We start from the raw sequence: 55126 nt of genomic DNA, 5'->3' as shown, positions 1-55126 counted from the left end.
GATAAAATCGACATGGAACTGTTCGTTGAAATCTGTAAAAACCTCCTCTCAGATACAGAATTGCCGGGGTTTCTCTCATGGCTCGAAAGATAAGAAAGCCGTTGGGTTCGATGTTAGGAAAGTTCAACGTTTAAGAGTTCATTGTCACCACCCATACAAACGTAGAACCTTGAACTTTGAACTTTATATATAGCCCTGCCACACTATGCTCGCAATGACAGGGCTACGTCGTTGCGAGGAGTCCCATTGGGACGACGAAGCAATCTGCTCTGCAAGTAGGAATACAATTAAAACATGCTACCATCACAGCTTAAGCATAATAGATTGCCACGCTCGCTTACGCTCGCTCGCAATGACAGCGGGCTACCGAAGAATTTACACCAAGTTACTTCTTTAGCTGGTTAGCTTGTTAGCTTGATAGCTTGACAGCCTGTTGGCTTGTTAGCTTGATAGCTTGCTAGCTATCCAGCCATTTTGCCATCTCGCCATCCCAATCAGATGAGATTGCTTCGCTCCGTTTCACTACGCTCGCAATGACAGGGCTACGTCGTTGCGAGGAGTCCCATTGGGACGACGAAGCAATCTGCTCTGCAAGTAGGAATACAATTAAAACATGCTACCATCACAGCTTAAGCATAATAGATTGCCACGCTCGCTTACGCTCGCTCGCAATGACAGGGGGCCACCGAAGAAGTTACACCAAGTTACTTCTTTAGCTGGTTAGCTTGTTAGCCTGTTAGCTTGCTGGCTTGTTAACTTGTTAGCTTGTTAGCTTGATAGCTTGACAGCCAGTCAGACCATTTACCTCTCAGCCATCCAGCTACCTAACCGTCTAGCCATTTCGCTATCTCGCCACCTCGCCATCTAGCTATCTAGCCATCTCGCCATCCAGCCATCCCAATCAGATGAGATTGCTTCGCTTCGCTTATGCTACGCTCGCAATGACGGTGAAAATGCAAACTGTTTTGCTACCGTTTACAATTACAGGATAGATGGGAAACAACTTAAAAATACACAATTGAAATTACTACTAAGAAACAGGATTTCTATTTAATTACCAAATATGTTGCAAATACTAATTTATTTCAACGCTCAGGATAACCCACAGGAATGATATATAATGGTTCTCCAGGTAGATTAAATCTACTCTTGATTTTTTCAGGATAAAAAGCACCTATAGGAACAGAACCAAGTCCCAATGTCACCGCCTGCAAATGTATATTCTGTGCAATATGGCCAGCTTCTATATGAACATACATAATACCTCGCTTTCCATACCGAGAGGTTGTCCGCTCATATACAGCTGACAATAAAATATTTACAGGAGCCTGAGCAATTGCATCCTGTCCCAATGCAAAATCCGCAAGTATTTTATTGAATCTTCCTTTCTCAATGTTTTCCAGAAGATGATCTTGAGGAATATATCTATAAATTCCAGAATCTAATTTATCAACTCTATCCACAATAATATACACATCAAAAGGATACGTAGCACCCGCTGATGGTGCTGTCCTGAAACCATATCGATTGTCCGTAATTCCCTGTGCAGCCCAGAGTAGTTGTGAAATCTGTTCCAGAGTCAGTTTCTTCTCTGAAAAATCTCGAATTGATCTTCTTTTGTATATTGCCTCTTCTAGAGAAACACCACCTTTATAATTTGGGTATGGTAACTTCAATCTATCACCTCCCAATGTAATACTGAATGTTAGAAAACTAACTAAAATGATTGATAGCTTTGAAGATAACATTCTTTGGAAACCCTTTCTGTAATAAATATCTATATAATTTTTCTTTCTTATTCGACTTACCACTTAAAAGCTTAAGTTTTTTCTGCGCAAGGGTAAATGCATTTGTCAGTTGATTATCTTCAGTTACCAGTTCCTTCAATACTCTATTCACAGTCTTTTTTGATATCCCTTTTTCCAACAACTTTCTTCTTATCTTATATAATCCATCTTTTTTGCTATTAATACATTCGAGTGTGTATCTTTTAGCATATTCGTAATCATTAATTAAACCTTTATTGTAACAAAAAAGTAAAACTCGAAATATTTCCATATTCTGGAAACCTTTTGTCTTTAAATATTTACAAATCTCATATTTTGTTCTTGACCTTTTAGCAAGAAACTTAAGAGCTATATCCTTGGCTCTCTCATAATTATCGTGAGACATTATAAGATTTAATTGTTTTTCCGTTATAATATCATCAGCAAACAGCTTAAAATGTTGAATTGTTTGATATTTTAATTCCAGTACTCTGCCATCATTCAAAAAAATATAAAAGAGTTCTCGTCTTTTAGGATTCTGCTCTATTTTTAAAATTTTGAACATGCCTTAATCTGCTTTTTCTTTCTCAAGTTTCCTCTTTAATCCGAGATACTCTTTTACTTGCTCTTCAATCTTTTTAAATAACTCAGGATTTTCTGTAAGGTAATTCTTCGCATTTTCTCTACCTTGCCCTAATCTTTCATCACCATAAGAATACCACGATCCCGATTTCTGAATTATACCAGCCTCAACCGCAGTATCTAGTACATCACCTTCATAGCTGATACCTTTTCCATAAAGAATATCAAACTCTGTTTCTCTGAAGGGTGGCGCCAATTTATTTTTAACAACTTTCACTTTTGTCCTTGTCCCAATCGCAGCATCACCCTCTTTTATGGAGGTTAACCTTCTAATTTCTAACCTTACAGATGTGTAAAATTTCAATGCCCTACCACCTGTAGTTGTCTCAGGATTTCCAAAAGTTATACCGATCTTTTCTCTTACCTGATTAATAAACACAACCGCAGTATTGGATTTATTTACAGCACCGGCGAGTTTTCTGAGAGCCTGTGACATAAGTCTTGCCTGTAGTCCCATATAGCTGTCACCCATATCTCCTTCCAACTCTGCTCTCGGTACCAATGCAGCAACTGAATCAATTACAATCACATCAATAGCACCACTTCTTACCAGAGTCTCTGTTATTTCAAGAGCCTGTTCACCACTGTCGGGCTGAGATATTAGCAGGTCTTTAATGTTAACACCTAATTTTTCTGCATACGTAGGATCAAGAGCATGCTCCGCATCGATGAATGCCGCATAACCACCTTGCTTTTGAGCTTCCGCAATGATGTGAAGTGCTAATGTGGTCTTTCCTGATGATTCGTGTCCGTATATCTCAGTAATTCTTCCTCTTGGTATTCCACCAATACCTACCGCTGCATCAAGTGACAAACATCCAGTTGGAATCACATCGATTTTTACACGTGCTCTCTCGTCACCCAATCTCATTATTGAGCCTTTACCAAACTGACGATCGATCTGGGCTATGGCCAATTCTATTGCTTTTTCTTTTCTTTCGTCTTTTTTTGTTTCCATTTTATACCTCAATTTTAAATATCAATTACACTTATTGGTATATACCTTGCGCCATCTGGCTTTAATACACTTTCATAAAATATAACCTTTTTTGCAAAAAAGCTAATCGGTTCATACTTGAAATTAATAAAACTTTTAATCTCCTCGTTTAATAGAGGTCTCTTTACCCGCCCTATTGTCACATGTCCTCTAAATTCTCTTTTCTCCTCCTCAAACCCCATCTTTGCCAACTCACGATTTAATGACAAACTTATATTTCTTAAGTTTTCTAATCCTTCGATAATGCCAAGCCAGAAAATCCTTGGTCTCCTTGTATCAGGAAATACACCTGTTCCGTTAATAGTTACTTTAAAAGGTACAATACTTGCGACTGACTTTTTAATATTACTTACAATTCCCTCAAAATCGTATTCATTGGTATCACCAATAAATTTTAATGTAATATGGACAGATTCTGGTCTGACAAACCTAACAAATTTTTCCAGACGATTAAACTCTTTCCTGATACTTTTTATTAGCTCCATTACCTCTTCTGATATTGGAATAGCTACAAACGTCCTTTTCAAAATTTACCTCTCCTCTAGTAATTTTAATCTCAATAGATTAAGACAAAACTGCGAAAACATCGCTTTATTCAGCTGTCTATTTACATTAAAATAAAATCTTTTTGCTAAATCACCTTTAAAATCGGAATATCCAACATATACTGTACCTACAGGTTTCTTCTCAGATCCTCCAGTAGGTCCTGCTATACCAGTAGTACTGATTCCTATATCTGATCCCAAAACTTTTTTTACACCTCTGGCCATCTCAATTGCCACTTCTTCACTAACAGCTCCATATTTTTCTATGAAGGTTCTTTTTACCCCAAGTTGCCTTATCTTTACCTCATTACTGTAAGAAATTATACCACCGATATAATAATCAGAGCTTCCCGGAACTGTAGTGATTCTGTCCCCTACCAACCCACCAGTGCAGGACTCAGCGACAGCTATAGTTTTATTTTTGTTTCTTAATAATTTCCCTATTACCACCTCAATTGGTTCACCATTCTCACTGAAGATTGAGTCCCCAAGCTTATTTTTTATAGCTGTAACAAGTTTTTCTAATTCAGATTTGTTACTTTCTTTTACAGATAGAAGTATATCATTTGATGTAAATTGTGGTAAAAAAGAAACTTTTACATTGGGACAATTTTCCATATCCGTCTTTATTAACTCATATATCTTGGATTCGGGAATACCAAAGGTCTTAATTGTTTTTGTTATTCTTCTATCCCTGACCTTTCCGTCGATATAAGGTAATACATATTTTTGAATCATTGATACCATTTCAGCAGGCACTCCAGGACAAATAAAAAATACAGCACCTTCCTTTTCAAATCTCATACCCGGTGCGGTTCCAATTGGATTATCCAGAATTTCAACGCCCTCTATTTGAAAGGCCTGCTTTAAATTGCATTCAGGCAGATCAATTCCTCTTTTTTCAAACCTCTCTTTTATCTTTCTGGCTATATCCTCATTGTAAACAAAACCTTTATTCAAAAATTTCGAAACAGCCTGCCTTGTACAATCATCAAGGGTGGGACCTAATCCTCCTGTTACCAGTGTTATATCACTATTCCCACTACATTTCTCTAGATAATACACAATCTTTTCAACATTATCAGGGATGGTTATTATTTCATTCACATCTATGCCCCGTGAACTAAGTAAACTGGCTATATAGGTAGAGTTGGTATTCTCAATTATACCAGCAGTTAATTCTGATCCTATATTGATGATTGCCGCTTTCATAAAATTAAAAAGATAATATTTGTCAAAATACCTGCGTAAATACAGGCAATTAAATCGTCAAATACAATCCCAAACCCACCTTTTACCTTCTCAACATAATTTATTGGTGGGACCTTAATAACATCAAATATTCTAAAAAGAATAAATGCAACAAAGAGTTTCATATAATTCTTATTAAGATGGACACAACCTGTTATTATTATTAATAACCACACGCCAATCACTTCATCTATTACAACATATGATGGGTCTTTTAATTTGCTATTTTTTTCTTCAAAACTGGAGCTAATAATTGCCAGAATAATTAATAGTAGTAATATAGGTATGCGAATTTTTAACGTTTTATACGGCATAAGATACCATACTACAACACCAACGATACTCCCCGCTGTTCCAGGTGCAACAGGTGAAAATCCAATACCAAAAAATGATGAAAATGTCCTCGAAACGAATTTAAGAAATTTCATTACCCCTCGCTATAAGACGACGCCAGTTTACATAGAAATATTCGATCCCAGTCAGGACAGTAACAATGGTAACAATTAGAGTTATATAGTAAACAATGTTGTAATTCGCAATAAAATTCAGTATAGAACTTACAAACCCTTTATTAAGGTATTCTAAGACAACAAGGTATATAAGGATAAAGAATATATTAAAACCCTGAAAGGCTGTTTTGTATTTGGCTGTCTTTCTTGTAACCAAAGTAAAACCACGCCTTTCGAAGACCACACGCAGTCCAGTTACCATCAAATCTCTAATGAAGATGAGAATTACCATCCAGACAGGAATTAAATCATTTACAAAAGTAAAGGATATATAGGCACTTATTATTAAAATTTTATCAGCGAGGGGATCGAGAAACTTTCCAATGCGCGAAACTTCGCCATATTTACGAGCATAATACCCATCAACTATATCTGTCAGAATTGCTACGGTAAAAATTAAAAGACTGGCAAGTCTACATATAGGCTTTGGAATAAGGATAAAATATAGATACATAGGAGTTAAAATTATTCTGAGTGATGTAATTATATTAGGGACAGTAAACACCATTAGATTTCAGTACGTCCTTCAAGCGCTTTTAATAAAGTCATCTCATCAGCAAATTCAAGATTTACACCAATGGGCAACCCATATGCCAGTTTGGTTACTTTTACCCCTTTAGGTTTCAACAATCTTGATAGGTAAATTGCAGTTGTTTCTCCCTGCCTTGTAGGATTTAGTGCCAGGATAATCTCCCTAATTCCATCTAACCTATTTAACAATCCACTTATATTTAAATCATCAGGGCCGATTCCATCAAGCGGTGATATAACTCCTCCAAGTACATGGTAGAGTCCATTGTACCATCCCGTTTTTTCTATCGAAATTATATCCATAGCCTCCTGAACAACGCATATCATCGAATGATCTCTTTTTGGGTTTGTACAGATATGACATGGGTCAGTGGTCGTTATATTGAAACATATACTACATGTCTTTATATTATCTTTGACCTCAACGATAGTCTTTGCCAGTAAAATAGCCTCATCTCTAGGTGCTTTTAATATATGAAATGCTAAGCGTTGTGCAGTTTTTTTCCCAATACCAGGAAACTTACTGAGCAAATCTATTAATCTATTTAGTTGTTCAGGTAAAGATATCATAAGCCCGGTATCTTAAAACCACCTGGTATATTTGGTAAAATTCCACCGGTTACTTCCGATATTTTCTCTTGATACACTTCCTGTGCTTTCTTCAGTGCCAGATTAACCGCAGCTACAACCATCTCTTCAACCAATTCCACATCCTCTTTCAATATCTCAGGTTCAATTTTTATTGAGATGATTTCCTGTTTCCCATTTGCTTTAGCCACAACCATTCCACCGCCGGCACTTCCCTCAACTACTACAGATTCCATCTCTTCCTGAATTTTCTCCATCTGTTTCTGCATATTTCGTATCTGATTCATTAAGTTTCCAAAATTTAAATTAGCCACCCTTAACCTCTCTTTTTTCTATTATTTCTCCATCAAAAACATCCATTACGATGTTCGTAATAGATTTCTTTGCCCCATCAGGTACAGTAGAAGTTGTATCCTTTGACATAATAGGTTTTACTCTCACTTCCTTAGATAACACTTGACTAATTATCTTTTCGACGGATTCTCTGCGTTGTTTTATATTTTTAAAATGAAATTCAGAATCCTTTGAAAAGTGTATTTCAAGTATTCCATTTTCAAATTTCACAGGCTTCCCGTGTTCTAGAAAATTAGCTATGCTTGGATTTTTCTCATGGATTCTTTCAATGACTATATGCCATTTTTCAACTATTTCTTTTATAGTTATTCCATCTTTAAAAATCTTTTCATCTTTTTCGGAGTTTGTAGTAATAACATTCTCTGTAATCCTTTTTTTTGAAACCGACTTTTTTGGTTCTGCTTTATTCCCCGGTTCAAAAATATCAAGCGTTTTTTCTTCCGTCTTTATTAAAGATGATGGAATTTTCGCTCCACTTATTGTCTTTAATAATTCAGTAATTGAAACAGTTTTGTCCATTAATCCAAGTTTCAGTAAAGTTAATTCCAAATATGTCTTCTGATTTTCCATTGATTTTATCTGCGCAATAGATTCCGATAAAATTTTCATTATTCGTATGAGGTCTGCTGCTTCCCAGAATTTTGATTCCTCAAGGTATTGTTCCTTTAAATTCTGAGGTAAATCCATAGCTTCATTTATTCCGGATAAATTAACAGCAAGTAATGTGCGAAAATGATCAGCCAATCCATTTAAAAACTCATTGACGTTTAATCCCATCTGATAAACTTCATCAACTATCTTTACTAATTGACTCAGATTATTATATAGAATAGCCTTACTTGCTTTAAAGAAATAGCTAGAATCTATTATACCAAGTATTTTCTGTACTTCTACTATGCTCGGTGATTTATTGGAAAAAGAAACGACCTGATCGAGTAAACTTTCAGCATCTCTCAGACTTCCGTCAGCTTTCTTCGCAATTAAGAGTAATATATCATCATCTATATTTAACATTTCCTCTTTTACAATTTTCTTTAGTTGTTCAACCATCAGTTGAACAGGTATTCTATGAAAGTCGAATCTAAGACAACGGGAGAGTATTGTAGCCGGTATTTTTGTAGGTTCTGTAGTTGCAAAAATAAATACCACATGTGGAGGAGGCTCTTCGATAGTTTTTAATAAAGCATTAAAAGCCTCTTTTGTTAACATATGTACTTCATCTATTATGTAAATCTTATATTTTGAATTTGTCGGTGGGTATCTAACGCTTTCTCTGAGATCCCTAACCTGATCAATTCCTCTATTCGATGCACCATCGATTTCAAAAACATCAAGACTTCTACCCTCAGTAATTTCTATACAATTAGTACATTCATTGCACGGATTATATTCCCTAGGACTTTTACAATTTAGAGTTTTTGCTAAAATCCTGGCAGTCGATGTTTTCCCAATTCCTCTCGAGCCAGTAAATAAAAAAGCATGTCCTATTCTGTTATTCTTAATCGCATTTTTTAATGTAATACATATGTGATCCTGTCCAACTATTTCATCAAAATTCTGTGGTCTATATTTCCTTGCAAAGTTCAGATATACCATAATTTACACCTTCATTTTTGTTGAGGCTATGCAGCAGGGCTTCGAATCCCCCGCACTTATCCTCTGGCAAATCCAAAGGCTGGCTTACAGATACCTGTAACACATGGAGCAGTTGACTACCGCTGCTCCCTCCCGGGCCTGACGGGGTTCATCAACCCTCCATTGAACAGGTCTGTAAACGTCATCGCCCGGATATTGCCAGAAGACAAACCGGGTCAGACCCTCAGCCCTGCTTTCCACCCTGCTGTAGCGGGTTGCAGGTACAGGGCACCGCTAGCTCCCCGTGTAGCATAGCCTCAACAAATAGCGTGGAGCTGATGGGATTCGAACCCACGACCTCCAGAGTGCGATTCTGGCGCTCTCCCAGCTGAGCTACAGCCCCTCAATTAACAAGATAAACTTATTAAATTTTAACCCTATTTCAAACGTTTAATGAGCAATAGAACCAGGCTATTTTAATATATGTTGACCTTTTTACCAATTCGTAATTTCTCAATAAAAAAGTCCAGTTTCTTCTTTAGCCATGCTTCCCTTTTTTCAAATTTTACTCCAACGTTGTAGTAAGTTACTTTCTTAATAAAATTTCTATCAATTATCCTATAAAGTCTAAAACCACAGTAAAATCCTAAAGCAAACCCGGCTGATCTATATATCCACTTACTGCTAAGTGGATATCCTTTAATTTTTCCTAATCTATCAAACATAAAAGCACCAGCTAAAGAATGGGTCATATAAAAATAAACCCTAAATCTTTTATATTCTATATCTTTATTAAAGTAAACTATTTCTTTTATCTCCTTGAGCGCAATCCTTTTTATTTCATCTCTCGAATATATCCTTAAGTATGTTGGACTTACAGAATGAAAAAGACCAGTTAATTCGGCTCCCGAAAACTTTAGTACATTTATTGGATTATTAACCTTTATATTAAAAACTCCACAGTCATATACAGGTAGACTACAATCAATAATCTTATTGGTCTCGCTCATTACCCCCGCCTTATAATCCTTAATTCTGCTCTTTATTAAATATTTCTGATATGGATTAATGTAGATTATCAGGGAATCATTAGCATTTTCAAAATAAATTATGGCATACAGTGAATCGTTAATGTTGATAAACTTTGCTAACAGGAAACCATCTTCAGGGAAAATTTTCAACTGTTTATTTTCATCTTTATCAAGTGACAACCCTATCATATCGTCAAGAATAAAGTATTTTTTGTCTCCAGCATAAAGTAGTGATATAACCAACAAGCCCAACAATAGAATGTTGGGCTTGCCGATGTCATTATTGAATCCTATAGACATTTTTTAAAAACTAAAACTCGTTTCAATAGTAGATAATGATATAGACTCATTCTTTGGACTTATTTTACCATCACCATTTCTGTCTCTATATGTAGTCTGATTCACATATGATATGATAACTCCACCACCTGTTTCAAAGCTTATTCTATATCCCCAGATTGTATTCTCCGATGGATGTTTAAAATCAAAGGGATTTTTGTCATTATTTCTTTGATAAAATACATTTGCCCCAGCCAGTTTTGGTACCACATTCTTAGGAACATCTAAAGTCAGTAAAAAGCTTCTGATTTCATTATTTCCTTTAGTAAACATGTGCTGGTAATATCCAGTCAGAACTACGTAGTTTAGTATATTCCCACTTAAGAAGCCATATACTCCCTGCATTGCTTCATTTCTTAATTTGATCTGATCCTTTGTATATGGCCATAAATTGCCTTTAGGATCTGTTCTTATAGAGACCCTTTCGAAATCATATACTCTATCCCAGAAACCATATAAGAAATTATCACCTTGCAATCTATACTCTACAGCTGCACTTATAAACTTGATAATATTAGCTCTTAATCCTGGAGCTGCGATACCCCATCCTGGGGTAAATTCTTCTCCTGTTCTATAATCTGTTACCTTCCAGAATGGTAAGAAACTTGCCGCCTGTCCATACAAGTCGAGCCTCAAGTAACTCATATTTAGAATCGGATATCCAGCGTCGATGGAAATTGCGGTGAGCGTCTTGCGTTCCTTTTTTATATTAAAAGGATCTGGGGCTTGATAAACCATGGGGTCAAAATTTTTAATTGAATCAGGAAAATTATCAGTCATTCCATCTCCATCGATGTCAAAATCAAGTTCATCTGGAATTCCGTCTTTATCTGTATCCTTATTGTAATCCTTACCTGATAGTTCTTCGCCAGGATAATGAACATTTATGCCTTCTGGGTAAATACTTGGTAGCTTAAATTTCTTATCAGGAAATGCATCAAACTCATCCGGCACACCATCTTTATCAGTATCTTTCATGCCTGAATACTGATTTGCATCGATTACAATTGTTCCACCAAGAATTAATGGCAAATTATCGGAAAATTTGTATGTAACTCTTCCTGCCATAAGCCCTGGACCAAATAGTTCCTTAATATTTGCTAAAAATCCTTCAATTCCTATATTATTCCCCAATTTAAATCCACCATGTATTCCAACCTTTCTAACCTGAGGATACTCTGTTGTATTAGAATAACCATTCATCAATATTCCATATCCCAAAGTCACATTATCTAAGGCTCCTACTTTTATAAAAAAAGGATCTTCAACTGTACCATAACGAAGATAATAAATTTTATCCAGGTAATCTGAAAACTCATCCCACTCATTTCTTCTCAAATTTCCATCCTGATCAAAATAAAACACCAGATCGAGACCAATACCCAATTTCCCAAATTGAACCTCTGGTCTTAGAGCAAACTGATTGTATATTTTACCATCAAGAGTTACAGAACCAAGACCAAGACCCACACCGTAAGGTCTTTCACCCTTTTCCTCAGGAGGCTGTGGCTGCTTCTGGGGCTCCTTCTCTACAATGGATGGTGTTACAGGTTGGATAGGTTGTTCCTCCTTAGCTGTTTCGACTTCGGGCTGCTCCACAGGTTGTTCCCGAGGTTGCTCTTCATACTCTTCTTCATCTTTTGGTATTTCATCTTCACTAACCGGTATATTCAGCAATTGACCGTCAGGAGTTGAGATTACCATCATACCTGGATTTAAATTAACAGTTTGCCCGGTAATTAAATTGACAACCTCAACTATTCCCTCAATACCGTAAAATCTATCACCAGCGCCTGGAGTGGTTATAACCCAGAATTGCGTTCCTTTAACAGAAGCCACAGAAGTAGGTGTCTCTATTCTATAAACAGTAGGAGTACCCGGTGTGACATTTACCAATGCTTTACCTTCATCCATTTTTATAGTACGTATCCCGAATTCCTGACTTACTTCTACAATAGAATTCTTTCTAATTTTAATCAATGACTTGTCATCTTTAAACAGTAAGGCGGCAATACCATCTTCACCAGTTTTCAATACATCCCCATTTGACAGCGTTATACCAACAGTAGCTGTAGAAAACGTATCCTCAGTGCTTCTTTTAAACTCTACTTCTCCGACAACCTTTAATAAGCTTGCTACCTCTTGTGAGACTAATAAGGTTATTGAAAGTAATAACATTATTAAAATTCCAAATATTCTCTTCATATACCCCTCACATTTTATTTACTATTCCAATAATTAACTTTTTCTCATCCATCTCAATAACATTAAAATTAATTTTAACAGGAACAAAGGTATTATCTCTACATTTGAGCTGTGCTTTACATGAATGAACCAATCCATAATCAACTTCATTGATAATTTTTTCCATTTTTAAGCTTCCATCGGATATCAATACTCCAAATATATTTTTTTTCATTAATTCACGCCTTGAATATTTAAAGTTTTTGAGAAAATAACGTGATACACCAGTTATTTTCCCATCTTTAGAAAAAATAATTATATTCTCGAACGGTATTTCTAATAAATCAGTTAGTTTGTCTCTACTCTCTTTTAAAGACTTATACAACTCAACAAGTTTTTCATTAAATCTGGTAAGGTTATTTACTCTATCCCTCAACTGCTTTAACTCCCAGCCACTCTCAGATGAAAAAAAAGATATAATATCATTTTCAAAATTTTCTATAAATTCTTTAAATGTGATGTTATGATCTTCAATAGCCCCTATTATTAATGATCTATCAGTCCTTGTAACCTCTTCTAAGTCCAGTTGATAGGAATAACATATTTTTCTCAATTCCTCAATAAATTGACTATCAGAGGTAAATTTTTTATATACATCCGGATCTACTTTAGAATTCATAACAAACACAAATCCTGGAAATGTAGAAAACTCACCAAGGATTTTTACTTTTTTCTTTACTTCTTCATCTAGTGATTCATATATATTCTTTAGAATGATAGCAGCATCAATATAATTATCTATTAAATTTGTAACGAGTTGATAACCCATAAAAGGAAAATATCCTTTATTAGTATCTTCAGAAACATTACAATTCTTTACAAAAAAACTTATTATAGGATTATATAAATAAAATTCTCTACCAGTTTGTATACCAATAGATTTCCTCTTTAAATCTTCTATTCTTCTAAAATTTGAATATCTCCTTACTATAATAAAGGCATTTAGATTTGTTATACCGATTTTAATTAGAGGAATATATTCATAGAACGCTTCCAGATATATTGCCTCGTACTCTGAAACGAAACCGCTGCCATAATTATCATTTTTTAAATTCTCTAATACCGATGATGCACCATCACCTACAAATTTCACACTAACGGATTGGTTAAGTTTTTGAGTGAAAAAATTTGAAATTAAATCTAATAGCCTGTAAAAATTTTTATCTATGTGGTAAAACGAATGATATAAATTTATCAATCCACCACCTTTTTGTTTACCCTATTTATATTCAAAATTATGCTGTTCTCCAGTTTCTCAAGGTCAATAGGTTTTGTTATATAATCTTTTGCTCCAAGCTCTCTGGTAGATATGAGTGCTTTTTCATCACGGACACCGGTTAATACTATAACAGGTATATCAAATCTATTTTCTTGAAGATATCTTAAGACATCAAATCCCGAAATTTTTGGCATGATCAAATCTAATAAGATTAAATCAAATGTATCGTGACTTAATTTCTTTATTGCCTCATCGCCTGATAAAGCATAGTCTGCATCAAATCCCTTAAAATGCAGAAATTCGACTAGAAAACTACATACATTCTTCTCATCATCGACTATTAAAATTTTGCTCTTTTTCATAATCAATTAATTTAAAATTATTTCAATAAATTGACAATTTTATCTTCATTTAACATCTCAACTCTAATCTCATCCAGATTAATCAAAATATTCTTTCTTATTCTAAAAGGATAAGAAACCTGAGCCTCTTCTCTTTTTATTTCAATCCTGATTGAATTTGTCTCATCTATTATTTCTACAAGAGGTCTGGATCTGGTTACAAACACTATATTTTTCTTCTTGCTTTTGCCCCTTTCAAAGTTATAAGGAACGTCAATAATAATATAAACAGTCCTCCCATCATAGGTTGTTAAATATATCACAGGATAGATATTATATTTACCTGAAATCAGCTTATACAGTTTATCACCTCTTGATAGTATTTTATTCTTTGATATTCTGTATGTAATCGATTCCATATCCTCCGATTTTTCAAAATAGCCCAGATTTTCAATAATATTGCTTGCTCTATCTATATCTACTTTGAATCTTATCAAAAACGTTATATTGACATAGTCATCATCATATTCATCGACATTTACAATTGGCTTATCTATTTTCACATCATATAGCGACTCAAAAAAATTTTTCACAAATCTACTTAAATCTGAATCAGTAATGTAAGATTCTTTCAATGAAATTTTATCATAAACTTTCTCTCTCTTTTCTATAAAAGCCTGTTTTATTTCCTGTCCAATCTTCCTTGAAGTATACCCCTCTTCTATTTTTAACCTTTTACCGCCAGCGTTAACCGAATCGATAAAATTGTCGATAAAGTGAATAATTTTTTCGACAACATCAGCAAAATCAAGAGTCTCTATGTACAGCTTACTCTTTTTCGCTGTCTTCCAATTATTTACATTTATTACTTCTATATCAACGTTAAATCCGGGAATATAATAATTGTAGGAGCCTTTTATAATATAACTATGTTTACTACCCAAAATAGTAGAATCAAGGCTTGTGATTTTTGATTTATCATATACTTTTACAGGTTCAATATTTTTATAATGCCCTATTATTATATCAACAAAAGCACTGCCAAACCAGTCTATTGAGATATCCCCAGATCTATTTCTTAATGGATAAACTATAATATTTATATCAGCTGATACTATATCAATTATTAAAAATAGTAATAGTAGGATTTTGGTAATGTCAACTTTTGAGCTTTTGAACAAACTTATTTAACCTCCGTATAGTTGTTTCCTTCCCAAGCAATTCTACTATTCTAAAAATATCAGGACTGACTCTAGAACCAGTAATAGCAATTCTTAATGGATGTATCAATTCAGCATGACTTATGGACAGTCTATCAGCAGTTCCTCTTACAACTTTCTCAATCTTGCTATAACTGAATTCCATCTGTTTATCAAAGTTCTTAGACAACTCATTTAGATAAAAACTCGTTTCGCTTTTAATATATTTTCCGACTGCCTCCTGATCATAAGTTTCTGGATCATTAAAAAAGTATATCCCCCACTCAACAATTTCATTCAGCCTATTTACTCTTCCTTTCATCAATTCGATAATATTAAATAAAAACTTATCTTCGATTTTACTAATATCTATGCCATACTTACCAAGTAACTTTTTGATATAAGGTAATATATCACTCGTTTCTTTCAATGCAATGTGTTTCTTATTAAACCAGAGAAGCTTTTCGTAATCAAAAATAGCTCCCTTTTTTGAAATTTTCTTTAATGAATATTTATTTATTAACTCATCAATCCCTAATATTTGATTTTCAGCAGATATCGATGTCCCAATTATTGCTAAATAATTGAAAATTGCCTCAGGCATAAAGCCCATTTCTCTAAACTCATTTATTCCTGTCGCGCCGTGCCTTTTACTTAGCCTTTTCCCATCAGGACCAAGAAGTAACGGGAGATGACAAAATTCCGGTACTTTACCATTAAGCATTTTGTGTAAAATTATATGCTTCGGTGTATTTGGGATATGGTCTTCACCTCTAATGACGTGCGTTATACCCATCGATATATCATCCACTACCACAGCGAAATGGTACGTTGCTATACCATTTGACCTTAAAATAACAAAGTCATCAAGTTCATCATTATTGACTTTGATTGAACCGTAAACAATATCATTCCATCCTGTTTCACCCTTATCTAAATTGATTCTTATAGCATATTTTTTTCCTTCTTCGAGATACCTCTTTATCGTTATTTTATCAAGATTTTTACATTTTCCAGAATATCTAGTTGAAGAACGGTTCTTTCGCTCTCTTTCAATTTGTTCTTGAGAACAAAAACATCTGTATGCTAGACCTTTTTCAACTAATTCTTCTGCTTTTGAACGATATAATTCAAGCCTACTCGACTGGAACACAATATCTTCATCCCAGTTAATGCCAAGCCATTTTAATGATTCCACAATCTGACTTACGGAATCTTCATCTGATCTTTCTACGTCGGTATCTTCAATTCTAAGTAGAAAAGTTCCACCCTTAGACTTTGCAAATAACCAATTATGTATTGCCGTTCTTGCACTACCCAGATGAAGATACCCTGTCGGACTGGGTGCAAAGCGAACTCTAACCCCCACTTTGTCTTATTTCTCCCTTATTATCAATACTGATATTTGCTGTATTAATCTGTTCTCTTATTGTAAACTTTATCCCTCCCACTATCTTTACAAACATATTATAAAAAATAATTACAAGTAATATCAGGAACACAAATAAAAAAGAAAATATTATCGAATACAAAAATGATAGAAATACTATCACCCAAAAACCAGTTCCAGCACTCAAGCCTATATTATTAAGATATCCAATATCTGATAACTGACTGAATTTTAAAGCTATTTTTAATACTACTAATCCACAAAAAAATAGAAGTATAAATACAACGATGAAAACAGTAGGCAATAAGTTTTTTAAAACTGAGCTAAGACTTATTGCCCTAATTTCAATATTCCTCTCTTTTACTTCCTCCATAAGATTAACCATACCTCAGACTAAAATATAATAAAGGTTTAGAAATAATTAAAATAAAACATTTATTCAAAAGATTTCTCTACCCTTTTTATAACTTTTCACTGAATAATATGAATCATATAATTTTAACAATACTGCCCAATCATTATCAGTCCTAAATATTTTAACTCCTAAATTTTTGAATTTATTAATCACAGCTTGATGCGGGTGACCAAATAAACTATTAGCACCAACGGAAATTACAGCGACATCAGGATAAACTGCCAACAGAAACTCTTCGGATGAGGAAGTTTTACTACCATGATGAGGTACCTTCAAAATCTCAGATCTAACAAATTCTTCAAAAAGCACAATACTATCTTCTGCTTTCTTTTCAATATCACCTGGCAATAATATATCCATATCTTTATTGCTAATCCTAAGGACTACACTATTATTATTTACTGAAGAGATATTTTGCAAATTTTTAATAGGCCATAAAACATAGACAATGGTAAATCTATCCGGGATAAGAATATCTCCTGTATTTACCTCTTTAATTGCTATATTCAGTGAATCAACGAGATTACAAAATTTTGTATAATACTTCCAAACACGGCTTATATTTGATAAAATAAGCGTATCAACAGTGAAATTTTTTATAATATATTCAGCACCTCCTATGTGATCACTATGCGGGTGAGTCAAAACAAAGTAGTTAATTTTCTTTATCCCATTGTAATTCAAAAAGGGGGCAATTATTCTCTCACCTGAATCAAAATTATATCTTTTTGGACCAGAATCGACAAGCATATTTTTCCCAGAAGGGAATCTTATAAAAATAGCATCTCCCTGACCAACATCGAGAAACGTAACATTAATAACAGGTGATCTAAAAATGCCAGCCCAGATTTGTATATTTAAAAGCAGAAGAACTAATAGTATACCCACTTTTCTCATTGTTCTTTTTTCAATATTAAATGCAATAATGATAAAAATGTAAAATAACAAAAATGTAATCAATCCAAAGCCAGGAATTGATATATAGGAAAAACTCATACCACCAAACTTCTTTATTATAAATTTCAACATAGTTATCAAAATATCCGTAACCTCGCCATAAATTACATTAAAAAAGTTATAGACGAGTCCCAGTAAAACTTGTGCAAGCCCAACCATAACAATTAAACCAACTAAGGGAACGACAATTAAATTTGAAACCATACTTATTATGGGAATTCTATGAAAATTATAACTGACAATAGGTAAAGTCCCAATTAATGCCGATAATGATACTAAAAACAACTGATAAATATAATTTATAGCCCTATGTTCCTTTACAATCTCCTTTATCCTTCGTGGTATACAATAGTCAAGTTTCTTATAAAAATAAAGTATAGAGATTACCGCAATGTATGACAGCTGATATCCAATATCAAAAATTTGTAAGGGATTAATAAGTGACTGAATTAACGCAGAGGAGAAGATGATATTATATAAGGAAAACGGAAACTCCCATGATCTTGCAATTAGCAATAGACTCGCCATAATTACTGCTCTTACAACTGATGGTTTAAATCCAACCATACCTGCATAAAAACAAAGTATAAAAATAGCCGAGACAGTCTTTACTCTATCGGGAAATCTAAAAAATCCCAATATAATAAGTATTATAATCGTAATATATCCAACATGTAGTCCAGATACGGCAAGTACATGGATTACTCCTGCATTAACAAAATCATTCTTCAGCTCATCCGTCAACTCCCCTCTCTGGCCAAGTATCAATGCCTTTAAAACAGGGCTATTATCTGTTGATAATCCAGAATCAATAACTTTGATTATTTTATGATTAACCAAATAAAATAGTCTGTTTAAATCATACCACTTCGACTTTTTAATAACAGATATTTCATCGGCATAAACAATGCCTGTGATTCCATGTATATTCAGATACCTTCTATAATCAAATTCACCGGGATTTCTTGACTCAGACGGTCTAAATAAATCACCTCTAATATTAACTATATCTCCTCCTTCAACACTTTTTATATCCTTTAGATGAGCTAATATCTTACAATTTAATTTGATACCATAATCTTTAATCGCTATTCTTTTTAATCTCAAAACAACCCGATCATCATCGTAATTAAATGTCTCAACTTTACCGGTTAATTCCACCTCCTTGTTAATTTTACCTATAATTAAATTGTCAAAAATTATCTTCTCCCTCTCAATATATATCCTATAAATGCCGACTATTAATAATAGAGTTATCAAAATCAAATGATTGAACTTATTATTTTTTATTAACAGTGAAGTAACCAGTAAAACAGTTATCATGATAAGAATAATAAGCTCATCAAGATGTACAAAACGTCCTATTATGTAACCAACAGATATAATTATGAATGTCCTTAAAGCAGGATTTCTTTCGAAGAAGTTTGCTATCAAAGTTTTCTTTTATTTATTTATATACTAATTATTGCATTCAGATAGATCCAGTTTAAAGATGACGTTAGGGCGATCATACCAAGTAAAAATACGGCAAAATTGGGCGTTGGTGTAAAATTTAATTTGTAATAAATATAAGTAAATATTATTGTGACTATATTACAAAGAATGACAATAAATAACTTAACCAGAACACTATTTATGGATGCTGACCATACCTCTACAAGGAACATTGATACAAATAGCGTTGCAGTGACTATAAATACAAACCACAGGATATTAAATAGATTATAATTTTCTATAAAAAACATTAATAATAGGCTTATTAAAAAGATAAATATCGATGACGTTGCGAAAACTGCAATCAGAAATAGGAATCTATCGTTGATAGTCTCTGGAGATATCCAGATACGGAATTGTCTGAGTATTACGTTATTAGCACGAACCAATACAACACCCATAAGCACCACAAACAATACAAAAATATAATAATAAAAATGATTTAGTAAATTTGCCTCACCACTCAATGGTTTTTTCGTCATATTAATATCCCTTATGAATTATTTTTCTCGATTCAATTAATATTCTGTCAGCTCGTTCATAGTTACCATTATTTCGTTCAATTATAGATAGCATTACAGCCTCTACGGGTATATTTAAATTCAATTTTTCAACATATACAGCATCAATACTTTTTATCATCTGGTCAACATCTATAATATTACTAAAATCATATTTCTTCAAGTCATCATAAATCATATTAATAAAAGCAGGTTCAACAAAGTTAATATCGGCTTGTTTTTGCATTTTTATAGTTTTATCTATAATCCTCACAGACAAATTAAGTGCATCTAGATAACCAACTATATAGCAGTATTTTTCATTGTATGTCATTTTAGTCCAAGTTCCACCATTGCAAGTATTAATATTTTGTTGAGGTAGCAAATAAAGATTGATGAGTAATAAAATAAATACTGTTATATAAAATTTCCTAACCATCAAAGTAATTGACTATAGGGTATCTTCTACCCATGCCAAATGCTTTTTCTGTAATTTTTATCCCGGGTGGCGCTTGTCTTCTTTTATATTCACTTTTTCTTATTTTTTTTACAATGTCTACAACCAATTCCCTGTCATACCCCATCTCTACTAGTTCATCCACACTTCTACCACTCTCAATTATTTCATCAGTCAACGGACTGACAATATTATAATCAAAGGGATCAACCTGATCAAATTTTAATTCAGCGGTAGGTTTTTTAGTAAAAACAGACTCAGGAATAATATCACCACCCTTTATTTTGTTAAAATACCTGCCTAGTTCATAAACATCGAGTTTATTTATATCTGAAATAACAGCAAGTCCTCCTGAAAGATCACCGTACAATGTGCAGTACCCAAGTGCCATTTCTGTTTTATTCCCCGTTGATAAGACCATGTATCCAAATTTATTCGATATTGCCATCAATATATTTCCCCTAATCCTTGCCTGAATGTTTTCTTCTGTTATATCTTCTTTAAGCCCTAATAACATTTCAGACAATGATGCTTTATATGACTGAAAAATATCCTCAATAGGGATGATCTTGTACTCTATACCTAAGTTTGTAGCAACAGTTTTTGCGTCTTCAATGCTCCTTTCCGAAGTATACCTCGATGGCATTAATACTCCGAGGACATTTTCTGCACCGAGAGCCTCGCTGGCAAGTGAAGCAACAACTGAGGAGTCAATACCTCCACTCAGTCCAACAACCGCCTTATAAAAGCCAGTTTTGTGTAGATAATCGTGAATCCCCACAATCAGTGCTTTGTAAATTCGCCCAATTCTCTCTGAAACATTTATCTTTTTTTCAATCCCGGTAAATGAATCGATATCAAGGTCAAATATTTCAAGGGTTTCTACAAATTCACCACCCCAGCCAATTATTTTACCCTTACAATCCATTACTATGGAATTCCCATCAAAAACCAGCTCGCTATTACTCCCAACCATATTTGTAAGTATAAATGGTCTTTTATATTTTTTAACCTTTTCTTTAATGAGATTTAATCTTGTATCAAATTTATTTTCCGTAAAAGGAGATGCCGAAATATTTATAACTAATTCCGCACCTCTCTTATATAACTCATCAGTTACTTTCTTATCATAGTGCTTATCCCACAAGTCCTCACAAACTTCCACTCCGATAGTTAGTTTTCTATCTCCAAAATATATATCAAAAGGATCATTTTCATTTGCTGGAGTAAAGTATCTTACCTCATCAAATACATCATAATTGGGCAATAAAGTTTTTGATCTCACTTCTAAAATTTTTCCGTTATTCAAAACGGCAGCAGAATTATATAGTTTCCCATCTTTTTTATCTACAAATCCAATAATTACATATAATTTTTCTGATACTTCTTTTGCTACTTTGTTCAAACACTCTAAATTTTTATCCACAAACGATCTGTTGAAAAGTAAATCCTGAGGAGGATATCCTGTTATAACCATCTCAGGAAAGATCAGAATGTCTATATATCTTTCTTCTGCTTTCCGAATAAAGTTTAATATTTTTTTATAGTTGGTATCAAAAGCTCCGATATTGGGATTAAGTTGTACAAGTCCTATTCTTATCTTCATATGCAGCCTAAAATGCTATATCAAATTTATCATACCCAATGACATATTTTGACTTTTCTACGACAATGTCTCTGACATGTGCAGTCATAGGACCAATTCTAAGTTCTTTAATAAATTCATCTATCATGCCTTCATCTCCCTCTACTTCGACTAATACATCACCATTTGGTAAATTTTTTACATAACCGGTAAGACCATATTCATATGCTTTATTGTATGTAAAATATCTATATCCTACACCCTGCACAAGACCGGATACTAATATTTTAGCATGTATTTTCTTCATACGGCAAGCTCCAATGCTTTTTTCACCGCTTCTCCGGGGCTACTTGCTCTAATTACACCCTCTATATCCCAACTATTTAAAGAGATAACAGGTTTACCATTATTCAATGCCAGAGCAATCTCCGATAACGTCCCATAACTACCATCGATTGCGATAGCACTATCGCAAGTTCTAACGATTATAATATTTCTTCCTGAACCCATTCCAGTTACAATGGGTATCCTTACATAGTCATTAGCAAATGATTTATCATTATCAGGAATAATACCAATTGTCATTCCACCTTGCTCAAATGCCCCCTTACAAACAGCTTCCATGATCCCGGTCTTCCCACCACAGACTAAAACTGCTCCACAAAGTGCTATTTCTTTACCAACATCAAATGCCACTCTATACATATCTTCGCTACACTCTCTTCCACCAAAAACAGCGATTATCTTCTGTTTCATGGCTCCAACCTATAAATTGTCCTTGGAAATGGTATGGTCTCTCTAATATGCTTCAATCCGCATATCCATGCAACTGCTCTCTCTATTCCCATTCCAAATCCCGAGTGTGGAACACTTCCAAATTTTCTCAAATCAAGATACCATTTAAATGCTTCCTCTGGCAAATTATACTCCTTAATTCTTTCTCTCAATACTTCATAATTTTCTTCCCTTTGACCACCACCTATTATTTCACCATACCCTTCTGGAGCAAGTACATCAACGCCAAGAGCCAGTTCTGGATTTTCAGGTTCTCTTTTCATGTAAAAAGCCTTTATCTTCGCAGGGAATCTATGTACCATCACAGGCTTTTCAAATTGTTCTGATATCATGGTTTCATCGGTTCCACCAAAGTCACTACCCCATTCAAAATCTATTCCATTTTTCTTCAAGATGTCAACCGCCTCATCATAAGTAATTCTCGGAAACGGCGGTTCAACTTTTTCGAGCAATGTAGTATCTCTTTGAAGTGTCTTCAGTTCTCTTTGGCGTTCTTTTAAAACTGCTTTAACAATATACGTTACAAACTCCTCTGCAAGCTTCATATTATCTTCTAAGTCATACCATGCAATTTCAGGTTCTACCATCCAAAATTCCGTCAGATGTCTTCTAGTTTTTGACTTTTCAGCCCTAAATGTAGGTCCAAAGCAGTATACTTTACCAAGGGCAGCAGCAGTTGCTTCATTATATAATTGTCCACTCTGAGTTAAATACGCTTTTCGCCCAAAATATTCTGTTTCAAACAGCGTAGTAGTACCTTCGCAGGCACTCGGAGTAAATATCGGAGTATCAGCGAGAATAAATCCACGAGAATCAAAGAAATCTCTACATGCCTTTACAACAGTATGCCTGATCATTAAAATAGCAACCTGTTTAGGACTTCTTATCCAGAGATGCCTTCTTTCCATAAGAAAATCTATTCCATGCTCCTTTAGAGAGATGGGATAATCATGAACAGCCTGGACAACATTAATGTTTTTCACTATAATTTCATAACCACCTGGTGCTCTCGCATCTTTATGTACAATACCACTAACAACTATAGATGACTCCTGACCTATTTTATCGTACAGGTTGAATGTTTCCTCATCCACATCATTTTTTGCGACAACTCCCTGTATAAAACCCGTCCCATCTCTAATGATCAAAAACCATATTTTCCCACTTGATCTTTTGTTATAGAGCCATCCCTTAAGGGTAACCTCCTGTCCTTCATACTTTTGAATTTCTGCTATATAAACCCACTTCAACTTTTTCTCCTTTTTTACCATATACCAAGAATATTATTCATAATATCTTCACATATCTGCATTACTGCAGATTCAATGGCTTTTTCTCGAGTATTCTCGGTCAATCCAGATGGATCATAGTCAGCATATTTACTAAACTGCTTTTTTAGTAATACTTTATCATTTATCCTATCATACCATTCTATACTCAAACTAATTGTTAATCTATATTCTGTTACTTCTTCTCCCTGGGGAGTATCTTCATAAATTAAAGGTTCATCTCTTATACTTACGATTCTTCCTGATAAAATTGAATCTGAATTGTCCTCATCTCTAACTTTTAAAATATTTTCCTGAATAAAATATCTTCTAACTTTTTCTGTTATATCCTGTTCAATATTAAATTCTCCTGTTTGATTATCAAAAGTTTGTATAGCTATACTTTTAATATGTGGTGGGATCGTCCCTTTGAAAGAATAATACCAGCATGACTGACTATTTATTAATATAAAAATAATGCCTAATAAATAAACTTTCTTATTCCTCATCAGTTAATCCATATTCTTTTATTTTTCTATATAAAGTTCTTTCACTTATTTTCAGAACATTGGCAGTTTTTCTTTTCTGGTAATTAAACTTTTTCAATGTCTGCTCTATCAATTCTTTCTCAATCTCTTCAAGAGATATTTTACCAATTTTATCAGGATTAATAGATGGTGTCTCAGCTTCTTTTTCAATTCCTTCGCCCGTTAATATTTCATCCTCAACTATAAGCTCTTTTTTGTTATCAATTGGTGCCGGAAGACTCCTTATTTCCCTTGACACATACTCTTTTGGGATACTACCAGAGGCTATTATATTTTTTATTTCATGTAATTCCTCACGCAGTAAAAACAGTTGGTGGAGTATCAATTCTCTTTCTGCTTGATCCAGGGGTTTCCCTAATCTTATAGGTAACCGTTCGTTTATTACCTTCTGTTCAGCATATAACCTTTTTGCTACATCTTTACTAGTGATAACTTCTCCTTTATGCAGGACTATCATACTTTCAACAAAATTTTTTAACTCCCTGACATTACCAGGCCATCTATAGTCCTGTAATACTTTCATGGCTGATGGCGAAAATCCCTTAAACGGTATGTTGTTCCTATTTGCGAAATCAAGGGCAAACTTTTCAACAAGCAAGGGTATATCTTCTGGATGCTTTCTCAGCGGAGGTATAGCAATTGTTACAGTTTTTATCCTGTAAAAAAGATCTTTTCTGAATTCTCCTTTTTCTACCTCTTCATATAGGTCCTTATTCGTGGCAACAATTATTCTTACATCAACCTTTTTTGCTTTTGAACCGCCCACAGGTATGAACTCTCCGAGTTCCAAAATTCTTAAAAATTTTACCTGAGTTTCTAGCGGCATCTCCCCCACCTCGTCAAGAAATATAGTACCGCCATCAGCAGTTTCAAAATAACCCTTCCTGTCCTCTATTGCCCCTGTAAATGATCCCTTTACATGCCCAAAAAGTTCGCTTTCGATAATCCCCGCAGGTATTGCACCACAATTAACCTTTATAAACGGTCTATGTCTTCGTAAACTGTGACGATAAATTGCATTGGCAACCAGCTCTTTACCCGTTCCACTCTCTCCAACAATAAGAACAGTTATATCTGTCTTTGCTACCTGGTCTATAGTCTCAATAATTTCTTTTATATCCTCTGATTCACCAATTATTCCAAATTGCCTCTGTAATTCTTCAACCCTTTTATCATCCATATCAATCCCTATCAAAAATTAAATTTATAAATTGTTTTTGATATTAAAATATAAACATTAAAAAATAATCATTCCTGCCGATATAGTTCTTTGAAAAAACTTACAGTCTCTTTCAATCCCTCATCAAGAGAATATTCTGGCTTCCATCCAAGTAATTTTTCTGCTTTGTGAAAACTAATTACACTTCGCTTCTGTTCCCCTGGCTTAGGTGGACCATGAAACTCTTCAATATTTGGATTGATCTCATCTCTGATCTTTTTAAAAATAGTATTCACATCGGTTTCCACTCCAGTACCTATGTTATAAATCTCATTTGTTTTATAAGTAGTCAATGCAAGAACGTTTGCTTTTACAACATCTTTAACATACACATAATCTCGAGTTTGCGTCCCATCTCCATTAATAACAGCTCTATTTCCTCTTAACATTTTATCACAAAATATAGCTACTACTCCAGCTTCACCATGGGGGTTCTGCCTTGGTCCATATACATTTGCGTACCTTAATACCACATAATCAAGTTTGAACACTTGATTGTAATAGTACAGATACTTTTCCACTGTCAGTTTCCCAATTCCATACGGCGATATTGGTCTGGTTGGATGTTCTTCATCTGCAGGGAAATAATCCTGCTCACCATAAATAGCTCCTCCAGTAGATATAAATATGAATCTCTTCACACCACTCTTATTGGATGCTTCAAGGATATTGATGGAACCTAATATATTAACCTCTGCATCGTATTTGGGGTCTTCTGTGGATTTTCTAACATCAATTTGTGCTGCATGATGATTTATCACATCAAATTTTTCATCCATAATCAAATCATATGCTTCTCTGGAGCGTATATCAAATTTATAAAACTTTGCTTTTTGGTTCACAAATTCGATTTGCCCCGTTACCAGGTTATCAATAATTACAACATCATGTCCCTCTTTTATATATGCATCAGCAACATGACTTCCAATAAACCCTGCACCACCGGTTATCAATATTTTCATATTACACCCAATCTTTTTAATCCTTTTACCCCTATATCTTTTCTGTAATGCATCCCTTCAAAATGTATTTTTTCAACCAATTTATATGCTTTCTCTATAGCATCTTTCAATGTTACATCCAGGGCTGTTACTCCTAAAACACGCCCACCATTTGTTAAATACTCTCCGTTTTCGTACCTTGTGGCCGCATGGAAAATATATCCATCTTTAATATTGGCAAGCTCCTTTAGTCCATATATCTTAAAGCCCTTTCTATAACTGCCTGGATATCCCTGTGAAGCCAAAACAACACAAACAGCATATTTATCTGATAAATTAAAAGTCAGATCCTCAAACCTACCATCAACTGCTTTGCTAATTAGCTCAGCAAAATCTGATTCTATCAAGGGTAGAATAACCTGGGCTTCAGGATCGCCAAAACGACAGTTAAATTCAAGCACAAAAGGTTCGTCATCAAGGACCATCAAACCACAATAAAGCACACCTTTATATGGAATACCCTCTTTAATCATCCCTTTCAAAAGAGGCTTTATAATTTTTTCTTCAACCTTTTTTAGTATATTCTCTGTTGCAAGTGGTGACGGAGAGTATGCGCCCATGCCACCTGTATTCGGACCTTTATCATTGTCATATACCCTTTTATGATCCTGCGCTGATGGTAGCAGTACATACCTTTCACCATCACATACAGCAAATACAGATACCTCCTCGCCATCTAAATATTCTTCTATAATAACTTTATTAGCCGCTTCATCAAAAACCTTTTGATCCCATATCTGGGAAATAGCATTATTACAATCTTCGTCACTAAATATAATAAAGGCACCTTTGCCTGCTGCAAGACCATCAACCTTTATAACATAGGGATATTTTTTATTTTTAATAATTTCCAGAGCCTCTTCTTTATTTTTAACTATGACAAAATCCGAAGTTGGAATGTCATATTTCTTCATAAAAATCTTTGCAAAGACCTTACTACCTTCCAGCATTGCAGCTTTTTGAGTTGGACCAAAAATTTTTAAACCACTTTCACTAAATCTATCTACGATTCCTTTAACAAGTGGTAATTCTGGACCGACAACAGTAAGATCAATTTCATTTTTCTTTGCAAAATCAACAAGGGAATCAATATCGTCAGAATCTATTGGAATATTTTCACCATGAATCCGTGTCCCGCCGTTTCCAGAAGCAGTATATATTTTTTCTACCAATGGAGACTGTGATAGTTTCCAAACTATACTATGCTCCCTCCCACCACTACCAACTACTAGAACTTTCATGATTACATCTCCTTGCTTAATCTGATTATCTCATCTCTAATTTCCGCAGCTTTTTCAAATTCAAGATTATCAGCCGCAATCATCATTTCTTTTTTCAATAGATCTATCAACTGCATTTTATCTATTTTATTCATATATCTAAATTCCGCCCTTTTCTCCTTATACTTTTTAAGCGGTTTCTCATCAGCTACAGATGTAGTTTTTAATACTTCTTCAACTGTTTTCTTAATAGATCGTGGGATTATTCCGTTTCTTTTATTGTATTCTTCCTGTATTTTTCTTCTTCTATTCGTTTCATCAATTACCTTCTTCATTGACTCAGTAATCGTATCAGCATAAAAAATTACTTTGCCATTGACATTTCTTGCAGATCTCCCTGCAATTTGCATCAGAGATCTCTCTGATCTTAAAAAACCTTCCTTATCGGCATCAAGTATTGCAACAAGCGATACTTCAGGCAGATCAAGTCCTTCTCTCAGCAGATTTATACCAACCAATACATCAAACTCCCCGAGTCTCAAATCTCTTAGAATACTTACTCTTTCAAGAGCATCGATTTCTGAATGCAAATATCTGACGCGTAGACCCAACCCTTGAAGATAATCAGCGAGGTCTTCAGCCATTTTCTTCGTCAGGGTTGTTACAAGTACCCTTTCGTTCCGCTTTGTAACTTCGACAATCTCATCTATTAAATCATCTACTTGGTTCTCAGTTGGCTTTACCTTAATCTCTGGTTCAAGCAACCCTGTAGGTCTTATTATTTGCTCTACAACAATCCCATTACATTTCTCAAGTTCATAATCGCCAGGAGTAGCAGAAACAAATATCACCTGATTAATAAGCTGTTCAAATTCTTCAAATTTCAGAGGTCTGTTATCAAGTGCAGATGGAAGCCTAAAACCATATTCTACCAGAGTCTCTTTTCTGGACCTATCACCATTGTACATACCTCTTAATTGCGGAATAGTAACATGGGACTCGTCAATGAACAAAAGGTAATCATCAGGGAAAAAATCTATTAATGTATATGGTCTCTCCCCTGGTTTCCTGCCTGAAAAGTGCCTGGAGTAATTCTCAATACCAGAACAATATCCTACTTCTCTTATCATTTCGATATCAAATCTTGTTCTCTGCTCCAATCTCTGAGCTTCTAGTAACTTGCCAGCATCACGCAGCTCTTTTAATCTTTCCTCAAGTTCACGCTCGATAGACCTCAGTGCAATCTCAAGCCTATCTTCTGATGTAATGAAATGTTTTGCCGGATATATTACAATATTATCATGCTCTTTTAATATATTTCGGGTAACTGGATTTATTGAGCATATTCTATCAATGTAATCCCCAAAAAATTCTATTCTGAATGCATAATCTTCATATGCAGGGAAGATTTCCAGCACATCACCTTTCAAACTAAAATTTCCCCTTTCTAACACCTGATCATTTCTTGAATAATATATATCCACCAGTTTACTTATAAGCCATCTTATATCTATTTTTTCTCCCTTTTTTATCATTACTATAAATTTTTTATATTCCTCAGGTGAACCAATACCATAAATACAGGAAACACTTGCCACTACAATTACATCCCGTCGTGATATCAATGAGCTGGTTGCTTTCAGGCGAAGTTTATCTATTTCTTCATTAATAGAAGAATCTTTCTCAATATATGTATCAGTAACAGGGAGATATGCTTCCGGCTGATAATAGTCATAATAACTGATAAAGTACTCTACAGCATTTTCAGGAAAGAAGGATTTAAATTCCCCATAAAGCTGTGCCGCTAAGGTTTTATTATGTGAAATAACCAGAGTTGGTTTGTTAACATTTTGTATAACGTGTGCCATCGTAAAAGTCTTACCACTACCGGTAACTCCAAGCAGAGTCTGATACTTTTCACCGCGTAATACGCCCCCTGTTAATTTTTCTATTGCTTGAGGTTGATCCCCTGTTGGTTTTAAGTCTGTTACAAGTCTAAAGTCTGTCATTTCGTCATAAAATTTAGATATAATATTCAATTAAAGCAATCAAACCTGTAATTAAAAACCAAGCGATTTTTTATCCTATTAATGACAAAAGTTTCGAAATTATACAGTAATTCAATCCTTAATTAATATAGTAATACTTTATTATTATTTAGCTATGCTATAGCATTAGCATGTTAAATGAAAAGCTCCAACTTTTTCCTCAACTTTAGATTCATTATATAATACGACAGCCTTATCAGTATTAGCTACAATTACATCTATTCCCATTCCTTTTAACTTCTTAATAAGTTCATCGGGGACTCTCATTATTCCATATTTACCTTTGCCTATAATCAATACATCAGGTTTATAGTCCAAAATTTCTTTGATATCCTCATCACATAGATTATGTCCATTCTTTCTCCACCAGTTGCTCTTTACCTTATCAGGAAAGATTATTACATCGTGATTATATTTCACTCCTTCAATAATTATTTCACCAAACTTATAACTATCGATTCTCATCCTCTCCTCCATTTTAACAAAATATTAATTTATAATTTTATTTTTGATATGAAAATTAAATAGATTAAATAAAATAGCATGGGTTATAGTAATAATCTAATAGTATTTTTAATGATCTATCCGAACTGTGTTATTCAAATAGCTCAAAAAGTGTTAAAATAATACGCCCCGTTTGCTAAATTTTCCTGATAAATACTTTTTATCTTGTTCTTAAGGTACGAAGAATAAATACTTGAATAAAGTATGAGGAAGAGTAAAATATTATTTTCTACCATTTATTGATGAATTTTAAAAAAGGATACAACTTGACATATGATCTATTTAAGAAATATTATTACTACCTGAAATAAAGAACGAATTTTTTGCCCTGGAATATATGAGATTTATATATGGCCAAAATTTTATAATAAAAATATTGGCTTTAAATTTGAAGATTGACTGGATTTTAATTAAACTATTTTTTCATACTATATTACCTTAACGGAATATCATTTCAATTAGTGATATTCTAAACTCTTATATTTTGCTTGATAATTCCCCAAAATATCTGGATTAATAAAATTCAATGCTTCATTGATCTGGTCCTCAGTTGGAGATATCTCGAGGAAATCAATTATAACATTCAACATGTGCCTTGGATTTCTAAGAAGATTTTCTATATGTATTTCAATATATTTTTTGTCAGCCAGAAATTTCTCAATCCTTTCATGCCCTTTTTTTACAACTTCGTAATAGGTATCAATACCTTTATACTCCCTGAACTTTCTGAATAATAAAAAAATAGCCGTAGGAATAAGTAGAAATCTATTCCTCCAGCTAAAAAGAGGAAATTTTTCTTTTAACTCTGGCAACCAATATCTAAACCTCGAGGTTTTATAAAGCGAAGCAGCCGTATCGGCAATGTCCCTTTTTAAATGGATGTAATAGGGATTTTCAAAAAGCTGATGGACATAAGGAACGATATAAGACAATGCGGGATCTTTAAAACCCCATATTTCTTTTTTGCGACTTCTAATAAAATTTTTTATTCTATCATTATACTTTTGTACTTTTCTTTCAAGTAAATCCTCATTAATGTCGAGCCTTTTCGTTAAATCAAGCAATAATCCTGATTCAAAAAGTATATTTAAATTTATTCGCTGAAACTCCTGATCTTCATAACAACCATATTTGTTTAAGTGTTTTCCCTTAGAAAGATCAAACGGATTTCCCATTGGAATACCCAAACGATGCAGAATACCAGCGAGCAGTGAAGAACCACTACGCGGAATTGTGAGTATTAATACCGTTTTTATATTATTACCTTCAGTTTTGCTTAAAATTCTTTTTGCCATTTAATAACCTGTCGATAAATGTGAATATCAACAATAAAGCTATAATTACATATGTAACTATCTTACCAGTAGGGCCTATTATATTGACAAAGTATTCAAAACCAAATGTCCAACTTAGTATGCCCACTAGCATTGATACAATTACCGTGATCAATAAAATATCCTTTTTCATTCCAAGAAATAATCCCAGAAATGAACCCGCTATTGCCCCTGTCAATGGAAAAGGAAGCCAGATGAACACAGGAACAGAAAAAGTACCAATTTTTGACCATTTATTTTTCTCTTTTTTAGCTTTTTCATATGAGAGATTAAGAATATTTTTTAAAAATTTCCTCTCAATTACATTTTCATGAAAGTGCGTTATAAAAGGGTATAATATTAATAAAAATGTAACATTTACCAGAAATAAAACTATACATATTACAATATTATATAATTTTAATTCTATACCTACCACAATAGCGGTGATTCTCCCACCAACTATCGACGCAGTAATTACACCCATAACTTTCAAGAACATTATTCTATCAAAAATAAATATCAATGATAAAACAATAGCAATCACTACGAATAACGATATACCGATTATGAAACTAAATCTATCCAGTGAATTATTTTTCAATATTTGAGATGCAACCTTCATCCAAAACTATATGCTTGTGTAATATTTGCCTAAATAATTCCGAATTTCCCTGATATAGAACATTTTTATCATATTTATCCAATATATTTTTAATGTAAATATACACCTTATCGGCATCTAATAACCTATCACAATAATTATATTTGCAGGTTCTAATAATTTTCTGCAACGTACAGCTAATACTTTTACATCTTGGTTTTGCTTCAAAAACTCTGGCTGGTGCATTCTGATAAGAATCTATATGTAAATTTGAAAATGAATCATATCCATAAATCCTTGAATCCGAGGCTTTGTAAAGTCCTACGATAGCAGTTCTATTATTCAAAGGTGTTTTCTTATTATAACCAAACTTCTTTGCAGCTACAATATGAATTGGTCCTGTATCAAGTCCTATATATACAGAGCAGCAATCCACCAGAGCTGCAAAAAATTCAATAGAAGCATCTTCAGGGAAATATATGACCTTATTTCGATATTTAGTTTTAAGGTAATGACAAATTCTCCTATTAATATTTCTGAAATTATATGTCGGACCGAGAATTATACCCCCAACCTTATCATTACATGATAGCCTATATATTAGCTTTTTATAAAAATCTCCATTGATAAATGTATATTTACTTGATGAATCAGGATGGATAAAGATTATGTTTCTTGATAAATCCAATCCATTAGCCCTTAAAAATTCTCTGGATTTACAAATAGTGTCCTCATCGATATACAACTTCATCTCTGGCTTATAATCTTTTAAATCATTTATTTTAATACTATTTCTTAATAGATAAATTATATCTTTAATATATTCGACAATTCTATATGAAATATGAGTTCTGTCACCACGATGGTAAGACTCTAATATTTCGAAAATCAACCTCCATGGATACAATATAGGTATTTCAATATTTTTAAAATGGTTCTCATTAAAAAATGGGCAGAAATTAAAAATAACGTCATACCCTTTATTTTTGATTACACTTATTAATCTATTTAAATTTTTGTATGAAAAATCAACACTGCTACTAAATATCGGGAATATATTAGATATAAATGGAATTTTACCAATAAGACTTTCAACACCTTCGTTGAAAATATAATCGATTTCGACATCTTTTAAATAATACTTTAAAGTCCCTACAGCAGGTAGAATTAATAAAGAATCACCTATATTGTAATCTGCTACTACAAGTACTCGATGTAGTTTTTTTACATTATTTAAAATCCTCTTTTCTTTTTTGCGAATAATTTTACTAATACTTATGAAGTCCAGTAGATTAAGAGTAAGATTGCTTGTTACTTTTAAATATTTAGGTGGGATTAGTTTTAATAAATCTAAAGGTTTCTGAATCATGTTCTTCCTTTCCCGACACTAACATAAAAATTATGAATTAATTATTCAACCATATATTTATGCTGTTATAAACCAATGTTAAATAAAATTTATTCACAATAGAGTATTTAAAAATAATAGTTATAGTTCACTTTTAATAAAAAGCGCGAAATTCTTAGAACTGAACTTTACCATAAAAGGTGAATATTCCCTATTCTTACATTTACCAATCCTGCCTCTATCGACACTCGATAACAGTTATCAGCCAATTTCTTAGGTGTTCGCGGTAAATCTGATAAGAAAAATGTTGGATAGAAAGCAAGGAGAATGTAGGGTATATTTTTATCAATTCTGGCGATAAACTTTGCAATTTTAAACACTTCTTTTTCATCTATATAACCGGGTACAAGCAAAGTACTTGCTACCAGCAGTGGTGGATTAGCTCGCCTGTCTATATAATCTGCCACATATTCAAAATTTCTTAATGTATTCTTATTTGTTACACCGCAAAGAGCAATGTTCAATCTTTCATCAAAAGTTTTTAAATCAAATTTAATTATCCCCCCACTATCCAGGCTTAACCGAATCATATCATCAATATAAGCGTTCGAAATATTACCATTTGTTTCCCAGCATATTCTAACATCCTTCTTTTTAGCTATTGCCTTTTCAGAGGTTGACACGGCATGAAATATCTGAGTCGATGGATCACCCCCAAAATAGCAAATGCAAAAAGTATTTTCGTCTATAAAACTTGCTAATTGTTTATCAGATACTTTACTGGCTGATTTATATTCCCTGAAGTGCCAGTTTTGACAGAATAGGCAATTGAAGGAACAACTTCTATAAAAGACTGCCAAATTCTTTTTACCGGGATTTTTTGATCCCTCACAAACCCAATCTGCAACACAATTTGTCGGTAAAATATCATAATACCAATTCAAGTATCCATTATTTTTATCTCCCGCCTCATGAACTAGTTTCCCATCTACATTCTTTCTCAATCCACAAAAGCCGTACTCCCCTTCTTTCATTTTGCAATTGTTACCACATATACCGCAATTAACAGTACCATCTACAGGTACTTTTTCTGGTAGACTAAAAACCCTACGGGACTTTCTGTGTATTTCCAGTATTTTATCAATTACATTATTTCTATTTAACCTGATGCAATCGACACAGGCAAATAAATTTTTTGAAATAATGGCTTCTTTATTGCATATCGGGCATTTACTTAGCAATGCCATTATTTAGTATAGTATTTTCGTAAATAATTGGTTCAATCCCTTTTTCCTCTAATCTTTTCTTTACATGAGGGAGAATGAAGATCATTTCATACTCTATTCTTTCAGCTAAAAATTTTGATACATTACCTATTAACTTTTTAAAATTTTTTACATTCTCTTCGGTGCTAAAAGATATCACCACGCTTGCCCAGCATGATATTTTATTTTTATAAAGATTCTCCAGTGCCAATAATTGTCTGTCGAATCCACTGGGATTTGCTCCTGTCAGTAAAGCAAACTCATCCCTATTTGTCCCTTTAAATGATACACGGACCCTCAAATTTTTAAATATCTTTAACTCCCTTGCATAATCTTCATCAATTAACGTTCCATTGGTTTCAAGAATAAAAATATAATTTGTATTGTTCACTATTTTTAGAAGCTCAATCAGGTGTTTCTTTGAAATAGTTATTTCATTACCACTTATCCTAAGTTGTCTATAACCATATCTTCTTGCAGTTGAAACCAGGGATTGGAATATACTCTCCGGATTATAAAACCTGCCACATTTTTTAGGATTATTTCTGGGATAATTACTCCAGCAAAATACACAGTCCAGATTACAACCAACACAATCGCATGTGGCTATTCCACCGTAAAATCGACCTGCTCTACTGATACGATAATATTTTCTTTTATTATCATCTACAACAATAGAGCATATCTCTTCAGCTTTTTCTATAGGATCAAACATAAAAATTACAGCACATTTCTAATAATTCTTTATAAAAATCTTAAATGCCTCTATACCTGTAAGGCATGCCACTGTTACAAGGATTCCAGCTATTAATACTCCAATTACATTTGCTATAAGGAATTTTTTTAATTTTAAACCAATTAAATAAGAAGCAAGTGCACCGGTATAAACTCCACTCCCTGGCAATGGTATCCCAATAAATACTGCAACTGCCCACTCTCCATATTTATTCACACCTTTCTCTATCCGCTTCTGTGTTTTTTTGACATACAAATCCCATATTTTATCGAAAAAAGGGACTTTTGTAACTATATTAACAAAATAATCGAGGATAACAAAAACAAAAACTCCAAGAATAATATTGGCAACTATTGAAATTATAAATACTTCAATCCATGTGTAGCTCGTGGAGAATATTCCAAAAGGAATCGAAGCTCTGAGCTCTAATGCCGGAACAAATGTAATTGCTATAATTTTTAATATTTCATTTAAAGCTTGTCCTTCTACCATAAATAGCTCCTGAAAAATAACATAGTAAATTTGATTGTGTCAAGAAGGTTATTTATACTGCTTTTACTACCCCTACTATATATCGTTGGAATTTTTATCTCACGAAAGTTAATATCAGGTTTTAATAGGGTTCTTATCAAATACTCACTCTCAAACTGGAACCCATTTTCTTTATAATATCCAATCTTAAAATTTTCCAATTTATAAAGCCGAAATCCACATTGACTATCATGAATCCTTTTGCCTGTCCTCAAAGAAATTAGTAATGATGTTATTGTATTTGACAAAATTCGATGAAAAGGCATTATTTTAGGACTAAAATCCCTCCAACCAGAAACAAATTCATAATCCCCTCCATTATTTGCTTTTATAAATTCACCAATTTTTTCTGGAGGATGCTGTAAATCTGAATCAATGGTAATCGCATACCTGTAACCCATCTTTTTTGCATATAACAATCCCTTTTTTAATGAATAACCTTTTCCTCTATTGACTTTGTTTCTAAGCACATCAACATTTTTAAATTTCTCAAGAACTTTTACCGTATAATCGCGCGAACCATCATCAATAACCACAATATCAATCCCCCTATACAAACTCTTTATCGTTGTAAGCAATTTTTCAATGGTATTCGATGAATTGTACGCAGGGATAATTATAATAAAATCTTTCATAAAATTTACTATACAAAATCAATTGAATTTAAGGAATTGAAATTTTGAAAACATCAGAGAATATTTGTTTTCACGTTTAGAACGTTCAGAATTTAAAAGTAAAAATACAATTGAGTTTTTCAATGATTTGGTTATATCTAAACCAGTCAGATTGGAATTTTAATTTCACAATTATTATGAACAACTAAAAATGTTATATCAAAGTTCTAAAAATCATCTTATTGAAATCTGCACGATTAGCAAGATTAATAACTCATCACGACTTTGGATGTCCAAAAAAACTGGTTCGAGAAAAATACTGGTGTATTAAACACAAAAGATACCACAAAACAACCGATGAGGTTTCGAAATTCATAAATAGATACAGCTATGATATTACAAAAAACTAAAGGAATTTTATAAAATCATGAAAGAGTTATTTATAAAAATATTCCAAATAGATTATAGGACTGTATTTATAACGGTTTATAGAATAATTCCCAGGGTGCAGGAGAAAAATTAAGAGGTGAGATTTATAAAAAATCTTCAGAATTTAGATAAATAATTTATAAGGAAAAATACGATCTTTAAAATCAGTTAAATATGGGCTAAATAATTCAAAAAATTAGATATTAAAAATTCCTTGAATTTCTCCCCTATTTTCTTGAATATTTCTGCCTGTAATGAGATTTGACAATGAAATTACCAAAGATTAGTCGAAAATTCAGGTTACCACTATATATAATATTAAGCATAATACTCGGAACAGCCGCTGGTCTCGTTTTCAAAAAGTACATTTACGGAACCGCCGATGTTATAGGGACAATATTCTTAAATCTGTTAAAATTAATCACTGTGCCACTAATATTTACTTCAATTTCTACAGGCGTAATCAGTCTGAGTAATTCCAAAAATCTTGGTAGACTTGGGCTAAAAACAGTCGCTTATTATCTTATATCAAGTCTTGTTGCTATCATAACCGGTTTGACTTTAACAAACATAATAAAACCAGGCACTGGTTCCAATTTATCTACTCTACTTAAACCGGTTGAAAATCTCAATATAGAGGCTATTTCTCTACGCGACATAATCGTCAGGATGTTTCCACCAAACATATTTGAGTCATTCGCGAAAGGAGACATGCTACCTGTAATAATATTTTCAATTATCATAGGTTTTTTTATATCTAGGGCAGCTACAAGAAGCAGGATATTATTATCACGTATTCTTGAGTCGGCATTTGAGCTGATGATGAAAATAACAGAGTTCATCCTCAGGCTGGCTCCCATTGGTATATTTGGTATTGTTGCTAAGATTGTCAGTACAACCGGTCTTGATATCTTTGCTAATCTGGGAAAATACTTTTTAACAGTTCTAACAGGTCTTTTAATTCACTACTTCGTATCTCTGCCACTTTTTATCTATATTCTAACAAAGCTAAACCCCTATAAACACATGGCAAATATGGCTCCAGCACTCTTAACAGCCTTTTCTACTGCTTCTTCCTCTGCTACACTGCCTTTAACTTTAGAATGTGCGGAGGTAAACTCAGGTATATCTAACAAAATTTCAAGCTTTGTATTTCCTCTTGGTGCTACTATTAATATGGACGGAACAGCTTTATATGAGTGTAGCGCGGCAATTTTTATATCCCAGGTATATGGAGTAGACCTTTCATTCGGACAACAATTTATCGTTATTTTTACTGCCTTACTCGCCTCCATTGGTGCAGCGGGTATTCCAATGGCAGGACTTGTAATGCTTGTGATAGTTCTCAGATCTGTTGGACTTCCAACAGAGGGAATAGGCATTATACTTGCAGTTGACAGAATACTTGATATGATAAGGACCTCAACTAATGTATGGAGCGATAGCACAGGAGCTATTATAATAGCATCTACTGAGAATGAAATCGACAACGCTATATTTAACAATTAAAGATATCCATTTATTTAGCTTAAATATTCAATTGAATATTATTGTTATCTTGAATTATTATTTGTATCATTTTTTATGTTGAATTGAAAAAAGAATTTGCTTAAGATTGAAAGAAATTTGACGATTATTATAATGGTTCTTTAGATCATATTAAAGATGAATTGTACTGATTATAATTTTAAAAACATAAAAATAATTAAAAATTTTATTAATAAAGAGTTATTAACTCCATCTATAAATCCATTCCCTAGGCGCCGAGCATAATACCTAATTAAAACGGGTCCAGAGCCCACTTTCACCGATTAGTATAATTACAGGTGGGAAAAGGACCCGATGTGAGTTCTTTATATAAGGAGACTAAAATGAATATAAGAACAGGAATTTTTGGAGTTTCAGGTTACACGGGAGAAGAATTGTTAAAGAGACTACAACATAACGAAAAAGTAGATCTAAAATTTGCCACGTCAAACAGTTATAAAGGCAAATCCTTAGGTGAAATTTATCCTACTCTTTTCAGATGGTCAGATCTTATAATTACAGATAATGATGTTGATACACTTCCTGAAGTCGATGCTGTATTTTTATGTTTACCGGCAGGACAAAGTTTTAAATATATCTTCAAATATATTGATAGAAACACGAAAATAATTGACCTTGGCGCTGATTATAGGTTCTCCGAACCTGAATCTTATAAGAAATGGTACGGTATAGAAAATCCATTAAAAGATTATACCAGTTACACCGCGTATGGTCTGCCTGAATTTTTCAGAAATCAGATAAAAAATGCAAAAATAGTAGCAAATCCAGGTTGCTATCCAACCTCAATCCTACTCGGGATAATACCTTTATTAAAAGAAGATATAATAGAATCATCTACTATCATAGTCGATTCAAAATCTGGATGCTCAGGAACCGGAAGGAAACCAACAGAAAGAACACATTTTATTAACATAAATGAGAATATTATCATTTATAACGCAGGTAGAATTCACAGGCATGTTGGTGAAATCGAGGAGAAAATAGAGCTTCTTACAAATAAAAAGGCTCAGATCATTTTCAATCCTCAGATAATACCGGTTAATCGAGGTATCCTATCAAATATATACTGCAAATTGAAAAAAGATACCAGCATTGAAGAGATATACTTAGCCTATGAAAAATATTATTCAAATGAGATTTTCATAAAACTAAAAAAAGATATATATCCTTCACTAAAAGACGTTATATATACAAATTATTGTTTTATCCATGTAATTAAAGTTGAGAATTCACCGTATATTACAATAGTTTCAACCATAGATAACCTGGTAAAAGGAGCCAGTGGTCAAGCGATACAAAATTTTAACATAATCTTTGGTATGGAGGAAACCCTATGTCTATTGTAAAAGATAGCGTTGTTATAAAAATAGGGGGAGCAGTATTAGATAGAAAGAAAACTATAGATGAATTATCGTGGAATATTTTAAAACTAAAAGATAGATTCAGATTTATCCTTGTCCACGGTGGAGGTAAGGAAATTACAAAACAGCTAAAAAATTGTGGGATAGAATCAAAATTTTCTGGTGGGTTGAGAATAACCACAGATAAAGAAATTGACATAATTGATAATGTAATTACCAATAAAATTAATAAGAACATTATACATAAGTTTCAGAATGATGGTATCAATGTCATAGGACTTTCTGGAGAAAACAACAATTTATTTGAAATTGAGCCAGTTGTCTTCGATGGTATAACAAAATCAAGAGTAGGTAAAATTGTAAATACAAAAAAGGAGATACTTCTAAATTACCTTGATAAAGGAATTATACCTGTTGTCTCCCCCATTTGTATGAACTCCCATAATAAAAGATTCAACGTAAATGCCGACGAGGTTGCATACGCCATTGCGACAGCTATCAAAGCTAAAGTTTTAATCTTCATTTCAGATGTTTCTGGAGTCTATGTAAATGGTAAACTTATAAATTCCTTAAATATAGAAAACATTCACCAATTAATTAAAAAAGAAATTGCTACGGGAGGTATGGCTGTAAAATTAAAATCTAGTGCAAATTGCATACAAAAAGGTGTTGAAAAAGTTATTATTACAAATTGGGCAGGGAGGTCAACCCTAATAAATATTTTAGAAAACAAAAAGAAAGAATTAACCGTAATAAAAAGAGGAGGTATTAAAATGGCTGATAATCAATGGATTCAATTATCAAACGAGGTATTAATTCAATCATATCATCGACCTAATATTTTAATAGAACGTGGTGATGGGATTTATCTGTATGATTCAAAAGGGAGAAGATATATTGATTTCATCTCGAGTGTTGCTGTTTCTTCCTTAGGGCATAGTGATAAGGACTTGATCAATAAGGCTGTCGAACAGTTGAATCAGTTATGGCACTGCTCCAACTTATACCATTCCAGACCTCATATTGAACTTGCTAAGTTGCTGACAGAAAAAACATTTGCAGACAAGGTTTTCTTTGTAAACAGCGGTGCTGAAGCGGTTGAAACAGCCTTGAAATTTGCCAGAAAATGGGCATACGCAAATAAAGGCGAAGAATGTTATGAATTCATTTGTTTCAAGAACTCATTTCATGGAAGAAGCTATGGTGCTTTATCTGCAACCGGTAATGAAAATTACTGGATAGGTTATAAACCCCTTGTTCCCGGTATAAAATTTGCCGAAATGAACAATATTAACTCTGTTAAAGAGCTCATTAGTGAAAAAACATGTGCTATCCTGATAGAACCGATACAGGGAGAAGGTGGTATACACCCTGCCACTAAAGAATTCATACAAGAGATTAAAGAACTCTCTACAAAACACAATTTTCTACTGATATTCGATGAGATTCAATGTGGATTGGGTCGGACTGGATATTTTAATGCATACGAGTATTACGAAATTGAACCTGATATCATGACAATTGCCAAACCCTTAGGTGGAGGATTACCAATCGGCGTCACACTAACAACGAACAGAATAGCGGAAAATATTAAACCAGGTGACCATGGATCAACTTTCGGTGGAAATCCTGTAATTACCGCTGTAGCGGTAGAGATTATTAAAAAGATCTCAAATCAATCATTACTGGAAAACGTAAAAGTCAACGGTGAATACTTAATGAAGAGACTGAATAAGGTCAAAGAAAAAACAGATAAAATAGTTGAAGTTAGAGGTAGAGGTTTTATGGTCGGAATTCAGCTAAATGAAGATCCTACAGAACTTGTAAATAAATGCATTGAAAATGGATTGTTTATCTGCAAAAGCTGTAATAGTACAGCAAGGATGTTACCTCCACTAATCACAACAAAAGAGCAGATTGATGAGGCAATTGAAATATTCACTAAAGTGATAACAACGTGAGGGAAAACAATGATAAGAGAAGCAAAAGTAAAGGATGTAGACGCAATAGTAAATTTAATAAATATTTTTGCGCAAAAAGGTATAATGCTCGGAGTTTCAAAAGCATATGTATATGAACATATTCGCAATTACATTGTAGTGGAAGCAGATGGTAAAATTGTTGGGTGCGGTGCATTAAGAGTACATTGGGCTGATATGGCAGAAGTAAGATCATTAGCTGTGGATCCTGCATATCATAAAAACGGTAGAGGAGCAAGAATTGTTACACACCTATTACACATGGCTGAGGAAATTGGTGTAGAAAAGGTTTTTGCATTGACTATGCAGGTGGGTTTTTTCAAAAAACTTGGATTTAAGGAAATAAAAAAAGAAGAATTACCATATAAAATCTGGAAAGATTGTATAAATTGCCCGAAATATCCAAATTTTTGTGATGAAGAGGCTGTTATAATTAATTTAAAAGACTTTAAAAAGGAGGTTTGACATATGCCCGGTGAGCCCAATAAAAAAGTAGTGTTAGCATATAGTGGAGGTCTTGATACTTCAGTCATACTAAAATGGTTAATTCTAAAGGGATATGAGGTTATTTGCTTTATTGGAAATGTAGGTCAAAATGATAATATGGATGAAGTAAAAAACAAGGCACTACATACAGGCGCAAGTAAAGTTTATGTTGAAGATTTAAGGAGGGAATTTGTAACGGACTATATATTCCCCGCACTTAGAGGAAATGCTTGTTATGAGAGAAGATACCTATTGGGTACTTCCCTGGCGAGACCAGTTTTAGCTAAAAAACAGGTGGAAATTGCAGAAAAAGAAAATGCAGAATATGTCGCACATGGTGCTACTGGCAAAGGCAATGATCAAGTAAGATTCGAACTCACCTACTATGCCTTAAAACCAGATATAAAAGTTATTGCGCCCTGGAGGGATGAAGAATTTCTAAACCAATTTAAAGGAAGATCAGATTTGATAAAATTCGCCAAGAAATATAACATTCCAGTGAAGGCTACGAAAGAAAAGCCCTATAGCGAAGACGAAAATCTCATGCATATAAGTCACGAAGCTGGCATACTGGAGGACCCTGACCTTCCTCCTCCTGATAACTTATTCACAAGAACACGCCTGTTGAAAGATACACCTGATGAGGAAGACATTATAGAAATTCATTTTAAAGATGGGTACCCGATTAAAGTTGTAAACAGAAAAGATAATGTAGTAAAAACTGACCCACTTGAATTGTTTATGTACTTAAATGAACTCGGTTCAAAACATGGTATTGGTGTTGTCGATATGGTAGAAAATAGGTATATTGGCATTAAATCCAGAGGTGTTTATGAAACACCCGGAGCGACAATACTATGGAAAGCACACGAGGACATCGAAGGAATTGCAATGGATAAAGAGGTGATGCATCTAAGAGATATGTTAATACCAAAATTTTCTGAACTCATCTATAATGGATACTGGTTCTCTCCTGAAATGGATTTTCTAATGGCAGCTTTTGAAAAAGCACAGGAAGAAATTGATGGTATTGTAACTGTAAAACTTTACAAAGGTAATGCAATAATTATCGGGAGGAAATCTCCTACATCTCTATATGATCAGGACCTTTCAAGTATGGAGGTTGAAGGAGGCTTCAATCCCTTTGATTCAACAGGCTTTATAAATATAAATGCAATTAGATTAAAAGCTCATAATTTAGTTCTAAAGAAAAGGGATCCCTATGAATGGAGAAAAAGGTTCAAATAAATTGTGGGACATTGATAGGACAATTGATAAAAATATTCTTGAGTTTACTGTCGGTAATGATTACTTAATCGATCTTGAAATACTACCTTATGATTGCACTGCTTCCATTGCACATGCAAAAATGTTAAAAAAATTAGGCATTTTAACAGAAAAGGAGTTAGAGAAGACTATAAAAGAACTTCAAAAAATAATTGAGTTACATAAAGAAGGAAAGTTCATAATTAAACAGGAAGAAGAAGATTGTCATACAGCAATTGAAAACTATTTAACTAATAAACTCGGGGATACAGGTAAAAAAATACATACATTCCGATCAAGAAATGATCAGGTATTGACAGCCTTACGACTTTATTACAAAGATAAAATAAAGGAAATAAATAATCTCATTGATAGCTTTATCCTTACGCTAAAGAATTTCATAAAAAAATATGGTAGAATAAAAATTCCAGGATACACGCATACACGTCAAGCAATGCCAACTGATATAAAAACTTGGTCTGAATGCTGGATTGATTCTATGAGAGACAATAAGAAATACATTAGATCTGTTATGGAAATAATTGACCAGTCACCTTTAGGTGCTGGCGCGGGATTTGGTACACCCATTAAAATAGATAGGGATTTTACCGCAATAGAAATGGGATTTAAAAAGGTTCAGAAGAATCCTATCTATTGCATTAATTCTCGTGGCAAATTTGAAGCTGAGCTACTAAGCTCATTAGCAATGATTATGTTTGATATCAATAAAATCGCATCTGACATAATCTTCTATAGCATGGATGAGATTGGTATTTTCAGGCTTGATAAAAGAATCTGTACAGGAAGCTCTGTTATGCCGCATAAGAGAAACCCCGATGTCTTCGAAATATTGAGAGCCAATTATCATGTAGTTAATTCACTTGAGTTTCAAATAAAGAGTTTGATTGCCAATCTAATAAGTGGATATCATCGGGATTTTCAATTGCAAAAAGAGGCTGTTATAAAAGGTTTAAAAACTACAATAAACTCTTTATCAATTTTAAATCATACTTTCAATTTTATTGAGATTGATAAAAATAATGCAAAAAGACTCATGTCAGAAAGCCTATATTCAGTAGAAAAAGCATACAGACTCACATTAGAAAAAAATATCCCTTTTAGAGATGCTTATAAAATAATAAAAAAGGGAATTGAAAAATAACTCCGCTATTGATTTAATTCCAATCATGATATAAATTTAAAGCGCTATTTTGGAATGCGAGAGTAGCTCAGTTGGTAGAGCTCCACGTTGCCAACGTGGTTGTCGCGGGTTCGAGTCCCGTCTCTCGCTCTATTTGATTAGCCTGTTCTAAGTAAAATAAAAAATATAAAAAATGTCTATTGATGACTCTCCCAAAGAAAATACTATGGAGGAGCTGAATTGGGAGTGTCCCAATTTTTGTGTAAATGGGATAAAGAAAATATCTTCCTTACTGTTACTTACTTGTGTAAATACCTCCTGTGAGTTACGTTTCTCAAAAGAGATCCTTCGAACAACCACTCAACAACCTGGAAAAAGATCTGGAAACCGCAAAAACTATGGATGATTTGCCTTGTAAAAACGGCGTCATCTCTCAAAAGAGATCCTTCGGAAATCCGTAGGATCCCTATTCGGGAGAGGGTTTTGCAAAGTCACCAAAGCCAAAACCTTTTCCCCAACCGACACAGCATTTGAAAAAATGCTTTATCTGGCTTATTTATGCGTCTCAAAGAAATGGAAAAAAGCCATCAGGGACTGGACAAAAATTATTGCCCAGTTGGCTATCCATTTCGAAGGAAGATTAAACCTGTCTCAAAAGAGATCCTTCGGAGAGTTTTAATGAAAAAGGTATTTACACAAAAAATGAAACAGTCTCTCAAATCACAGATTAATCGAAGACGAATTCTACTGCAGAGAGTCATTCAGCTCAATGAAGGATTTCCTTAATAAAGCTTCATTTTATCAATTCTATTTCAATTCCCTGGGGGAAAACTCATATAAAAAATTCAAAACCCCGGTAAATATCCTGAAAGATTATAAAATATCCCCAAGTATCGCATTCATGCCTCCACTCACGAACAGGGATTCTACGAATAATCCTCGACAAATTACTTGGGAAAAATCCATTAACCTTTCCACTTAAACTTAACTATAACCTGTACCACCATGTACCTGAACCTCCCGTTTCTTTGCAAACAGTGTACAGTTCATTCACATGGTTTACAGCTAAGGAGGTTAATAGAATTGACAAGGATAATAAAGATTAAGAGGATAACAGATGAGATGTGAGAAGAATAGTGGAAGGAGATGGAACAGATTTGATAGATAAATTTGAAAGAGAGGGTTCTCTCTTGAGATTTACCCGAAAAATTGAGTATAATAGTAAAATTTATCGTAGTTTTCAGAGAACTTCATTTTAGAGGTAAAAAGAAAATAGAAGGTACTTTCCAGAAAGACAAACCCGACGTGTAAAATTGTTCTATTAACCAATGAAGGTCGTATTAGCAGAGAAGAGATTTTGAGTCTCTATCGACTGACAGAGATAACCAAAAGGCAAAGAGCTCTTTGTGAAAATTTAATGTTAGTATCTCAGTGAGTACATAATTATTGAAACCGAGGATTTTAGGATTGAAGGAATTATGATAGGTGGGATAAAAGGTTAGATAGTTAATCTATTATGTCAAAATCGTAGATTGAAACATCGTAATCGCCCTGAAAAGCAGTGTCCTGCCAGACTCGAACAAGGATAACTGGATTATCCTCTTTCCAGAAATAAACTGTTAAAAATAAGTATCCTACATCCTCATATTTTTCGGCTTTCCAGTGCTGTTTCAGTTTTATCCCATAGACCTTGTCCATTTTCCTGTGACGTATGATTTTTATGTCTTCAAATTTGAGGTTTATATAAGAATTTGATGGGAATATGTACTTTCTTAATCTTTCAATGTATTGTTTTTTTGTATATTGACGGTATTGCACAATTTTTTCTGGTGGTTTGTTAGCACAGGTCATCAAGTCATTAAACTCGGGTTTTTTATATAGTACCGTTCCAGAGATAATCAAAGCGTCATCGCTAAAAATTTTTTCTAAAAAATCAGCGTCTTTTCTACTGTAAGCTGTACCAAATACTTCCAAGAATTCGAGTATTTTCTGGCGTCGAGCTTTGTCAATGTCGCCTATTCCTTCGTTGAGTATATCCTGATAATTATGAGCAGGTATGGAGTATCTTACTCTTGCTATCTTACCTTTTTTGTTAAATGAAAATACCAGATACTGGACCGGGCTTGCCTCTGTCTCTCCTACGTCTACATGTACCTTAATTCCTCTGACTTCAAAAAGACCACTGGTTACAACCTCAATTACATTCAGATTATATCTTTTTTTTGCAGTGTAAGGTTTTGTTTTCTCAACTATGTCTTTAAAGTTATTGAAACCCTCATCTGTAAAATAATCTCTCACACTCTCAAGATTGCCTGCTCCTTTGAAAACTCTGTTTGATTCTAATAGTATTCTCGATAGTGTTTTTGATAGTTTCTGACAGAATGCAGGATCGGTTCCTGCGACAATATTTATGTCAGGTTTTACCTGCGCATATATAGTCAGAGTTATTATCAGTAGAGAAACTGTAAGGAAAATCGCCTTATTCATTTAAATTTCCCCTTTTTAAAGAATCGAACATTAGAGATATATTGAAACTAAAAAGCTACTCTCCATCAACCACTTTCCATTCATATTCTATAATCCATGCTTTCACAGTATTATCATAGCTATTATAGCTTCCCGAGGCGAGCAAGTTTCCATCAGGGCTGAAAGCAACCGACCGGACAGAACCAGAATGCTGTCCTGTCCACAACAAGCTTCCGTTGCTACTGTCCCATACCTTTACGGTCCTGTCATAGCTTCCCGAGGCAAGCAAGTTTCCATCAGGGCTGAAGGCAACTGACCGGACAGAACCAGAATGCTGTCCTGTCCACAACAAGTTTCCATTGCTACTGTCCCATACTTTTACTGTGTTATCAGAACTTCCTGATGCGAGCAAATTTCCATCAGGGCTGAAAGCAACTGAATAAACAACAGCGGAATGCTGTCCTGTCCACAACAAGTTTCCATTGCTACTGTCCCATACCTTTACAGTCTTATGAGAACTTCCTGATGCGAGCAAATTTCCATCAGGGCTGAAAGCAACAGACGGGACATTACCAGAATGCTGTTCTGTCCACAATAGGCCTCCATTATTGCTATTCCATACTTTTACTTCACCATCATCCCAACTCCCTGATGCGAGCAATTTTCCATCGGGACTGAAAGCAACTATATGAACAGTATAAAAATGCCATCCTGTCCACAACAAGTTTCCATTGCTACTGTCCCATACTTTTATCGTATTGTTAATGAGCGAAGCGAACAAGTTTCCATCAGGACTGAAGGTGATGCAACGACCACCAGTATGTTCTTTTGCCCACAACAAGTTTCTGTTACTGATATTCCATACTTTTATGCTATCGTAACTACTTGACGCAATTAAGTTTCCATCGGGACTGAAAGCAACCGAATAAACAATAGAAGAGTGCTGTACTGTCCACAATAGGTTTCCATTACTACTGTCCCATACCTTTAATGTTCTATCAGAGCTTCCAGAGGCTAGCAAGTTACCATCAGGGCTGAAAGCAATTGAATTAATATAACTAGAATGCTGTCCTGTCCATAATAAAGATGTGGCAAGATAAGGTACTAATTTTTTTTCTTTCCCTGGATCAGAAACATTATTATCAGTGTATGCTTTTACCCTGTAAGAGTAGGAATTATCGAAAGAAACATCGGTATCAATGTAGAACGTATCAGTAGTTGTCGCATACTCTTCGAATTCTCCATCGTTTGCCTTTCGCTCTACCTTATAACCTATAACATTTTCAAATGGATGATGATTCCATACGAGCTTTATCTCAGTATCTGAGATGACAATAATATCAAAATTTGAAGGTGCAGGGAAAGTTGTTTGAATTTCACCTTCAATTTTTTGGGTAGTATAATCGCCTGCATATCCATATACACGATAATATATGTTTTCATTAAGTAAAGCTGATTCATCTATCCACTCTGTTTCGTTTACACCAACATTTCCATATCCCACTTCCCAATCACCAGTTGATAATTTTCTGTCTATTCTATATCCATCTTCGAAATCAGTGTTATCTTTCCAGGATAACTTGACCTCGTGATCAGAAATTTGAATTATCTTTAATTCAGAAGGAGCCTGAAAAGGGATTATGGTATCTTCTATACCAGATGAGCTTAAATTTCCTTTGTATGCATATACGCGATAATAATTGATTTCATGAGGTACAGCATTGGAATCTGTAAATGTTGTGATATTTTCACCGACGGTACCATATTCGATTTCCCATTCCCCGCTGCCAATTTTTCTATCAATTTTGAATCCATCTTCACCTTCACTATTATCAGTCCATACAAGTTTTATTTTATCCACTGCCAGCTGTGAGATTGATAGGTTAGAGGGTTCCGGGAATTGGGGGGTAATATTAGCTTTGATAGCATTAGAATTTGTATTTCCTTTGTAAGCGTATACACGGTAGTAGTTGATTTCATATGGTACTGCATTAGTGTCTGTAAATGTTGTGACATTTTCAGCGACGGTACCATATTCAATTTCCCAGTTCCCATTGCCTATTTTTCTGTCAATTTTGAAACCTTCTTCTTCTGATGATCTATCTTTCCATGTTAATTTTACATTAGTGACAGCTATTTGTTGAGCTACTAGATGTTCCGGTGCAGGTAAGGTTGGATTTATTGATCTTTCTATGGATGAAGATTTGTAGTTGCCTTTGTATGCATAGACTCGATAGTAGTTGGTAACATTTGCGACGGGATTATTATCTATAAAGCTGGTAACATTTGCACTGACATTGCCGTAACCAATTTCCCAGCTTCCGTTGCCAATTTTTCTATCAATTTTGAATCCATCTTCACCTTCACTATTGTCTGTCCATTCGATTTTTATTTTATCCAATGCCAGCTGTGAGATTGATAGGTTAGAGGGTCCCGGGAATTGTGGGGTAATGCTATTTTCGATAGCATTGGAATTTATACTTCCTTTGTAGGCATATACACGATAGTGGTTGATTTCATATGGTACCGCATTTGAATCTGTAAATGTCGTGATATTTTCACCGACGGTACCGTATTCAATTTCCCATTCTCCGGTGCCAATTTTCCTATCAATTTTGAATCCCTCTTCCTCCTTGCTATTATCAGTCCACTTAAGTTTTAAAATATCGACTGATAATTGTACTATTGATAGAGCTGATGGAGCTGGAAATGAAGGCTTAAAATATTTACTTAAAGAGGCAGAAGTATTATCACCTGCATATGCATATATCCTGTAGTAGTGAATTTTACTTGAATCAGGTATTACATTTTCATCTATCCATTCTCTTACATTTTTCTTGATAGTTGCAACAATTTCCCAATTACTATCATCTACTTTTTTTTCTATCTTGAATCCTTCTATATTAGTTATTTCCTGTTTCCATGTCAATTTTGCTTTTGTTACACTTATTTGTTCGACCTTAAAATCCGATGGTGCCCATTCGTCAGGGGATAGCTTACAGTTGGGATCAAAAGGATTTTTCCAATCGTAATCTTTTTCACAGGTTACAATCGAAATCAACAAGATTAATAGAAGTCCGCTTATTAATCTTAACATTGATTTCCTCCCAATAAGAATAAATGCTTCCTAATAGCGAGCCAATGCTCAGACCAAAGGAAATTTGAGAGACTGTATAAGTAATTTGTGCGTAGTTATGGTATTTTTTTGCATAGTATGGAGTGGCTGATCTTTGATAAATCCTATAAAATTCATCAGATTTGTACCAGCAGTAGGTTCCTATTGCTGTAAAAACCACACTGGAGGCAAGAGAAATATATTTCCTTCTTTTCCACCTATCCTTTTTTTGTTGTAATGAGCCTTCATATGTCAGCAGTTTGAATCTAACTTCGGTAGTTTTGTTTTCTTTTACTTCTGCCTTTTTCTTCCCTGGTATGAAGCCTTTAAATCTTGCTTCTATATCATATTCTCCGATCAGGAGAGTTAGTATTGCAGGTGCTTTTTCTGCATATTTACCATTAACATATATTTCTGCATTCATTGCTTCAGGTGGTTCAACTATTACTGATACAGCACCCTGTCTTGGAACTAAATCAAAATTAATCTCCTTTGTTTCACCCAGTGCAATGTATAAATCTTTTTCATCGGGATAATATTTGTCTTTTATTGCTTTTACATTATGATTTCCTGGTTCCAGAAATTTCTTTATGCTCCCTTTACCGACATATTCACCGTCAATATATATATCTGCATTATTTGAAGTGTTAACTATCAATGTTCCGACGCTTGGGGATAATATTATATTTCGTATTGTTTTTTTACCATCTACCACTTCTATTTCCTCGGTTGCAGGAAAAAAATATTTTTTCTTAATTTCTATCGTGTATCTTCCTGATGGAAATTTCTTGTTTATGAAAGGCGTTTTGCCTGCTTCTTTACCGTTTATATATACGGTAGCACCTTCTTCTGGAATCGTATGAATCTCAATTGTTCCGAAAGCCGGGCTTAGCTCAAACTCTATTTGCTTTTTTTCTTCATCAGTTATTTCAAACTCTATGCTATACTCATGGTAAAGATTCAAATTAGCAGTTAGCAGGTGTTTCCCGCTTGGCATTTTCACATTAGCAAGAGGTGTTTTTCCATAGCTGATTCCATCGATAAAAATTTCTGCATTATCAGGATGGCTCACTACGCTCAAATAGCCAAATCTCGGCCTCAAAATCTTTGAGATTTGTTTCGCTTCGCCCTCTTTTAAGCTGAAAGTAATAAATTCTGGGTAATACATGCTCTTCCGAATTACCATTTGATGTTCTCCTGCGGTGAGGCTATAGCCTGGAATTGGTGTACTTCCTATTTTCTGACCGTTGATTATAACCTCTGCCCCCATTGGATCCGTATCAACAGCAACAATGCCCGGTGGACGAAACTCAATTCTGGTCAACTCATCCTTCGTTAAATTTATCTTGTGCATTTGATCTTTTTCTATCTTTATAGTTGTTGAAACGGGGCTGTATCCATCTTTTTCAAAATGAAACGTGTACTCTCCTTTTGGAAGTTTAAAAGTTGCCAGGCGACCCTTGGTTTTAATTGGTGCAAACTTTCCATATGAGCAATATACATCCGAGACATTAAACTCAAAGTTTACCTCAAAAAGTTTTTCGTCAATTCTTTCTCCGATAAATTCTACTCTTTCTTTAACAAAACACTCATATGCTCTGCCTTTATCAAATGTATATCTCTCACTATATGATAGAAATCCTTTTGCCTTTATTTCAAATCTCTGATTTCCAGGGTAGAGAGTTATTTTCCACTCTCCTTCACTGAGCTTTTCAACTCTTTTCAGTCCCATATTACTGTCAAAAGTCAGACCCGGGATTTTGGATTTGACAATTAGCTTTGCTGTATTTGGTTCAGCAGATACCCCTCTTTCAAGCTTTTTTATCTCTACTTCAAGTTCTTTAAGTGTCCCCTGTGAAAAAAGAAAGCTACAAAGAATCAAAAATGATATTAAAGTGAATATCTTCCTATTCATCTCCTCTCACTCTATTTAATTAAATTTGTTTATTATTAATAACATATAAATAGATCGGGTGTTTTCTTCAAGTGTCTCCATTGTTTTAACTTGTCTGAATACTTCAGAAACTTCTTTAAGTTTACCAGCATGACAGCTTTCATTATACCAGTATTTTAAAGTAAAAACTTTTTTCATAGTTCACCTTAATTTTTTATGTTAATATAAAAATTTAAGACGCACATCGATAGTACGTCCCGTAAGCTGTGCTATTATTCTGTAACGACTTCCACCCATATACCAGCCATTTTTCTGCCGCGATATTTTTCTTTTAATGAAGATGAACTTTCTCCAGAATCAATGTTTATAAAATTACTGTTTTTAAAGATGTAAATCGCCTCAAGTTGATTATTCTCTCTATCAAAAACAAAATAGTACAATCCCTCTTTACTTTCAAAATCTTTTGAACTACCGAATACAATTTTACCACTTTTTGACAGTTCTTTAACTGTTTCTATAAATTGGTTAATCTCTATTGTGTTCATCAATTGGTTTATTGGTGTATAAACATCTTTTTCGGTCTTTTCTGAAATAATTGTGTAGTTTTTACTGCCCTTTGAGCTAGTACTACTGTAAAATGTATAGACATTTTCTATGGTTTTTTCTGAAAGATTTAGCTTTTTTGAAATAGATAATTCCCGGTCATTATTTATCTCAACTTTTACTAAATAAATCCCTGTGTCAGGGTATGTATGAATTGGATTTTGAATATTTGATTTTTGCCCATCTCCGAAATCCCATTTTATCGTGCTTATAGATAGATGTCTCATTTTGGGTAAGAATGTAACAGTTTTGCCTTTAAAGTTTACGACGAAGTCGAATTTTACGTACTCTGACAAATCTATAGGTATCAATATGCTATTATCAAATTTTGGAAAATCTAAAGCATTATAAATGAATTGAACATCTTTGTTCTGAGGCATTTCAGATTCAAATTTATATTCAACCTCGAGGCATACCTTTCTTGAAATACCTGAAAAATCACCATTTAAGACAAGATATGCTTTACCGTTTACCACTTGTCCCCAATCCTGTTCGCTCCCATTATAATAGTAAAATTGCATATCTATAATAGGATTTTCTCTATAGTAAAAATTTAAAATCACTACAAAATCTTCACCATCTACATAACTTTTATAAATCTCCCACCTAATACCCTTAAAGATATTATTGATCTTATCGACTAATAAAGTTCTTGCATTGCCTTTAACGTTATAAGGCGGAAGTGAAACAATTATGGTATCTGGGTAGGAGAAACTCAATATATATGACCAGTAGTAGTTTTTTAAAGCTGTTGATATATCTCCTGAGAGTTCAGAATGGATAGCGGATTTTAGCATCGTTCTGATATTGATTTTTCTTTCCTCAAATACTCTCTTAACTTCACTTTTTAATACTCTTGCCCTTACTACCCAGGTTTTCTTTTTCTTAGAATTATGAAACTCTACATTTCTCAGGCAGATAGATGAGTAGGTTTTTATTTGTGACTTTACGTAATCTTCTGTTATAGTTAGGTTTTTTTCTTCTTGAGTAGTCTGGAAAAGTGAAAAAATAAAAGTTTCAATGTTTCTTGAAAGATCTGCAAGAGCAAGCTCTTTCGCTTTCTCTAAGGTTTCTGCTTCTCCTGTACCTTCATAATATAAATTCGACTTATAACTTTGCGTGTGTAATACAGAAACAGAAGATAAAATAATCAAGGTAAGCAGAATAAACTTGAGAGATATAAAATGCCACCTAAAATATATTTTCATAGATAAAGCTTTATGGCGTTTAGAACCAATCATCTATATATTCTTGTCAATCTATCAATAACATATTGAAAAATATACAAAAGTGACTAAACTTGCAACATGTTTTGATGCAACCCCACGTTTTTACTCCAGATTTAACAATAGCTTCTCAAGTCTGCATGGTAAATAGTTTTTAACAGAGTCAAGTCAAAAATGCTGTGTAAATTCACCCCCCTCTTAACGGGAGTGTCCCAATTTTTGTGTAAATGGGATAAAGAAAATATCTTCCCTACTGTTATTTACTTGTGTAAATACCTACTATGAGTTACGTTTCTCAAAAGAGATCCTTCGGACAACCACTCAACAACCTGGAAAAAGATCTGGAAACCGCAAAAACTATGGATGATTTGCCTTGTAAAAATGGCGTCATCTCTCAAAAGAGATCCTTCGGAAATCCGTAGGATCCCTATTCGGGAAAAGCTTATCAAATACTTAACTATAGCAGCTGTTACATCCGTAGGATCCCTATTCGGGAGAGGGTTTTGCAAAGTCACCAAAGCCAAAACCTTTTCCCCAACCGACACAGCATTTGAAAAAATGCTTTATCTGGCTTATTTATGCGTCTCAAAGAAATGGAAAAAAGCCATCAGGGACTGGACAAAAATTATTGCCCAGTTGGCTATCCATTTCGAAGGAAGGTTAAACCTG

47 protein-coding genes, 2 tRNA genes and 1 other RNA gene are annotated in these 55126 nt (G+C 33.8%); 7 read left to right on the top strand and 43 right to left on the bottom strand.

The annotated features are described in order from the left end of the window. Positions 1-1085: 1085 nt before the first annotated feature. From H0Z29_09680 to H0Z29_09490, 39 genes are all read right to left on the bottom strand, one after another. Positions 1086-1748 carry a SagB/ThcOx family dehydrogenase gene (locus H0Z29_09680; GenBank protein MBO8131766.1) on the bottom strand — a complete coding sequence of 221 codons (663 nt, stop codon included), beginning with the start codon at positions 1746-1748 and terminating at the stop codon, positions 1086-1088. Beyond that, complete coding sequence (locus H0Z29_09675) at positions 1714-2331, bottom strand: RecX family transcriptional regulator (protein ID MBO8131765.1); 618 nt, start codon at positions 2329-2331, stop codon at positions 1714-1716. Before H0Z29_09675 ends, H0Z29_09680 begins: the two co-directional genes overlap by 35 nt. Before the next feature lie 3 nt (positions 2332-2334). Continuing rightward, entirely contained in the window at positions 2335-3366 is a 1032-nt protein-coding gene (gene recA, locus H0Z29_09670) for a recombinase RecA (GenBank protein ID MBO8131764.1), read from the bottom strand. A gap of 14 nt (positions 3367-3380) precedes the next feature. Continuing rightward, positions 3381-3932 (bottom strand): RNA 2',3'-cyclic phosphodiesterase, encoded by a 552-nt coding sequence (gene thpR, locus H0Z29_09665; GenBank protein MBO8131763.1) that lies wholly within the window; start codon positions 3930-3932, stop codon positions 3381-3383. A gap of 3 nt (positions 3933-3935) precedes the next feature. Further along, the gene (locus H0Z29_09660) at positions 3936-5162 is read right to left on the bottom strand and encodes a CinA family nicotinamide mononucleotide deamidase-related protein (GenBank protein ID MBO8131762.1); all 1227 of its coding nucleotides are present in this window, start codon (positions 5160-5162) and stop codon (positions 3936-3938) included. Next, positions 5159-5629 (bottom strand): phosphatidylglycerophosphatase A, encoded by a 471-nt coding sequence (locus H0Z29_09655; protein ID MBO8131761.1) that lies wholly within the window; start codon positions 5627-5629, stop codon positions 5159-5161. Before H0Z29_09655 ends, H0Z29_09660 begins: the two co-directional genes overlap by 4 nt. Next, positions 5616-6218 carry a CDP-diacylglycerol--glycerol-3-phosphate 3-phosphatidyltransferase gene (pgsA, locus tag H0Z29_09650; GenBank protein ID MBO8131760.1) on the bottom strand — a complete coding sequence of 201 codons (603 nt, stop codon included), beginning with the start codon at positions 6216-6218 and terminating at the stop codon, positions 5616-5618. Before pgsA ends, H0Z29_09655 begins: the two co-directional genes overlap by 14 nt. Further along, positions 6218-6808, bottom strand: a complete 591-nt coding sequence (gene recR / locus H0Z29_09645; GenBank protein MBO8131759.1) for a recombination protein RecR — start codon at positions 6806-6808, stop codon at positions 6218-6220. The genes pgsA and recR overlap by 1 nt, the downstream gene beginning before the upstream one ends. Then, positions 6808-7116, bottom strand: a complete 309-nt coding sequence (locus H0Z29_09640) for a YbaB/EbfC family nucleoid-associated protein (protein MBO8131758.1) — start codon at positions 7114-7116, stop codon at positions 6808-6810. The genes recR and H0Z29_09640 overlap by 1 nt, the downstream gene beginning before the upstream one ends. Positions 7117-7135: 19 nt before the next feature. Next, on the bottom strand, positions 7136-8779 hold the full coding sequence (dnaX, locus tag H0Z29_09635) for a DNA polymerase III subunit gamma/tau (protein MBO8131757.1): 1644 nt from the start codon (positions 8777-8779) through the stop codon (positions 7136-7138). Positions 8780-8805: 26 nt separating this feature from the next. Beyond that, positions 8806-9073: signal recognition particle sRNA large type (gene ffs / locus H0Z29_09630), an RNA gene on the bottom strand. Positions 9074-9088: 15 nt separating this feature from the next. Next, positions 9089-9161 (bottom strand) — tRNA-Ala (locus H0Z29_09625). 73 nt (positions 9162-9234) lie between these two features. Next, the gene (locus tag H0Z29_09620; protein MBO8131756.1) at positions 9235-10089 is read right to left on the bottom strand and encodes a hypothetical protein; all 855 of its coding nucleotides are present in this window, start codon (positions 10087-10089) and stop codon (positions 9235-9237) included. A gap of 3 nt (positions 10090-10092) precedes the next feature. Next, a complete protein-coding gene (locus H0Z29_09615; GenBank protein ID MBO8131755.1) occupies positions 10093-12333 on the bottom strand; it encodes a FecR domain-containing protein in 2241 nt (746 codons plus the stop codon). A 7-nt stretch (positions 12334-12340) separates the two neighbouring features. Continuing rightward, the gene (locus H0Z29_09610) at positions 12341-13570 is read right to left on the bottom strand and encodes a PhnD/SsuA/transferrin family substrate-binding protein (GenBank protein MBO8131754.1); all 1230 of its coding nucleotides are present in this window, start codon (positions 13568-13570) and stop codon (positions 12341-12343) included. Beyond that, positions 13567-13953, bottom strand: coding sequence for a response regulator (locus H0Z29_09605; GenBank protein ID MBO8131753.1), 387 nt, complete (start codon positions 13951-13953; stop codon positions 13567-13569). Before H0Z29_09605 ends, H0Z29_09610 begins: the two co-directional genes overlap by 4 nt. Positions 13954-13970: 17 nt before the next feature. Continuing rightward, positions 13971-15113: a hypothetical protein gene (locus tag H0Z29_09600; GenBank protein MBO8131752.1), complete on the bottom strand. Its 1143-nt coding sequence runs from the start codon at positions 15111-15113 to the stop codon at positions 13971-13973. Beyond that, positions 15091-16500, bottom strand: a complete 1410-nt coding sequence (locus tag H0Z29_09595; protein ID MBO8131751.1) for a glutamate--tRNA ligase — start codon at positions 16498-16500, stop codon at positions 15091-15093. Before H0Z29_09595 ends, H0Z29_09600 begins: the two co-directional genes overlap by 23 nt. Continuing rightward, positions 16490-16906 (bottom strand): DUF3566 domain-containing protein, encoded by a 417-nt coding sequence (locus H0Z29_09590; protein MBO8131750.1) that lies wholly within the window; start codon positions 16904-16906, stop codon positions 16490-16492. Before H0Z29_09590 ends, H0Z29_09595 begins: the two co-directional genes overlap by 11 nt. 54 nt (positions 16907-16960) lie before the next feature. Beyond that, a complete protein-coding gene (locus H0Z29_09585) occupies positions 16961-19327 on the bottom strand; it encodes a DNA internalization-related competence protein ComEC/Rec2 (protein ID MBO8131749.1) in 2367 nt (788 codons plus the stop codon). A 17-nt stretch (positions 19328-19344) separates the two neighbouring features. Then, the gene (locus H0Z29_09580) at positions 19345-19869 is read right to left on the bottom strand and encodes a hypothetical protein (protein MBO8131748.1); all 525 of its coding nucleotides are present in this window, start codon (positions 19867-19869) and stop codon (positions 19345-19347) included. Between the two features lies 1 nt (position 19870). Further along, on the bottom strand, positions 19871-20221 hold the full coding sequence (locus H0Z29_09575; GenBank protein MBO8131747.1) for a hypothetical protein: 351 nt from the start codon (positions 20219-20221) through the stop codon (positions 19871-19873). Positions 20222-20318: 97 nt separating this feature from the next. Then, positions 20319-21944, bottom strand: coding sequence for an NAD+ synthase (locus tag H0Z29_09570; protein ID MBO8131746.1), 1626 nt, complete (start codon positions 21942-21944; stop codon positions 20319-20321). Between the two features lie 13 nt (positions 21945-21957). After that, the gene (locus tag H0Z29_09565) at positions 21958-22236 is read right to left on the bottom strand and encodes an acylphosphatase (GenBank protein MBO8131745.1); all 279 of its coding nucleotides are present in this window, start codon (positions 22234-22236) and stop codon (positions 21958-21960) included. Next, positions 22233-22685 carry a TIGR00725 family protein gene (locus H0Z29_09560; GenBank protein MBO8131744.1) on the bottom strand — a complete coding sequence of 151 codons (453 nt, stop codon included), beginning with the start codon at positions 22683-22685 and terminating at the stop codon, positions 22233-22235. Before H0Z29_09560 ends, H0Z29_09565 begins: the two co-directional genes overlap by 4 nt. Continuing rightward, complete coding sequence (gene asnS / locus H0Z29_09555) at positions 22682-23995, bottom strand: asparagine--tRNA ligase (GenBank protein ID MBO8131743.1); 1314 nt, start codon at positions 23993-23995, stop codon at positions 22682-22684. Before asnS ends, H0Z29_09560 begins: the two co-directional genes overlap by 4 nt. Beyond that, on the bottom strand, positions 23989-24501 hold the full coding sequence (locus H0Z29_09550; GenBank protein ID MBO8131742.1) for an LptE family protein: 513 nt from the start codon (positions 24499-24501) through the stop codon (positions 23989-23991). Before H0Z29_09550 ends, asnS begins: the two co-directional genes overlap by 7 nt. Further along, entirely contained in the window at positions 24491-25720 is a 1230-nt protein-coding gene (locus H0Z29_09545) for a sigma-54-dependent Fis family transcriptional regulator (protein ID MBO8131741.1), read from the bottom strand. Before H0Z29_09545 ends, H0Z29_09550 begins: the two co-directional genes overlap by 11 nt. Positions 25721-25788: 68 nt before the next feature. Further along, complete coding sequence (locus tag H0Z29_09540) at positions 25789-26721, bottom strand: NAD-dependent epimerase/dehydratase family protein (protein ID MBO8131740.1); 933 nt, start codon at positions 26719-26721, stop codon at positions 25789-25791. Beyond that, positions 26718-28001 carry a phosphoribosylamine--glycine ligase gene (gene purD, locus H0Z29_09535; GenBank protein MBO8131739.1) on the bottom strand — a complete coding sequence of 428 codons (1284 nt, stop codon included), beginning with the start codon at positions 27999-28001 and terminating at the stop codon, positions 26718-26720. Before purD ends, H0Z29_09540 begins: the two co-directional genes overlap by 4 nt. 2 nt (positions 28002-28003) lie before the next feature. Next, complete coding sequence (uvrB, locus tag H0Z29_09530; GenBank protein ID MBO8131738.1) at positions 28004-29989, bottom strand: excinuclease ABC subunit UvrB; 1986 nt, start codon at positions 29987-29989, stop codon at positions 28004-28006. 165 nt (positions 29990-30154) lie between these two features. Further along, positions 30155-30493: an Mth938-like domain-containing protein gene (locus tag H0Z29_09525; GenBank protein ID MBO8131737.1), complete on the bottom strand. Its 339-nt coding sequence runs from the start codon at positions 30491-30493 to the stop codon at positions 30155-30157. Positions 30494-30990: 497 nt separating this feature from the next. After that, positions 30991-31827, bottom strand: coding sequence for a sulfotransferase (locus H0Z29_09520; protein MBO8131736.1), 837 nt, complete (start codon positions 31825-31827; stop codon positions 30991-30993). Then, entirely contained in the window at positions 31799-32470 is a 672-nt protein-coding gene (locus H0Z29_09515; GenBank protein MBO8131735.1) for a small multi-drug export protein, read from the bottom strand. Before H0Z29_09515 ends, H0Z29_09520 begins: the two co-directional genes overlap by 29 nt. Beyond that, a complete protein-coding gene (locus tag H0Z29_09510; protein ID MBO8131734.1) occupies positions 32439-33818 on the bottom strand; it encodes a glycosyltransferase family 9 protein in 1380 nt (459 codons plus the stop codon). The genes H0Z29_09515 and H0Z29_09510 overlap by 32 nt, the downstream gene beginning before the upstream one ends. 167 nt (positions 33819-33985) lie before the next feature. Continuing rightward, complete coding sequence (locus H0Z29_09505; protein MBO8131733.1) at positions 33986-35044, bottom strand: radical SAM protein; 1059 nt, start codon at positions 35042-35044, stop codon at positions 33986-33988. Continuing rightward, positions 35028-35777 carry a radical SAM protein gene (locus H0Z29_09500; GenBank protein MBO8131732.1) on the bottom strand — a complete coding sequence of 250 codons (750 nt, stop codon included), beginning with the start codon at positions 35775-35777 and terminating at the stop codon, positions 35028-35030. The genes H0Z29_09505 and H0Z29_09500 overlap by 17 nt, the downstream gene beginning before the upstream one ends. Before the next feature lie 18 nt (positions 35778-35795). Beyond that, a complete protein-coding gene (locus H0Z29_09495) occupies positions 35796-36290 on the bottom strand; it encodes a small multi-drug export protein (GenBank protein ID MBO8131731.1) in 495 nt (164 codons plus the stop codon). Continuing rightward, the gene (locus H0Z29_09490) at positions 36284-36964 is read right to left on the bottom strand and encodes a glycosyltransferase family 2 protein (GenBank protein MBO8131730.1); all 681 of its coding nucleotides are present in this window, start codon (positions 36962-36964) and stop codon (positions 36284-36286) included. Before H0Z29_09490 ends, H0Z29_09495 begins: the two co-directional genes overlap by 7 nt. A gap of 675 nt (positions 36965-37639) precedes the next feature. Between H0Z29_09490 and H0Z29_09485 the strand changes: the two genes are divergently transcribed. The 7 genes from H0Z29_09485 (at position 37640) to H0Z29_09455 (ending at position 45303) form a co-directional block, all read left to right on the top strand. Further along, entirely contained in the window at positions 37640-38881 is a 1242-nt protein-coding gene (locus H0Z29_09485; GenBank protein MBO8131729.1) for a dicarboxylate/amino acid:cation symporter, read from the top strand. A gap of 362 nt (positions 38882-39243) precedes the next feature. Next, positions 39244-40266, top strand: a complete 1023-nt coding sequence (locus tag H0Z29_09480) for an N-acetyl-gamma-glutamyl-phosphate reductase (GenBank protein ID MBO8131728.1) — start codon at positions 39244-39246, stop codon at positions 40264-40266. Then, on the top strand, positions 40254-42242 hold the full coding sequence (argB, locus tag H0Z29_09475) for an acetylglutamate kinase (GenBank protein MBO8131727.1): 1989 nt from the start codon (positions 40254-40256) through the stop codon (positions 42240-42242). Before H0Z29_09480 ends, argB begins: the two co-directional genes overlap by 13 nt. A 9-nt stretch (positions 42243-42251) precedes the next feature. Beyond that, the gene (locus tag H0Z29_09470; protein MBO8131726.1) at positions 42252-42725 is read left to right on the top strand and encodes an N-acetyltransferase; all 474 of its coding nucleotides are present in this window, start codon (positions 42252-42254) and stop codon (positions 42723-42725) included. A gap of 3 nt (positions 42726-42728) precedes the next feature. Continuing rightward, positions 42729-43994: an argininosuccinate synthase gene (locus H0Z29_09465; GenBank protein MBO8131725.1), complete on the top strand. Its 1266-nt coding sequence runs from the start codon at positions 42729-42731 to the stop codon at positions 43992-43994. After that, positions 43969-45174: an argininosuccinate lyase gene (argH, locus tag H0Z29_09460; GenBank protein MBO8131724.1), complete on the top strand. Its 1206-nt coding sequence runs from the start codon at positions 43969-43971 to the stop codon at positions 45172-45174. The genes H0Z29_09465 and argH overlap by 26 nt, the downstream gene beginning before the upstream one ends. A gap of 56 nt (positions 45175-45230) precedes the next feature. Next, positions 45231-45303 (top strand) — tRNA-Gly (locus H0Z29_09455). Positions 45304-46659: 1356 nt separating this feature from the next. On the opposite strand, the gene H0Z29_09450 is transcribed toward H0Z29_09455, so the two are convergent. From H0Z29_09450 to H0Z29_09435, 4 genes are all read right to left on the bottom strand, one after another. Beyond that, positions 46660-47640 (bottom strand): hypothetical protein, encoded by a 981-nt coding sequence (locus H0Z29_09450; GenBank protein MBO8131723.1) that lies wholly within the window; start codon positions 47638-47640, stop codon positions 46660-46662. A 55-nt stretch (positions 47641-47695) separates the two neighbouring features. Next, a complete protein-coding gene (locus H0Z29_09445) occupies positions 47696-50716 on the bottom strand; it encodes a PQQ-binding-like beta-propeller repeat protein (GenBank protein MBO8131722.1) in 3021 nt (1006 codons plus the stop codon). Then, entirely contained in the window at positions 50658-52649 is a 1992-nt protein-coding gene (locus H0Z29_09440) for a PEGA domain-containing protein (protein ID MBO8131721.1), read from the bottom strand. Before H0Z29_09440 ends, H0Z29_09445 begins: the two co-directional genes overlap by 59 nt. 251 nt (positions 52650-52900) lie before the next feature. Beyond that, entirely contained in the window at positions 52901-54439 is a 1539-nt protein-coding gene (locus tag H0Z29_09435; protein MBO8131720.1) for a PKD domain-containing protein, read from the bottom strand. Positions 54440-55126 lie beyond the last annotated feature (687 nt).

The organism is Candidatus Neomarinimicrobiota bacterium (assembly GCA_017656425.1).
In the GTDB taxonomy this organism is placed as follows: domain Bacteria; phylum Fidelibacterota; class UBA2242; order UBA2242; family B5-G15; genus JACDNV01.
Note: the sequence above shows the minus strand (reverse complement) of the source record. Positions and strands in the feature narration are given on the sequence as shown.

Coding starts and splice junctions, on each gene's coding strand:
- H0Z29_09680 (MBO8131766.1), bottom strand. CDS start 1,748: ATGTTATCTTCAAAGCTATCAATCATTTTAGTTAGTTTTCTAACATTC.
- H0Z29_09675 (MBO8131765.1), bottom strand. CDS start 2,331: ATGTTCAAAATTTTAAAAATAGAGCAGAATCCTAAAAGACGAGAACTC.
- recA (MBO8131764.1), bottom strand. CDS start 3,366: ATGGAAACAAAAAAAGACGAAAGAAAAGAAAAAGCAATAGAATTGGCC.
- H0Z29_09660 (MBO8131762.1), bottom strand. CDS start 5,162: ATGAAAGCGGCAATCATCAATATAGGATCAGAATTAACTGCTGGTATA.
- H0Z29_09655 (MBO8131761.1), bottom strand. CDS start 5,629: ATGAAATTTCTTAAATTCGTTTCGAGGACATTTTCATCATTTTTTGGT.
- pgsA (MBO8131760.1), bottom strand. CDS start 6,218: ATGGTGTTTACTGTCCCTAATATAATTACATCACTCAGAATAATTTTA.
- H0Z29_09640 (MBO8131758.1), bottom strand. CDS start 7,116: ATGAATCAGATACGAAATATGCAGAAACAGATGGAGAAAATTCAGGAA.
- dnaX (MBO8131757.1), bottom strand. CDS start 8,779: ATGGTATATCTGAACTTTGCAAGGAAATATAGACCACAGAATTTTGAT.
- H0Z29_09620 (MBO8131756.1), bottom strand. CDS start 10,089: ATGTCTATAGGATTCAATAATGACATCGGCAAGCCCAACATTCTATTG.
- H0Z29_09615 (MBO8131755.1), bottom strand. CDS start 12,333: ATGAAGAGAATATTTGGAATTTTAATAATGTTATTACTTTCAATAACC.
- H0Z29_09605 (MBO8131753.1), bottom strand. CDS start 13,953: ATGAAAAAGAGCAAAATTTTAATAGTCGATGATGAGAAGAATGTATGT.
- H0Z29_09590 (MBO8131750.1), bottom strand. CDS start 16,906: ATGGTTAATCTTATGGAGGAAGTAAAAGAGAGGAATATTGAAATTAGG.
- H0Z29_09580 (MBO8131748.1), bottom strand. CDS start 19,869: ATGACGAAAAAACCATTGAGTGGTGAGGCAAATTTACTAAATCATTTT.
- H0Z29_09575 (MBO8131747.1), bottom strand. CDS start 20,221: ATGACATACAATGAAAAATACTGCTATATAGTTGGTTATCTAGATGCA.
- H0Z29_09565 (MBO8131745.1), bottom strand. CDS start 22,236: ATGAAGAAAATACATGCTAAAATATTAGTATCCGGTCTTGTGCAGGGT.
- H0Z29_09560 (MBO8131744.1), bottom strand. CDS start 22,685: ATGAAACAGAAGATAATCGCTGTTTTTGGTGGAAGAGAGTGTAGCGAA.
- asnS (MBO8131743.1), bottom strand. CDS start 23,995: ATGGTAAAAAAGGAGAAAAAGTTGAAGTGGGTTTATATAGCAGAAATT.
- H0Z29_09550 (MBO8131742.1), bottom strand. CDS start 24,501: ATGAGGAATAAGAAAGTTTATTTATTAGGCATTATTTTTATATTAATA.
- H0Z29_09545 (MBO8131741.1), bottom strand. CDS start 25,720: ATGGATGATAAAAGGGTTGAAGAATTACAGAGGCAATTTGGAATAATT.
- H0Z29_09540 (MBO8131740.1), bottom strand. CDS start 26,721: ATGAAAATATTGATAACCGGTGGTGCAGGGTTTATTGGAAGTCATGTT.
- purD (MBO8131739.1), bottom strand. CDS start 28,001: ATGAAAGTTCTAGTAGTTGGTAGTGGTGGGAGGGAGCATAGTATAGTT.
- uvrB (MBO8131738.1), bottom strand. CDS start 29,989: ATGACAGACTTTAGACTTGTAACAGACTTAAAACCAACAGGGGATCAA.
- H0Z29_09525 (MBO8131737.1), bottom strand. CDS start 30,493: ATGAGAATCGATAGTTATAAGTTTGGTGAAATAATTATTGAAGGAGTG.
- H0Z29_09520 (MBO8131736.1), bottom strand. CDS start 31,827: ATGGCAAAAAGAATTTTAAGCAAAACTGAAGGTAATAATATAAAAACG.
- H0Z29_09515 (MBO8131735.1), bottom strand. CDS start 32,470: ATGAAGGTTGCATCTCAAATATTGAAAAATAATTCACTGGATAGATTT.
- H0Z29_09510 (MBO8131734.1), bottom strand. CDS start 33,818: ATGATTCAGAAACCTTTAGATTTATTAAAACTAATCCCACCTAAATAT.
- H0Z29_09505 (MBO8131733.1), bottom strand. CDS start 35,044: ATGGCATTGCTAAGTAAATGCCCGATATGCAATAAAGAAGCCATTATT.
- H0Z29_09500 (MBO8131732.1), bottom strand. CDS start 35,777: ATGTTTGATCCTATAGAAAAAGCTGAAGAGATATGCTCTATTGTTGTA.
- H0Z29_09495 (MBO8131731.1), bottom strand. CDS start 36,290: ATGGTAGAAGGACAAGCTTTAAATGAAATATTAAAAATTATAGCAATT.
- H0Z29_09490 (MBO8131730.1), bottom strand. CDS start 36,964: ATGAAAGATTTTATTATAATTATCCCTGCGTACAATTCATCGAATACC.
- H0Z29_09485 (MBO8131729.1), top strand. CDS start 37,640: ATGAAATTACCAAAGATTAGTCGAAAATTCAGGTTACCACTATATATA.
- H0Z29_09480 (MBO8131728.1), top strand. CDS start 39,244: ATGAATATAAGAACAGGAATTTTTGGAGTTTCAGGTTACACGGGAGAA.
- argB (MBO8131727.1), top strand. CDS start 40,254: ATGTCTATTGTAAAAGATAGCGTTGTTATAAAAATAGGGGGAGCAGTA.
- H0Z29_09470 (MBO8131726.1), top strand. CDS start 42,252: ATGATAAGAGAAGCAAAAGTAAAGGATGTAGACGCAATAGTAAATTTA.
- H0Z29_09465 (MBO8131725.1), top strand. CDS start 42,729: ATGCCCGGTGAGCCCAATAAAAAAGTAGTGTTAGCATATAGTGGAGGT.
- argH (MBO8131724.1), top strand. CDS start 43,969: ATGAATGGAGAAAAAGGTTCAAATAAATTGTGGGACATTGATAGGACA.
- H0Z29_09450 (MBO8131723.1), bottom strand. CDS start 47,640: ATGAATAAGGCGATTTTCCTTACAGTTTCTCTACTGATAATAACTCTG.
- H0Z29_09445 (MBO8131722.1), bottom strand. CDS start 50,716: ATGTTAAGATTAATAAGCGGACTTCTATTAATCTTGTTGATTTCGATT.
- H0Z29_09440 (MBO8131721.1), bottom strand. CDS start 52,649: ATGAATAGGAAGATATTCACTTTAATATCATTTTTGATTCTTTGTAGC.
- H0Z29_09435 (MBO8131720.1), bottom strand. CDS start 54,439: ATGAAAATATATTTTAGGTGGCATTTTATATCTCTCAAGTTTATTCTG.